Genomic DNA, 43387 nt, shown 5'->3' on the forward strand with positions numbered 1-43387 from the left:
GATGCAGAGCAGGACCCAGACCGTCAGATAGCGCTCGAAGATCGTCATCGGATCAGGCCACGTCGGAGCGGAACGACGTTGCGCCCTCGCCCGTCCCGATCTCGCGCAGCCGCGTGCCGAGCGACATCGAATCGATGCGGCCGAGCGGCAGATTGATGAAGGCGTCGATCCGGTTCTTCAGATAGCGGAAGGCGGTCGTGAACGCCGCGAGCTTCTCCAGCTCCGTGCCTGCGCCCGCCGCCGGATCCTCGATGCCCCAATGCGCGGTCATCGGCTGCCCCGGCCAGATCGGGCACGCCTCGCCGGCGGCGTTGTCGCAGACCGTGAAGACGAAATCCATCGCCGGCGCGCCGGCGGCGGCGAACTCGCTCCAGCTCTTCGAGCGCAGATCGTCGGTCGGATAGTCCATGCGCGCGAGCGTCTCGAGTGCCAACGGATGCACCGCGCCCTTCGGCGTGCTGCCGGCGGAGAAGGCGCGGAAACGGCCGGCGCCGTCCTTGCGCAGGATCGACTCGGCGAGCACCGAGCGCGCCGAATTTCCGGTGCAGAGGAACAATACATTGTAGATGCGGTCAGACACGGCTCTTCTCCTTGCGCTTCGGCGGACAGCAGGGGGTGAGACTTGCGATGACCGGCGCGCAGACCTCCGGCCGGCCGCCGCAGCAGTCCTGCAGCAGAAACAGCGCGACCTCGCGAAACTGCGTGAGATCGGCCCGGTAGACGATCGAGCGGCTGTGCCTGATCGAGCTGACGAGGCCGGCGCGGGCGAGCACGGATAGATGTGCCGACAGCGTGTTCTGCGGCACCTCCAGCAGACGCGCGAGCTCGCCCGCCGGCAGCCCGTCGGGCTCGTGCTGCACCAGCGTGCGGAAGGCCTGCAGGCGCGTCGGCTGCGCCAGCGCCGCCAAGGCCAGAACGGCTTGTTCGTTTTCCATATATCCAGAATTATCGATATAACCAGCAAACGTCAAGGCCGGCCGCACCAGGAATGCACGACGGAGCGAGAGGCTCCGCAGACTGGAAGGCTCATCGCAAGCGCAGGCGGGTGCCGTCGACGATGAGTTCGCCGTGCTGCTCCATGCGCGCCAGCGCGCGATAGAGCGCTTCATGGGTGACGCCGAGCTCGCCGGCCCAGTCCTTCTTCGACCGGCCGAGCTCGACCTCGCCGCCCTCCCCTTCGGTCTCGATGAAATGCACGATCCGCTCGCGCGCCGTCTTCAGGCTGAGCCGCTCCGACTGCGCCCGGACCTTGCGCAACTCGCGGGCGAGATGATCGCACCATCGGTCCCCGATCTCGGGACGGCGCAGCGCCTCGGCGAAGGCCTTGCGGTCGATCGCGAGCAGCGCTGAATCCTGCGCCGCGACGGCGTCGCAATGATACGTCGACTGGTCGAGGCTGGCCTCTGCGAGAAAGCCGCGGCGGGCCCGCTGCAGGACGATGTCGTCGCCGGCGCGCGAGCGGCGCACCAGCCTCACCTCGCCGGTCAGCACGAAGAACATCGCCCGCGGCCGATCACCCCGACAGAACACCGTGCCCTGGCGCGGCACCTGGATGCGCCGGGTCCGCAACCGCGCGGCCGCGGGCAGCGCGGCGAGCAACGGCGACAGCCGTGCAAGAGCGCGCCAGTCGAGCGGCGGGCGCGTGCCCTCGGGCGGGAGATGGTCAATCCTCGGCATATGATCTGGATCATATGCGCCGTCCGGCTGCGCGGTCTAGGGAAGACGTCACCGCGTTCGCTCAATGGAGGTCCTCATGCGCCTGCGTCTCGCCGCCGTTACGCTGGCCCTCGTCGCATCCGCCGGCATCGCGACGGCGCAGCACCACGGCCATCACGACCATGGCAGCCACGGGATGCTTCCGGCAGACCCGCGCGAGCGGGTGGCGTTTCCGCCCGACCTCGCCGAGCATACGCTTGCCAACATGCGCGACCATCTGCTGGCGCTGCAGCAGATCAACGACGCGCTCGCGGCGGGCGAGCCGAACAAGGCCGGCCAGATCGCCGAGCAGCGCCTCGGCATGAGCTCGCTGCGGCTGCACGGCGCCGCCGAGGTGGCCGGGTTCATGCCCCAGGGCATGCAGGAGGCCGGCACCACCATGCACAAGGCGGCGAGCCGCTTCGCCATCGAAGCGCAGAATGCGGGCGTGACCGGCGACCTCAAGCCGGCGCTGAAGGCGCTCGGCGAGACGATGGCGGCCTGCGTGGGCTGCCATGCCGGCTACCGGCTGCGATAGCGCGCCGGACGCGCCTCCCGCCGGCGATGCACCGCGGCGCATTATTTCCAATATTCTAGAAATATCGTTTGACTTCGGCACGCCGCCTGCCCCATCCTGCTTGTCATGAAGCTCGATGACGCCGCTGCCCGCCTGGAAGCCCTCGGCAACACCACGCGCCTGAAGATCTACCGCGCGCTGGTGCGCGCCGGGCATGCCGGGATGCCGGTCGGCCGATTGCAGGAGCGGCTGAAGATCCCGGCCTCGACGCTGTCGCACCACGTCAAGACGCTGGTCGCTGTCGGGCTGATCTCGCAGCAGCGCGAGGGCACCACGCTGGTCTGTCACGCCGAATACGACGTGATGCGCTCCCTGCTCGGCTTCCTCGTCTCCGAGTGTTGCGCTGAGGAGCAAGGCTGCGGCACCGAGAGGCCGGCCGCCTGATCATTTGACAAATAATTCGATGATTCTAGAAATATGGGAGGAATAGCGTGATGGATGCCAAGACGGTTGCGATCATCGGCGCCGGCCCGGTCGGGCTGGCGGCCGCCGCCCACGCGCTGGCGCGCGGCCTGACCCCGGTCGTGCTGGAAGCAGGTCCAGAAGCCGCGCATGCGGTGCGGCAGTGGCAGCACGTCCAGCTGTTCTCGCCGTGGAAGTACAACATCGACAGCGCGGCGGCGCGGCTGCTGGCGGCGACGGGATGGACTTCGCCCGAGCCCGAGGCCTATCCGACAGGGCGCGAGCTGATCGAATCCTATCTCGCGCCGCTTGCAACGCGCACCGCGCTGCGCGACGTCATCAGAACCTCGCATCGCGTCACCGCGATCGGCCGCGCCGGCTTCGACAAGGCCAGGTCGAAGGGACGCGCCGATGCGCCGTTCGAGATCCGCGCCCACAACGGCAAGGGCGAGGCGGCGCTGCAGGCCGACGCCGTCATCGACGTCTCCGGCGCCTGGTTCTCGCCCAATCCTGCCGGCCATAGCGGGCTGCCCGCGCTCGGCGAGGCCGCGCATGCGGCGCGCATCGCCTACGCGATGCCGGACGTCCGCGGCGCGCAGCGCAGCCGCTATGCCGGCAAGACGGTCGCGGTGCTCGGTGCCGGCCACTCGGCGATCGGCACCTTGATCGATCTGGCCGCATTGGCCGAGGTCGCGCCGGGCACGCGGGCGATCTGGCTGCTGCGCGGCGACGATCCCGCGAAGGCATTCGGCGGCGGCAGCGCCGACCAGCTCGCCGCGCGCGGCGAGCTCGGCCTGGCCTTTGCCGCGCTGGTGCGTTCGGGCCGCATCCGGCTCGAGGCCGGCTTCGGCGTCACCGGGATCACTGATGAGGACGGCCGGTTGCGGATGGATGCCGCGGGCGACCGCCACGTCACCGCCGACGAGCTGATCGTCGCCACCGGCTTCCGCCCCGATCTGTCGCTGCTGGCGGAGCTGCGCCTGCGGCTCGATCCCGCGATCGAGGCCCCTGTGGCGCTCGCGCCATTGATCGATCCGAACGAGCATTCCTGCGGCACGGTGCGGCCGCATGGCGCGCGCGAGCTGGCGCAGGCCGACGAGCCCGGGCTCTATCTCGCCGGCATGAAGAGCTATGGCCGCGCGCCGAACTTCCTGATGATGACGGGCTATGAGCAGGTCCGTTCGATCACCGCCGACATCGCCGGCGACAAGGCCGCCGCGCATCGTGTCGAGTTGAAGCTGCCGGAGACCGGCGTCTGCACCCGCGGCGGAGTGGAGAGCATTGCAGCCCTGCCCGGCTGCTGTGGCGGACCGGCGCCATCGGGCGTAGACAGTTGCTGTGCCGATGACGCCAAAGCCAAGCTGGCTGGCCGCAGCGGCTGCGGCTGCTCATGACGCCGAGACTTCGTGACCCAGAACTGAGGAGAGGTCGACGGGAATGCAGGCAAGACGGCTGGGCGTGGTCATCGCTCTCGGCACCGCCCAGACGCTGGCCTGGGGATCGAGCTACTATCTGCCCGCCATCCTCGCCGACCCGATCGCGAGGGATCTCGGCCTGTCCAACAACTGGTTCTTCGCCGCCTTCTCCGCCTCGCTGATCATCTCCGGCCTGTTGGGTCCGCGCATCGGCCGCCAGATCGACCGCGTCGGCGGCCGCCAGGTGCTGTGCGCCTCCAACATCGTGCTGGCGATCGGGCTCGCATTGCTCGGCCTGTCGCATTCGCTGTGGGTGATGGCGATCGCGTGGCTGTGGCTCGGCGTCGGCATGGGGCTCGGCCTCTATGACGCCGCGTTCGGCGCGCTCGGGCGCATCTATGGCAAGGATGCGCGCGGCGCGATCACCGGCATCACCCTGATCGCGGGCTTTGCCTCCACCGTCGGCTGGCCGCTGAGCACCTGGGGGCTCGCCACCATCGGCTGGCGCGAGACCTGCTTTGCCTGGGCGATCGCGCATCTCGTGATCGGCCTGCCGCTCAATCTGTCGCTGCCGCGCGCGACCCAGATGGCACCCGGCGAGATGCCGGCGGGCAAGCCGAACATTCCGCTCGATCGTCCCATGATCCTGATCGCGTTCGCGATGGCGGCGGCCTGGACCGTGACCGCGGCGATGGCGGTGCATCTGCCGCGGCTGATGCAGGCCTTCGGCGCAACCCCTGCACAGGCGCTGTTCGCGGGCATGATGATCGGGCCGGCGCAGGTCGCTGCGCGCGTGTTCGAGGCCGGCTTCCTCAGCCGCTTCCATCCGCTCGCCTCGGCGCGGCTCGCCTGTATCACCCATCCGATCGGCGCCGTGACAATCGGGCTGTTCGGCGGCGGCGCGGCGGCGGCCTTCGCGCTGCTGCACGGCTCCGGCAACGGCATCCTGACCATTGCTCGCGGCACGCTGCCACTCGCGATCTTCGGCCCCGTCAACTACGCCTACCGGCTCGGCCTGATCGGGGCGCCGTCGCGGATCTGCCAGGCCTTCGCGCCGCTGCTGTTCGGCCTGCTCATCGACGGGCTCGGCCGCGGCGTGCTGATCGTGTCGGCGAGCCTGAGCCTGTCGGCGCTCGCCGCCCTGATGCTGCTGCCGGCCGAGCGCGCCGAGACGGCGATGCCGCTCGACACCACCGACAAGGCGGCCTGAGCCGGTAGCCCTTCATTAACCAGCTTCCTGCGCTCACGGCCCACCGTGCCGCTGCGGACGGGCATCCTGGGGCGCATATACGGAAAGTTGAAGGTTGGATTGAAGGATACCCGTGGTCATACGGGGGCGTTCACGACACGATGGCATTGCAACGTAAACACATGCTTCGTGTCGCGGCGGTGGTCGCCTGCGTCGGGATCTTCCTGGCCGGCGCCGATCTCGCCGTGACCGCGCTGATCGGCAACCAGACCGCGCGGCAGCTCAGCGAGCTCAGCAAGCTGGCGCTCCGCCGTTCCGAGGCCGCGATCGACTCGGCCGGATCGATCCTGAACCGTCTGATCGCGAAAGGACCGATGGACTGCAGCGCCGTCGCGCTGCAGGCGCTGCGCCTTCACGTCTATCAAGGCACCATCATCAAGGACATCCGCACCGTCGATCGCGACGGCGCGGTCAAGTGCGCGGCCTATTCCGAAACACTGGAATTCGACAATGGCTGGGCGCGGCGCGACGAGATGTTCAAGTCCGCCGACGGCGAGCTGCGGCTGTTCCGCGTCGAGCAGTTCACCGGCGCCGCGTTCGGCGTGATGCGCGACATCGACCCGCAACGGTCGCTGGCGGCGATCCTGCGCATCGACGGCAATCTGCTGGACGTGATGCCGGTCGGCCTGCGCGCCGAGAGCAACGTCACCCTGACTTTGCCCGATGGCGAGCAGGTGGCCGGCTATCATCCCGACGCATCCGCCAGATCGCCGGCGCAGACCGTCGCGTTCACCACCGTGTCCGACCGCTATCCGCTGCAGGCCACGATCCATGTGCGGCCGCAGAGCCTGAGCGCGCGCGGCGACCTCGCTTATCTCCTGACGATGCTCGCCGCCGGCACGCTGGGCGGCATGTTCGGCCTGCTGCTGGCGAGCTACCTCAGCCGGCCGGTGGACCCGGTCGCCGAGCTCGACCGCGCGCTCGCGGCCAACGAGTTCAAGCCCTATGTGCAGCCGACCTTCCGACTGAAGACCGGCGACATCGTCGGCTGCGAGATCCTGGCGCGCTGGGAGAAGCCGGACGGCCGGCTGATCCCGCCGATGAGCTTCATCCCGCTCGCCGAGAGCTCCGGCCGCATCGAGAGACTGACCTGGCAGCTCCTCAAGACCGCCTTGCGCGAGCTGCAGCCGGAGATGAAGCAGGACAAGCTGTTCAAGCTGTCCGTCAACGTCACCCCGCGCCACCTGCTCGGCGACCGCTTCATCGACGATCTGCGCAAGACGGTCGCGTCGTCATCGGTCTCCACCCGCCAGGTCGTGCTCGAGGTCACCGAGCGCGAGGAGCTCGCCGATCTCGCCAAGGCGACTGATGTCGTGAAGGAGCTCAGCGAGCTCGGCTTCCGCGTCGCACTCGACGACGTCGGCATCGGCCATAGCGGCCTGTCCTATATCCAGCGGCTCGGCGCGCGCATCCTGAAGATCGACAAGTTCTTCGTCGACGCGATCACCCGCGACCAGTCCGCCATCGTGGTGGTGCAGATGCTGGTGGCGCTGGCGCGCGAGCTCGACATGTCCGTGGTCGCCGAGGGCATCGAGCATCAGGAGCAGGTCGATGCGCTGATCGCCTGCGGCGTCGAGGAAGGCCAGGGCTATCTGGTTGCGCCGCCGCTGTCGCTCGGGCGTTTCAAGCAGTTCCTCGACGTGCGCCGGGCCTCGGCCGTTCCGGGCGTGGCCGGCGCGCCGGAACTGGCCGCGTGACGGCGAGCCCGCGCGCGTCGGGCACGCGCCTCACTGCCGGGTCATCTGTCCGCGAATCTCGCCGCCTGGGTTCGCCTGGGTGTGGACGTTGGCGTACCATTTGCCGGCCAGCAGGTCGGCCGCCTGAGCGTCCGTGATGACGGCCGAACCGGTAATCGGGGTCTCCGGGCTCTTGAACGGCAGCACGATGCCGGCATTCTTGCCGGGCTCGCTGGGACCGTGGAAATGCGCCCCCATTGCCGGCCCGGTGAGGCCCGAATAGGTGACCTTCCAGCTCAGCGTCTTGGTGGCGGTGTCGAAGCTCGCTTCGGCCGCGCCCGTCGCGGGCGAGGCGTTCGGCGGCACCTCGTTGGCGGCCTTGAGCTCGGACTTCAAGATGACGGTTTCAGCGCGCGCAAGCGGCGCGGCCGCGACGCAGGCGACCGCGAGCAACGACAAATGAACGAATGTCCGTCCCATAGTTTCCTCCTCAATCGTTTTGGGCAGTCTCAGTGTTCGAGACCCCACGGGCAAGCCGATATTCCGTGGAACGCGTTAACGCCCCAGGCATGAGCAGCGGCCCCCGGCCGCGTTGATTGAACAATCCGGACCCCTGTGCCAAACAGGACGGGAACACAAAGGCCTCGAAAGAAAGCCTCGAAAGAAAGAAAGCCATGGCGGATCGAATGGTTGCTTCCAAGACGGCGCGCGGCAAGGTGGGGCGGCCTCCGCTCGAACGTGCCGGCGAGGTCGAGGAGCGCATTCTCGATGCGGCAAAGACGGTGTTCCTCGCCAACGGCTTCGAAGGCGCGAGCGTCGACGAAATCGCGCAGACCGCGCGTGCCGGCAAGCCGACCATCTACGCGCGATTTCCCAGCAAGGCCGCGCTGTTCGCGGCTGTGATCGCCCGCCATGCCGCGCGCAACACCCAATATGAGAACCTGGTGCCGCAGGGCCGCACCTTCCGCGCCCGGCTGATCAGCCTCGGACTCACCCTGATCGAGCGCGCCTTCGTCGAAGACACGATCGGCCTGATGCGGACCGCGATTGCGGAAAATCCGCGGTTTCCCGAGCTGACGCTCGAGATCCAGGACACCGCGCGCAAGCGCGCCACCTGCAATGTGAGCCATGCGATCGGCGAGCTCGCGCGCGCCGAAGGCCTTGCCGGCAAGGGCGCGTTCTCGGCCGATCGCATCGAGGACAGCGCACGGATCTTCCTCGATCTCGTCGTGTTCGCCGTGCTGATCCGCAGCCTGCTCGGCGAGGACATGCGCACCCTGAAGAAGGAAGCCCAGGCGCATGTCGAGAAGCGCGTCGACTTCTTCCTCGCCGCGACGACGTGATCCTAAATCTGCTTGTCCTTGCGCAGCTCCGGAAAGATCGTCTCGTCCTGCAGGATCACGTCGGCGGTGCGCTGATAGTGCGCCGTGAGCAGCGCAACCGCGCGTTCGGTGTCGGCGTCAAGCACGGCGTTCATGATGTCGGCGTGCTCGTCGCCGACGGGGCGTGACGGAAACGCCTTGCGGATCGACAGCCGGCGGTAGCGATAGAGCTGGTCGGCAAGCTGGCCGCAGAACGCGATCAGCGACTGCGAGCCGCAGTTCGAGATCAGGACCCGATGATAGATCCGGTGCAGCCTCTCCCACTCCGGATTGTCCTCGAACGTGGTCGCGCTGAGCGAGCGCGGCGCGCGGCTGAGCCGATGCTGCGCCAGCACCAGTTGCTCCTCCCAATCCGGCGTCGCCGCCGCCATCGACTCGCGCAGCGCCAGCGCCTCGACCCAGCAGCGGGTCTTGGTCAGCTCGGCGAGCTCGGCGCGGCTGATGTCCTTGACGTAGAAGCCGCGCTGCTCGCGCACCTCGACCAGTCCGTCGGCAGTGAGGCGGTTGAGCGCCTCGCGCAGCGGTGTCTGCCCGGTCTGATAGGTCTCGGTCAAAAACCGCATCTGCAGCTTGCGCGACGGCGCCAGCCGGCCGGACAGCAGGTCCTCGCGCAGCCGGTCATACACATGACTCGCCTGCGTCGACGGGCCCTGCCCCTCGGCCTCCAAAACCGCATCCACGCCCGATCTCCTCTGAATCAGACGACATGTATAGAGCGAGGCTACAGAACATAAAATTTATAAATTCTGATTGATTCATATTTTTTATGTAATAAAAGGGACGAGCCGGTTCTGCCGGCCAGGGATAGAAACGTCGCGCGTCCTCACCCGGGCATCGCGCAGGAGGACACGCTCATGACCCGGTTTCCGGTCGCGGCTCTGCGCAGCGTCGATCTGGGCACGCCAGATCTCGCGCGTTCGGAAGCGTTCTATCGACAGACCTGGGGGCTGGAGCGCGTCGCGGAGGCCCGCGGCATCGTCTATCTCCGTGCGACCGGCAGCGATCATCATGTCGTAGCGCTGCACCAGAGCGAGCGTACCGAGTTGAAGGCGGTGACTTTCCGCCTCGCCGAGTCCAGTGATTTCGATGCCGTCAGCCGCAACGCCATCCATGAAGGCGCGACGCTGATCGCAGCGCCAGCGCCGAACCCCGGTCCCGACGGCGGCGTGATCATGAGCCTGCGCGGCCCCGAAGGCGGCGTGCTGCGCTTCGTTCATGACGACCTCAGGCACGACGCCAAGCCACCGCGGCCCGAGCTCCCCGAGCGGCTCGCCCACGTCAATCTCAACAGCACCGACGTCAATCGCACGGCTGCGTTCTACGAGAAGGCGCTCGGCTTCAAGCTGACCGATCGCTCCGCGGCGATGGCGTTCGTCCGCTGCAACTCCGATCACCATGCGGTGGTGATCGCCGCCGCCAAGGTGAACGGCCTCAACCACGTCGCCTTCCTGATGCCGACCTGGGAAGGCGTGATGCGCGGCGCGGGCCGCATGATCGATGCCGGTCATCCGATCGCCTGGGGCGTCGGCCGCCACGGCCCCGGCGACAATGTCTTCGCCTACTTCATCGATCCCGTCGGGACCGTGATCGAATACACCGCCGAGGTGCTGCAGGTCGACGACGACTACGTCGTGCGTGGGCCGGAGCATTGGGTCTGGCCGCCCGGCCGCACCGACCAATGGGGCATCGCGCCGCCCAAGGCCGAGCACGTCAAGGCCGCGCAGCTCGCGGTCGGCTACGCCGCCTGACTCGTTGTCCAACTCCAGAGTTTCCATGTCCGCCACGTCCGATCACAAGCATTTCGAGGTTGCCGTCATCGGCTTCGGTCCGACCGGCGCCATCGCCGCGAGCCTGCTCGGCATGCAGGGCATCAAAACGCTCGCGATCGATCGCGCTGTCGAGATCTACGACAAGCCGCGCGCGATCGCGCTCGATCACGAGATCATGCGGCTGTTCGACAATCTCGGTATCGCCGAACAGGTCAGCCGCCATGTCGCGCCGTTCCCGGCGTCCGAGCATTTCGGCGCACGAGGGCAGTTGATCCGCCGCATCGACATGGTCGGCCCGCCCTACCCGCTCGGCTACACGCCGAGCATGGTGTTCACGCAGCCGCCGGTCGAACAGATGATGCGCGATCGCGTTTGCGCCTGTCCGTCGGTGACGGTCGAGCTGGGCACGAGCCTCGTCGCGATCCGGCAGGATGCAACGGCGGCGACCGTCGTGCTGCAGCGGGCGGACGGCACGACGCATCAGGTCACCGCCGACTACGTGATCGCCTGTGACGGCGCCTCCAGCACCGTGCGCCAGCAGCTCGGCATCAGCTTCGATGATCTCGACTTCGACGAGCCATGGCTGGTGGTCGATCTTCTCGTGAATGCTGGCAGCGCCGGCAAGCTCCCGGCCACCGCGGCGCAATTCTGCGATCCCGCGCGTCCGACCACCTACATCATCGGTCCCGGGAACCATCGCCGCTTCGAGATCATGCTGCGGCCGGGGGAAGACCGCCACGCGATGGAGCAGCCGGAGCAGGTCTGGCAGTTGCTGTCCCGCTGGCTCGGGCCCGAGGACGCCACCCTGTGGCGCGCGGCGAGCTACCGCTTCCATGCGCTGGTCGCGCACCGCTGGCGCCAGGGCCGTGTCCTGCTCGCCGGCGATGCCGCGCATCAGCAGCCGCCCTTCATCGGCCAGGGCATGTGCCAGGGCCTGCGCGACGCCGCCAATCTGTGCTGGAAGCTCGCGCGCGTGTTGCGCGGCCAATCGACCACGGCCCTGCTCGACAGCTATGAGAGCGAGCGCAGCACGCATGTGCGCGAGCTGACCACGCGCATCAAGGCGATCGGCCGCGTCATCTGCGAGCAGGATCCGGAGGCCGCAGCGGCACGCGATGCGCGTATCCTTGCCGAAGGCGGCGGCGCGCCGCGCACCATCACCCGGCAGGAGATCGTGCCGCCGCTGACGCAGGGACTGCTCGCGACCAGGGCAAACGCGGCCAATGGCACGCTGTTTCCGCAGCCTTGGATCGTCGGCGACGGTGGTGGGCGAGCGCTGCTCGATACCATCGCCGGCACCGGATGGCGGCTCGTCCTCGACGGGCGGGGCGCGCTGAACTCGAGCTCGATCGACGCTGCGACCCGCGACGCCGGGATCAGTGTGATCGCCATCGGCGGTCACGGCTTGCACGAGGAGAGCGCCGTCGTCGCACGCTGGTTCGAACGCCACGGCTGCAGCGCCGCGCTGGTGCGCCCCGATCATTATGTCTACGGCGTCGCGACGGACGCGCCGGAGCTCGCCGCGCTGCTGAGCGAGCTGAACCAACGACTGCACTAATCAAAACAAGAGAATGTCAAACGGGGAAACGCCATGACCACATCATCGGACACCGCCAGACCCAGCGTGGGAGGACGCGCGATCGCCGTCCTCATCATGCTGTTCCTGTTCCAGACGCTGAACTTCTTCGACAAGCTGGTATTCGGCCTCTCGGCCGTGCCGATGATGAAGGAGCTTGGCTTGAGCCCGAAGGAGTTCGGGCTGATCGGCAGCAGCTTCTTCCTGTTGTTCTCGCTGTCGGGCATGGCGGTCGGCATGTTCGTCGTCGGCCGCTTCCCGGTGAAATGGCTGCTCCTGATCATGGCCGCCGTCTGGTCGGCCACGCAGATCCCGATCTTCTTCTCCGGCTCGATCGCCGTGCTGGTGATCTGCCGCATCATTCTCGGCGCCGGCGAAGGCCCGGGACTGCCGACCGCGCTGCACGCCTGCTACAACTGGTTTCCCGCCGACCGCCGCAGCGTGCCGAGCGCCGTGGTGCTGCAGGGCATCAGCGTCGGTCTGTTGGCTGGCGGTCCGATCCTGACCTATGTCATCGTGAGCCATGGCTGGCGCACCGGCTTCCTGTTCTGCGGCCTGCTCGGGCTCGCCTGGATGCTCGGCTGGTTCTTCGTCGGTGGCGAAGGACCCTACTCCGCCCATGCGCCGGAGGCTTCGGCGGCGAAGGACAAGGCGTTGCCGGCGCGCGTGCTGTGGGCCGATCCGACCGTGATCGGCGTCATCATCATGTCGACCGCGTCGTACTGGATCGTCGGCATGTCCGCGACCTGGCTGCCGCCCTATCTGCAGCTCGGGCTCGGCTACAAGCAGGTCGATGTCGGCTGGATCATCTCGGGGATCTACCTGTTCCAGTCGCCGCTGCTGCTCGGCGGCTCCTGGCTGACGCAGGTTCTGCAGCGCAAAGGCTTCAGCCTCCGTGCCTGCCTCGGCCACGCCTCCGGTCTCGCGCTGCTCGCCGCCGGCTGCGCGCTGCTCCTGAGCATCGTCACCTCGGGGCCGCTGCAGCTCGCCTGCATCGCGATCGCCTTCGCGGCGCCGAGTCTCACCACGATCTTCGGCCCCGTCGCGCTCGGCGCCGTGGCGCCGGCAATCCAGCGCGGCCGGCTGATCGTCGTGATCTATTCCGGCAACGCGGCCTCCGCGCTGGTGTCGAATGCGCTCACCGGCTGGATCGTCGGCGAGGCCGGCGGCAACGCGCCGCTCGGCTACGCCCACGCCATGACCTTCACCGCCGGCGTGCTGATCGTCGGCGCCATCTCGGCCTTCGCGCTGATCTTCCCGGAGCGCACCATCGCGCGCTTCGCGAAATCGGCGCAAGAACCGGCTTCTCCCTCCGCCGTAGCGGCGGTTTCGACCTGAGGACATCGGATGAGATTTGCAAGCTTCACCATCGACAATGCGCCGACTTGGGGACTCGTCGAGGGCACCGACGTCGCCGATCTCGGTGCCGTCCTGCGCGACCGCTTCCCGGACCTGAAATCGGCGATCGCAGCGGACGCGCTGAAGGAGGCGGCTGCAGCGGCCTCAGGCGCAAGGCGGCATCCGCTCTCGGCCATCAGCTTCCTGCCGGTGATCCCGAACCCGGACAAGATCCTTTGCATCGGCTTGAACTACGAGACGCACCGCAAGGAGACCGGCCGCTCCGAGGTCGAGAACCCCACGGTGTTCGGCCGCTTCGCCAACAGCCAGACCGGGCATCTCACGAATATCATCCGCCCGCGCGTCTCGACCGATCTCGATTTCGAGGGCGAGCTCGCCATCGTGATCGGCAAGCCGGGTCGCTACATCCCGCGCAGCGAGGCCTTCAAGCACATCGCCGGCTATGCCTGCTACAACGAGGGCAGCGTCCGCGATTTCCAGCGCCACACCCACCAATTCACGCCGGGCAAGAATTTTCCGGCGACCGGCGCGTTCGGCCCGTGGCTTGTGCCCCCCGACGAGATCGACGACCTCGGCTCGCTGCGGCTGCAGACGCGGTTGAACGGCGAGGTCGTCCAGGATGCGACGATCAGCCAGATGATCTTCGATATCCCGCGCCAGATCGAATATTGCTCCTCGTTCACCCGGCTCGAGCCCGGCGACGTCATCGCCACCGGCACGCCCGGCGGCGTCGGCTCCCGCCGCACACCGCCGCTGTGGATGAAGCCCGGCGACGTCGTGGAGGTCGAGATCGACAAGATCGGACTGCTGCGAAATGGCATCGCCGACGAGGCGGTGTAAGCGCCCCTGATGTTCCTGACCGTCATTCCGGGGCAGCCCGCCAGGGCTGACCCGGAATCTCGGGATTCTCAGGTGCGCAACTGCGCACCATAGTTCGATGCTTGCGCATCGCCCCGGAACGACAGCCGAACAACCGTGCTTCCTCAATGCGCCATCGCCGGGCCGCCGCCGAGCTTGACCTTGCGGAGCGTCAGGGCCAGCGGAATCGCCGACAGCGAGATCAGCATCAGCGCCCAGTAGACGTCGACATAGGCGAGCAGCGACGCCTGCATCTGCACGGTCTGGCCGATCCAGGCGAGCGCCTGCTGCTGCGCCTGGACCAGCGAGCTGCCATGGGCGGTGAAGTAGTTGGTCACCTGGTGCAGCGTGTCCTGATAGGCCGGGTTGGACGGAATGGCATTCTCGACCAGCCGGCTCTGGTGGAATTGCGCGCGGTGCGCCAGGATGTTGGCGGCGAGCGACACCCCGATCGACCCGCCGGTGTTGCGCGCGGCGTTGATCAGCGCCGAGGCCTGGTCGGTCCTCTCGGGTGGAATGCCGTTGTAGGACGCGGTCGTGATCGACAGGAAGATCAGCGGCAGGCCGATGCCGATCAGCATGCGGGATTCGGCGAAGAACCAGAAGTCCACATTGGCATAGACCCGCGTGAGGTCATACATCGCGAAGGCGACGACCGCGGCGCCCGTCATGATCATGTGTTTCGGCTGCACCTTGCCGGAGAGGCGGCCGACCACGAACATCATCGCCATGGTGACGAGGCCGCCGGGCGACAACACGAGGCCCGCCCAGGTCGCGGTGTAGCCGAAATCCTGCTGCACCATCTGCGGCAGCATCTGCGTGGTGCCGAGCAGGATCGCGCCGGTCGCCAGCATCACCAGGAAGCTGGCGCCGAACTGGCGCGACGCCAGCATGCGGACGTCGACCGTCGGGTTTTTCTGGTTCATCTCCCACGGGATCATGGCGATGAAGGCCGCAACGCAGACCGCGGCGGTCACCAAGATGAAGCGCGAGTCGAACCAGTCGTCCTCCAGGCCACGGTCCAGCATCAGTTCGAGCGCGCCGAGGAAGGTCGCGACCAGCATGAATCCGACGACGTCGAAGCCGTGCGCCTGCTTGCGCCGCTCTTCAGTGACAGCTTCAGGCTCCTTGAGGATCAGCCCGATCAGCAGCATCGCGGCGACGCCGACGGGGCCGTTGATCAGGAAGCACCAGTGCCATGAGACGTTGTCGGAGAGATAGCCGCCGAGCGTCGGGCCGACGACGGGCGCGACAACGACGGCGACGCCGAACAGCGCGAACGCCTGGCCGCGCTTTTCCGGCGGGAAGGAGTCGGCGAGGATCGATTGCGCGACCGGCACCATGCCGCCGCCGCCCAGGCCCTGCATGATCCGGAACAGCAGCAGCACCTGCAGATTCCAGGCGAAGCCGCACAGCACCGAGCTCAAGGTGAACAGGCCGAGGCACATGATGAAGAAGGTCTTGCGGCCCAGGCGCTTGGCGAGATAGCTCGACGCCGTCAGGATGATCGCGTTCGAGACGAGATAGGTCGTCACCACCCAGGAGGATTCGTCCTGGCTCACGCCCATGCCGCCGGCGATATAGGGTAGCGCGACGTTGGCGATGGTGGTGTCGAGCACCTCCATGAAGGTCGCGAGCGCGACAAGCACCGCGATGATCCACGGACTGCCGGCGCGCGGCGCGGAGAGAGCGGCAGCCTCACGCATGGCGGACCTCTCTCACAGCACGGCCTTCAGCCGCTCATAGAGCGACGGCCTGGGATCGACACGCACGGTCGGCACCACCGACATGCCGGGACCGAGCGCGACGTCCGTCGGCGGATCATCCATGTCGATCTTGACCGGCACGCGCTGCACGATCTTGACGTAGTTGCCGGTCGCATTCTGCGGCGGCAGCAGCGAGAAGGCCGGGCCCGAGCCGGACTGCACGCTGGCGACATGGCCGCGGATCTCGCGCTCCGGATAGGCGTCGATCTCCAGGGTCACGGGCTGGCCTGGACGCATCTCGTCGAGCTGGGTTTCCTTGAAATTGGCGGTCACCCAGACGTCATCGGGCACGAACATCGAAAGCGCCGTGCCTTGTGCCGCGAACTGGCCGTCGGCGGCGCTGAGATTGACAACGCGGCCGGGCTGCGCCGCGGTCACGGTCGTGTAGGACAGATTGAGCTGCGCCTGGTCGCGCTGCGCCTGCGCCTGCGCGAGATTGGCGTCGGCGCTCTCGCGCTGCGCCTTCAAGGACTCCAATTGCCGCTGCGCCACCTGCAGATTGGCCTGCGCCGAGGTCAGCGCCGCCTTCTGCTGCTGGAGCTGCGATGTGTATTGCTGCTCGCTCTGCACCGTGCCCGAGCCGGTGCGGGCGAGGTCCTGATAGCGCTTGGCCTGCTGCTCGGCGAAGGTCAGCCCGGCCTGGGCCTGCTCGACCTGGGCCTGGCCCGCGGTGATCTGCGCCTGCTGCACCTCGATCTGCGCATCGATGTTGCGGATCGCCGCCTGCGCCGACTTCACCTGCGCATCGGCCTGGGCCAACGCGGTCTTGTAGTCGCGATCGTCGATGCGCGCGATCACGTCGCCGGCCTTGACGTGCTGATTGTCGGTGACGGGGACGGCGGTGATATAGCCGGAGACTTTCGGCGCAATGGAGAACTGGCGGGCCGCGATGAAGGCATCGTCGGTGGTCTCATAGTGACCGGCCGCATCGTAGTAGACGTAGCCGCCGGCGCCGACGGCGAGCAGCAGCACGAGACCCAGCGCTGCCCCAAGCGGATGCCGCCGGATCAGGCTCCTCCGGGCCCCCTCCTGGCGCTGCCCGTGCTCCGTCGGCGACGGACCGGGCTCCGCAGCCGGCGCCTTGGCCTCGATCTGCTGCGGAGTGTCGCCAGAGGCATCCCCGCGCCATTGCCGCACGGCACGATCGCGCGCGGAGACCACCGGATCGTCGTTGGCCGCAGATGGAACCTCAGCCGATGACAGAGCTTGCTGTGTCATCACGTCTCCTTGAAAAGAACGGAACCGTTTCGTTTCTACAGTTGGGCGCGATGCTTGTGGGACGCAATGGCGCACAGCGATGCGGCCGGCTAAACTTTTCGTCATTGGAGATCGCCGACGCGCGTTCCCCTGCGCCTCCACCGCGAACCGCCGTGAGCAAGGTCAACTGCGTGACGCAGCCGCGGTTGCAGTCTCACGTCATCGCGTTGACTCGATCAACGCGGCTAAATACAACACACGCATAATAAGAAATTGTTAGGGTCGGCAACCGACTACCGCGGAAGATGCCGACGTGATCCTATTGCGAGGCACGCATGCCCGTCCGTCAGGTGCCAGGCTCAGACCTGCAATATGTGCTCATCGCCTTCGATGCGACGGGGCAGGAGCGGCGAGAGGCCGACGGTTCGCTCGCGAGCGAGATGGTGGTGAACCGCCTCCATGCGCTGGGCGCGGCGGTCAGCGATATCATCCTGCTGAGCCATGGCTGGATGGGCGACGTCCCTGCGGCGATCGAGCAGTATGACCGCTGGCTCGCCGCCATGGCGGGGCTCGATGCGGATCGGCTCGCCGCCGCGCAGCAGCATCCCGGCTTTGCCCCCGTCATCATCGGACTGCACTGGCCGAGCCTGCCGTTCGGAGACGAGACGCTGCCGTCGGGCGGCGGCGGGTTACTGTCCGCCGACACGCCGGCGGCATCGCTCGAGGCGGAAGTGGAGCGCTATGCGGCGCGCATCGCCGACACGCCGGCGGCGCGCGCCGACATTCGCTCGATCCTCGAGCAGGCGCGCATTGCGCCGGCGGCCACGTTGCCGGACTCGATGCGCGATGCCTATCTCAGGCTGTTCGCTGCGTCCGGCCTTGCGATGGGCGATGTAAGCGGACGCCCTGGCGCCGAGCAGGACCGGTTCGATCCGACCGTGATCGTGAGCGAGGCACGGAGCGGGCCGGCCGATGCGACCGCAGGCACGCTCGGCCTGGGCGATGATCTGCGCGAGGCGCTGCTGGCGCCGCTCCGCATCCTGTCGTTCTGGAAGATGAAGGATCGCGCGCGCCAGTTCGGCGAGGCCGGCGCCCATGATGTCCTCGTCAAGCTGCAGCAGGCGGCGCCTGCGGCCCGGGTGCACCTGATGGGCCACAGCTTCGGCTGCATCGTCGTGTCGGCGGCCGTCGCCGGCACGCCCGACGGCCGCGCGCTGCCGCGCCCGGTCGAGACGATGTTCCTGGTCCAGGGCGCGCTGTCGCTGTGGTGCTATGCCGAGAGCATTCCGCAGGCCGCCCCGGCGCAGGGCTATTTCCGGCGCACGCTGCTGAAGGGGCTCGTGCGCGGCGCCTTCGTGACCACCCGCTCGAGCTACGACCGGGCGAACGGATGGTTCTACCCGCTCGGAGCGCGGCTGAAGCAGCAATATCTGCTCGATACCGACTATCCGCTGTACGGCGCCATCGGCAGCTTCGGCGTCCGCGGCACCCAGCCTGTGGCGACCGTCGACATGCCGATCCAGGATGTCGGCTTCAGCTACGGTTTCGGCAGCGGCCGGGTCTACAACATCGAGGCGAGCCGGATCATCCGGAACGGCGGCGGCGCGGCCGGCGCCCACAGCGACATCGCCCACCCCGAAGTGGCTCACGCCTTCTGGGCCGCGATCCTGGCCGCGCCCGCGGCCGTCAGGCCGCAACCCGGCAGCATCGGCGGCGGACTGCTCAGCGACGACATCCGCCACTTCGATCAGCAGCGCTACGATCAGCAGCTCTGGCGGCCGCGGACGTTCGAGCGGACTTCGGAGCAGGTGCAACAGCAGGTTCAGCGGCAGGAGCAGCAGCAGCAGGTCGAGCCGGGCCAGCGGCAGCAACGCGAGCAGCAGCAGCGGGAGCAGAGTCAGCATCAGCAGCAGCAACGGCAGCAGGAAGAGCAGCAGCAGGTTCAGTTGCCATATCCGCAATGGGCGCCGCCGCCGACCGTTCCGCAACCGCCCCCGCTCGACAACCGCAAAGCCTATCCGCCCGGCGAGCAGCGCTGGATCAATGCCGGCTTCGAGGATCTCGATGCGCCGTTGAAGCCGGGCCAGTGGTACACGTTCGCCTTCGACGTCGACATCCAGCAGAGCGGCGTTTCGTCGGTGCCGCTTGCCGACGAGCAGCTGTTCCCGGAAGGAACCTCCGACGTCACTTTGACCATCCAGCTCGACAGCGACGATTTCGAGCTGTCGGACAAGAGCCGCCCGCTGCGCCTGCCGCGCACCGGCAAGTCGCGCAACAAGGCACGGTTCGATCTGTCGCCGAAGAAATTCGGCCCGTCGGCGCTGCGGGCGACGGTCCACAAGGACGGCAATTTCGTCCAGCAGATGGACCTCGTCATCGATGTCGGCGCGGCGCCGTCGCCCCGCGTCGAGGGCGCGCATGGCCGGCCCTACTCCTCCGCCAGCGTGCTCAATCCGCGCGATGTCGGCCTGTCGATCATGCCGATCGCGGGCGGCTACGACTGTCTCGTCTGGAAGCCCGTCACGGTGCGCGCCCGGCTGCCGTTGCTGCCGGACTACCTCGCCAAATCGATCGAGATCGTGCGCCAGGAGCTCATGAAGGTCGTGACCCATCAGAACGCGGCCGGCAGCTTCGTCTTCCAGAGCGGGATCGACATCGCCGATGCCGACCGCGACGCCGCCCTGAAGATCATGGCGCGGGCGGGATCGGCGCTGTTCCAGAAGCTGTTCTTCGGGCCCGCCGCGGCGCAGGATTCCAAGGACATCGGCGAATTCCTGCGCAAGCTCACCAGCGACCGCTCCAGGCGGCTGAAGCTGCAGATCGTGGCGGAGGCAACCACGGTGCCGTGGGGCCTGCTCTATGTCGGCGATGCCTCGGCCGGCGCACAGCTCGACTGGGACAATTTCATCGGCATGCGCCACGTGATCGAGCAGATCCCGATGCAGAACACGCCGCGCATCTCCGACTGCCTGATCCCGAGCGACAAGCCCGAGCTCAGCATCAGCCTGAACGTCAACGACAACATCGACCGGCAGATGGGCGCCGACCTCGTCGCCCAGCAGCAGCGGTTCTGGCTCGCGGAAAAGGCGGCACGCCGCAACGTCCACATCGTGTCGCGCACGACCAGCAAGGAGCTGGTCAAGGCGCTGGCCGACGAGACCACCAACGACCAGATCCTCTACCTCTATTGTCACGCCCGGGCGACCGGCCTCGACGACCCCGGCGGTCCCGACAGCTCCAGCCTGGTGCTGACCGATGCCGGCATCACGCTGGGCGAGCTCAGCCTGGACGCCCCGACCAGCAAGCTGCTTCCCGGCAACCCCCTCGTCTTCATCAACGCCTGCGAGTCGGCCGAATTGTCGCCGGCGTTCTACGACGGCTTCGTGCCGTATTTCATGGCCAAGGGCGCGCGCGGCGTGGTTGGAACGGAATGCAAGACCCCGGCGATCTTCGCCACGGCCTGGGCGAAGCGCTTCTTCGAAAGCTTTCTCGACGGCGTGCCGCTGGGAGAGACGTTCCTCAGCCTGCGCCGGGAATTTCTCCGCGAGCACGGCAACCCGCTCGGACTGCTCTACGCGGTGCACTGCGACGGCGACACCCAGGTTGCGCCGTCGCTGCCACGGCTGCCGCCGACGGCGCCCGCGCCGAACGTCCAGCCGGCCCTCGGCACCGGCACCTGACGGCGTCCTCAGCGCGCCGGCTCGGGCCCGGCGAGGCGCACGCCGAGCGCCAGCGCGGCGATGACCGGCGGCACGACGAAGCACCAGCCTCCCAGGCGCATGAACAGCAGCGCCGCGGCGCCGCAGCCGAGCGCAAAGGCGAGCACGTTGATCGCCATCTGCATCAGCCGCGCCGGCGGCGGCGCCTGGCTCTTGTCGCCGACATAGATCCTGTCGGCGAGGTCGATCATCACCTGCGTCGTGGTGCCGGTCATCAGGGTCGACGGCGGCGAGCTCGGCAGATGGATCCGGTGCACCGCGTTCTGGATCGCCATGGCCGCGACCAGCACCATGCCGGTGATGATCGCCTCGCGGCTGTCGCCGTCATGGAACGGGCCGAAATGGATGGCGAGCACGGCGCCAAGGACGAGCAGCACCAGCTTGACGCCGATCAGGACCTCGAACGCGCGCGACCACCGCCGCGAGAGCAACGTGCCGGCCAGCCGCGTCGCGATCACGACCAAGCAGAATACCGGGAGCGCCAGCAGCTTGGCGGTCGCGCCCGAGGTGCCCAGCGCCAGCGCCGCACCGAACGTCACGAAGTTGCCGGTGACGTGCGCGGTGAACAGGCCCTGCAGCGCCAGGAAGCCGGCAGTGTCGACATAGCCGGCATTGACGCTGAGCAGCAGCGGCACCACGTTGCGGGACTCGAATTGCGACATGTGGTCCTGCTTTCGTTGTTCAGAGCGCGTATTTCAGCTCGATGCCGATGTAGTTGCTGTCGTGGCCGCCGGCGCGGCGCAGCGTGTCGCCGATCTCATAGTGCACGGCTTCCAACGCGCCTGTGAGGTTGGCGTTGAAGCGATAGTCGGCGCGCAGCTGCGCATAGGCGCCGGACCACGAGCTGCCCTGCCCCGCGGTGCCGGCGACCGCGACATTGGGCTGGACGTAGATCGCGTCCGCATTGGTCGCGCGCCATTGCAGGCCGATCGCGGCCATGAATGAGAGATCTGTCATGGGCTTCACCGTCAGCGACGGTTTGAGGTGAATCAGGTTGGTGTAGCCGGTGAAGCCGGCCAGCGTGAAGTAGTAGCCGTTCGGGAACAGCGGATTGAAGGTCTCGATTTTGCCGTCACCGGGATGGCGGTCGCCGGAGGCGCCGTCGAGCTGAAGGCCGATGCGCGGCTGCCAGGCGACGTCGGCGAAGGTGTAGCCGGCGCGCGCGCCGGCGCCCCAGGCGCGGATCTGCTTCGCCCCGACCGAACCCGCCTGCCCCATCGCCTCGAGATCCCAGTCGAAGCCGGCGAGCTTGCCGGCGAAGCGGATGTCCAGCACGTGGCGCTGCTCGAGGCCTGCGGCATCGAGGAAGCGCGCATCGTCACGCTGATAGTAGGAATAATACGACGACAGCTCGTTGGTGCCGAGCACCTGGCGCTCGACGCGGAAGGTGTGGAAGAGGAACGATCCGTTCGACGTGTCGTCGAACGGGCGCACCAGCTTGTATTGCACCGGCTGGCTGACGAAGCCGATGAAGCGCCACGGGCCGCTCTCCCAGTCGGCCCACAGCGCGTCGAAGGACTGGCGCACGTTCGGCCCGTCGCGCGAAGAGACGAAGCGCTGCAGGTCGAAGTCGAAATCCTGCCGCCCGACCCGTGCCTTGAACGTGCCCTGCTCCGTCGCATCGACATAAGCGAGGAAGGCGAGCCGGAGATCGAGCGGGTTCTGGTCGACCGACGTGATGTTGGCCTTGCCGAAGGCGCGGTCGTCCTCGAGCTGGACGAACAGCTGCCAGTGCTCGTTGAGATGCGCGTCAGCATGGATCTGCAGCCGCTGCAACACGTGCTGGTCCGGCTTCGCCCCGCCGATGCCGAAGCTCGCGGCATCGAGGCTCTCGAAGCGCTCACGCAGGGTCATGCCGAACGAGACATAGCTCTGCGGCACACCGGCCTGCAGCGGAATGTACTTGATCGGATCGAACGGCTCCGTGCGCAGCGCCGGATTGGCGAGGACGGACCAGTCCTCCTGCCAGCGATTGGTGCGAATGGCGGGACGGGCGTCCTCGGCGGCGGCCAGGCCGCACGACACCGCGACCATCGCAAGCGCCGCGGCCGTCCTCGTCAGTGCCCCAGCCATCCGCACGCGCCTCTCCATCCGCCGATGGCGCTACTTTACCAGCGCATGGATTTCCGCGACATAGCCGCCGGGAAACTGCACCAGCGCCTGCTCGCGCTTGTCCGCCGTGAACGGCTCGACCAGCACGGTCGCGCCCGAAGCCTTGGCCTTGTCGAGCGTGGCCTTGAGGTCGGCGACCTCATAGCCGGTCATCTCGCGGCCGAACGGATATGGCAGATGGCCATCGGTGACGAGCACGGTCATGCGGCCGAACACCGACTCGATGCGGATGCGCCGGTAGCGGTCGTTGGGCCGGCCGATCTCGACGCCCGGCGCCTTGGCCTCGTCGGAGATCACCTTGCCCTTTGAGAACCGCAGGAAGGCGCGGGTAAACGCCTCGGCGCGATCGGCCGAGACATAGACGCGGTTCTCCGGAACCTTCTCGAACGCGGCGTAGGACGGCTTGGCCGTGTGCCAGTAGAGCTGCATGTTGACGCCGCCCGGCCATTGGATCACGGCATCACGGCCGATCGGATCAGGAAACGGCGCAACGACGACGTCGGCGCCCGCGGCGTTGGCCGCCTTGATCGCCGCATCCAGATCGGTGACCAGATAGCCGGTGCGCTCTGCGCCGAACGGATACGGGATCGGAGTCTTGAAGCCGAACAGCGACACCGTGCCGACCGGCGTCTGCAGCAGCTGCGAGGTCGTGCTGCTCGGCGTCGGCGTCACCGTCGCGACGACCTGCTTGGTGCTCTGGCCGCCGAAGGTGGCGAGGAAGCTCGTGACGAACTTCTCGACGTCGTCGGGCGCGACATAGACATGCGTCGTGTCGTATTGCGCGCCGACGCCCACGAGCCGCGCGGTGTCCTTGGCGAATGCGGGAGCGCCGAACAAGGCGGTGGCAACGAGTACGCCGAGCAGATGACGGGAGCGGATCATGACAACCTCAGACAAATGGAGACCGGATCAGGCGCGGCGCGCGCGCCAGGACATGATGGAGACGAGCACGAGACCGGCGATCAGGCCGAGATGCTCGAAGAAGGAATTGAGCGCCATGAAGCGGTCATGGCCCTCCATGTGCCAGAAGTCGTTGGCGGTGAGCATGGCGACGAAGGTGAGCACGCCGAGCGCACCGGCGCCGAGCCAGGCGAAGCGGTTGACCACGACGAGCAGCGAGCCGATCAGCTCGACGGCGATTGCAGCGACCGCCCACAGCGCCGCCGGCTGCAGGCCGAAATGGGCCTGCTCGGCGACGGCACCGGGAAAATCCATCAGCTTCTGGACGCCGCCGATCACATAGGCCGAGACGAGCGCGAGCCGCGCCGCGGGCCAGAGCCACGGCCAGGCGAGCACCGCTGCGACCGGCCGCGGCGTGTCCGGGATCACGGCCATCACACCGCCCAGCAGGCGCAGCCGAGCGCGCCCCAGAAGCTCTTGAGGTCGGCGATCGGCAACTGGCTCGACCAGGACCGTGCATGGTCGTGGCCGTGGACGCCGCAGGCATTGGCGCAGCCGCACATCTGCATCGCCTGGGCACGCACCGCGCCGGTCTCATCCTTCGCGAGCCACGCGCCGTAACCGCCGAAGCGGCGCACCGGCGACCAGTCCGGCATCGCCGGCGGCGGCGCGGCGTCGTCGAGCGTCTTGAAATCTGACGCCGCATAGACGACGCGGCCGCCGACCATGGTGAGATCGCTGGTGATGTCGGCGATCTCGGCCTCGGGACACGAGAAGAAGTCGCGGTCCGGCACGATCAGGTCGGCGAACTGGCCGACTTCGATGCGGCCCTTTTTGCCTTCCTCGTTCGAGAACCACGTCACCTTCTCGGTCCACATTCGCAGTGCGGTCTCGCGATCGAGACAGTTGCGCTGGGGGGTGAGCCGCAAGCCCCCGACGGTGCGGCCGGTGACCAGCCACGACAGCGAGACCCAGGGATTGTAGGAGGCGACGCGCGTCGCATCGGTGCCGGCGGAGACCCTGACGCCCTTGTCGAGAATCTTCTTCACCGGCGGCGTTGCCTCGGCCGCGCCAAAACCATAGCGCTCGACGAAGTACTCGCCCTGATAGGCCATGCGGTGCTGCACGGCGATGCCGCCGCCCAGCGCGGCGATGCGGTCGATCGACTGGTCCGAGATGGTTTCGGCATGGTCGAAGAACCAGTTGATGCCGTCGAGCGGCGTGTCCTGGTTGACCTTCTCGAACACGTCGAGCGTGCGCGAGATGGTCTCGTCATAGGTCGCGTGCAGCCGCCACGGCCATTTGTTCTGGACGAGGATGCGCACGACCTCCTCGAGCTCGCCTTCCATTTCGGCCGGCATGTCCGGCCGCGGCACGCGGAAATCCTCGAAATCGGCGGCCGAGAACACCAGCATCTCGCCGGCGCCGTTGTGGCGAAAATAGTCGTTGCCTTGCTTGTAGGACGAGCTCCGCGTCCAGCGCAGGAAGTCGTCCTTCTCGCCCTTCGGCTTCTGCGTGAACAAATTGTAGGCGAGCCGGATGGTGAGCTGGCCGTCATCGGCCAGCTTCTGGATCACGGCATAGTCGTCCGGATAGTTCTGGAATCCGCCGCCCGCATCGATCGCGCCAGTGACGCCGAGCCGGTTCAATTCGCGCATGAAGTGCCGGGTGGAATTGAGCTGATAGTCAAACGGCAGTTTCGGTCCCTTGGCGAGCGTCGCATAGAGAATGGCGGCGTTCGGCTTGGCGAGCAGCAGACCGGTCGGATTGCCCTCGGCATCACGCGCGATCTCGCCGCCGGGCGGTTGCGGCGTGTGCTTGTCGTAGCCGACGGCGCGCAGCGCGGCGCCGTTGAGAATCGCACGATCATAGAGATGCAGCAGGAACACCGGGGTGTCAGGCGCGACGGCGTTGAGTTCGTCGATGGTCGGCAGCCGCTTCTCGGCGAACTGATGCTCGGTGAAGCCGCCGACCACGCGCACCCATTGCGGCGGCGGCGTGATGGCGACCTGGGCCTTGAGCATCGCCATCGCGTCCGCGAGCGAGCGCACACCGTCCCAGCGCAGCTCCATGTTGAAGTTGAGTCCGCCGCGGATGATGTGCAGGTGATTGTCGATCAGGCCAGGCAGCACGCGACGGCCCTTGAGATCGATGACCTTCGTCCGGGGGCCGGCGAGCTTCATCACGTCCTGCTCGTGGCCGACCGCGGTGAACACGCCGTCCTTGATCGCGACCGCGCTCGCCGCGGGATTGGAGCGATCGAGCGTCGTGAACAGGCCGCGATGCAGGATGAGGTCGGGATGATCGGTCATGAGGTCTTCTCGTCCCGCGCCGGAGCGATGGTTGTGTCTGCCCGTCCGTGATGGCCGGGCAGCAGGCCGAAGATGTGCGTGGCGCAGGCCGCCTTCTGCCACGCGGCAGCAAGCGTGGTGCCGTTCAGGAGCTGCCTGCCCACGGGGATCACCTGCTCTCCGACGAGAATGCCGAGCAGGCCGACCAGCGCCACCAATGGCGGCGCCGGCGAGCGGACCTGAAGCAGGCTGTAGATCACGCCGACCAAAAGCCCTGCCCCGAGCGAGAACAGATAGATCTTCATCGTTCGTCCCAGGGCTACTTTGCGCCGCCTTCCGAGGCGTGCTCGCCGAGCGCCCATTTCGAGAAGCGGATCTGGATGCCGTAGGGCGAATGCGCCTTCAGGATCTCCATCATGCCGTCATAGGTCTCGGCCCGTGCCCAGTCCTGCTGCAGCTCGAAGGCGAACTGGCACGAGGTGATCGGCACCGCGCCGGCCTGCACCGCGCGATCCATCGCCCGGTTGTGCGCTTCGAGCGACAGGTCGCCGCAGGCATCGGCCGGGATGTAGATCTCATAGCCTTCGCGCAGCATGTCGAGCGTCGGGAACAGCACACAGGCCTCGGTCCAGAGTCCCGCGATGATGAACTTCTTGCGGCCGGTGGCGGCGACCTGCTTGCGGAAGCCGGCATCGAGCCAGGAGTTCATCGCCGTGCGGTCGACGATGTCGTGCTCCGGAAACAGCTCGGTCACTTCCGGCATGAAGGGACCGGAGAACGAGTCCTTGGCGACCGTGGTGAGCACCGTCGGAATCTTGAACAGCTTGGCCGCCTTGGCGACGATCTGGATGTTGTTGAACACGCCGAGGCGATCATGCGACTGCACGCCCTGATACATCGCGGGCTGATAGTCGATCAGCGCCACGGCGCAGTTCTGCGGGGTCAGCATTTCGAGCTTGGACACGAGGTTCTCCTTGAAAGACCGAACGGATCAGGTGAGCGAAGCTCGCGGCGCCAGCGCGGTGGGTGCGAAACGCCGCCACGAGAAGACACCGAAAGCAATGAACAGAGCGAGCGTGACGAGCTGAGCTGCCGCGAACGGCGGCTCGCTCTGCGTCGGCGCCAGCGCATTGAGCACGCCGATCTTCTGGAACGACTGCACGATCGCGACGAAGACGTTGAGATAGAGCGAGAGCAGCGCGGTGACGACATAGACCCGTCGCCACCATCCCGACAGCCCGAACGCATAGAGAGCGGCGCTGGCCGCAATCAGCAGCGCGAGCAGGATGATGCCGATCATGCGCGGCGGGTCGAGACCGAACGGCGGCAGCGGAAAGCCGGTCACGCCGGTGAGGAAGGTCGTCACCAGGAACAGCGCCGCCCAGGCCGCCAGATGGCGGCCTGCCAGCATGCCGGCGAGCGTCACGAGCCCGGTCGCGATTCCAATCAGGCTCAGCACCACGTGGATCTGAAGAAACAGGGCCGTCGGAATTCCCCAGGTCATGCAAGCCTCCCCTGATCAGCTCTTGATGAAGGACAGCAGATCGGCGTTGATGGTCTCGGCTTCCGTGGTCGGCATGCCGTGCGGAAAGCCCTTGTAGGTCTTCAGCACGCCGTTCTTCAGCAGCCTGGCCGACAGCGGCGCGGAATCCGCGTAGGGCACGATCTGGTCGTCCTCGCTGTGCATGACCAGCACCGGCAAGGTGATCGTCTTGAGATCCTCGGTGAAGTCGGTCTGCGAGAAGGCGACGACGCCGTCGTAATGCGCCTTGGCGCTGCCCATCATGCCCTGGCGCCACCAGTTCTGGATCACGGCCTCGGACGGCTTGGCGCCAGGCTTGTTGTAGCCGTAGAACGGCCCAGCGGCGACGTCGCGATAGAATTCCGCGCGGCGCGTGGCGACCTGGGTCTGGAAGTCGTCGAACACGGATTTCGGCAGTCCGCCCGGATTCGCCGCGGTCTGCACCATCAGCGGCGGCACCGCGGCGATGATCGCAGCCTTGGCCGCGCGGCTCTCGCCATGGCGCGCGAGGTAGTGCACGACCTCACCGCCGCCGGTCGAATGGCCGACATGGATCGCGCTGTTGAGATCGAGATGTGCGGTCAGTGCCGCGAGATCGTCGGCATAGTGGTCCATGTCGTGACCGTCGGCGACCTGGGCCGAGCGGCCATGGCCGCGGCGATCGTGGGCGATGACGCGAAAGCCGTGATTGAGGAAGAACAGCATCTGCGCATCCCAATCATCGGCTGACAGCGGCCAGCCATGGCTGAACACGATCGGCTGGCCGGAGCCCCAATCCTTGTAGTAAATCTCTGTGCCGTCATTGGTTTTCAGAACGGGCATGATTTCTCCTGCGCGCCAGCCATGCGGTCGCACCACCGATTTTGGTATCGCGATCGCCAATATCAGGTGCTATGCAGTCTCATGTGCATCTGCACAATGACCCGAGGATGCCAAAGCACTGGCTCCAGAAGGCCAAGGGATGGCTCAGCAGATTCGAACCACATCGTCGTCCTGGATGCGCGGCGTTGCGACGACGCTGAACGAGCAAGGTCTGGATGCCGCCGCGCTGTTCGCCGAGGTCGGTCTGTCGATCGACGATCTCGACGATTGCGACCGCCGCTGGCCGACCGAGGCATTGAGCCGGTTGTGGGTGCTGGCGGCCGAGCGTTCGGGCAATCCGGACATCGGGCTGGCAAAGCTCGATGCGCCGCGACCTGACAACTATGGCGTCGCCGGCTACGCCATGATGTCGAGCCCCACTCTTCTCGCCGGGCTGATGCGCCTGATCCGCTACATGTGCCTGGTGAGCGACGCGGTGACCATCACGCTCGAGCCGGGTCATGGCGGTCGCTGGATACGAACCGACGTGTTCGGCGGTGAATGCCCGATTCCGCGGCAGCGTTATGACTACGGCGTCGTCAATCTGCTCAATCTATGCCGGTGGATGCTGGATCGTCCGCTGACGCCGCTCGCGACGCGTTTCTCGCATGCGGTGCCGCTGTCGATCGCGTGCTACAACAGGGCGTTCCAATCCCCGCTCGAATTCGATGCGCCGTTCAACGGCTTCCTGGTGTCGGATCAGGATCTCGCCTGCAAGCTGACGACCTCGGCGCCCGAGCTTTCGGCAATCCACGATCGGATCGCCGACGAGGCGCTGGAGCGCCTGGTCAAGGCCGACACCGCGCATCGCGCCCGCGCCGCGATCGCCAGGCTGCTGCCCGACGGCAGCCCGCTGCGCTCGGCCATCGCAGCCGAGCTCGGCTTGAGCGACCGCACCTTCCAGCGCCGGCTCGCCGATGAAGGCCTCTCCTTCAGCGACCTCGTCGACGATGTCAGGCGCGAGCTGGCCCAGCGCCATCTCTCCGATTTCCGCATGACGCTCACCGACATCGGCTATCTGCTCGGCTATGCCGACCAGAGCACCTTCTTCCGCGCGTCAAATCGTTGGTTCGGCGAATCGCCAGGCGAATACCGCTCGCGCGTGATGAGGGGCGTGCGTCGGGAAATCGCGCTCGCGCGCGGACCATGATCCGCCGGCGGGAGAGGCCTTCAGACGCGTTCTTCAGAACATCCCATTGGGATTGGCCGACTGCTCGGGAATGGGCTGAACCGAATCCCAGTGCTCCTCGATCTTGCCGTCCTTGAGACGGAAGATGTCGACGATGGCGTTGCCGCGGGTGCCGGGCTCGCGGATGGCGTGAACGCGCAGCACGACGAAGTCGCCGTCGACATGCACCTGCGTGATCCTGCTGTGCGACTGTGGAAACTTGGCCTTCAGAAATTCGATGAACTTGCGAAATCCCTCAGGGCCATCCTCGGCATTCGGATTGTGCTGGATGTAGGTGCCGAGATATTTCGACGCCGCCTCGAAATCCTTGCGATTGAGGCCCTGCTCATAGAAGTCGAGCACGATCGCCTTGTTGCGCTCCTCCTGGGCGGAATAGGCCCGCTGGGCCAGCACCGGTGTCGCCACCGTGGCGAACAGCACCGCAGCCACCGCCGCGAAACGCGTCATCATTCCGTCATCTCCTGCGGAGCGCAGACATGATGCAGCCGTTGTCCGCCCCAGCTATTTCGGCTGCCGCCAGCTAAGCTGAGTTGCCACGGGAAGTGACCTCAAAGATGTGTGACCTCAATAATAGCGGTGGAGATGATGCACCGGGCCGTGGCCGTGTCCGACCGTGAAGCGATCGGCCGCCGCGATCGCGCCGGAGATGAAGGCCTTGGCGTTGCGCACGGCCGCCTCGAGGCTCTCCCCCTTCGTCAGCCCTGCGGCCACGGCCGACGACAGCGAACAGCCCGTGCCGTGGGTGTTCTTCGTGTCGATGCGCGGCGACGGCAACGGGATGCTGGTCGCTGATGTGATCAGGTAATCGGTGCTGTCGGCGCCCTGCCCGTGACCGCCCTTGATCAGTACGGCCGGACAGCCGAGCGCGAGCAGCCGGCGGCCTTGCGCCGCGATCGCCTCGTCCGTATCAGCGACCGGCTCGTCGAGCAGCGCGGCCGCCTCGGGCAGGTTCGGCGTGATCAGCGTCGCCTGGGGGATCAGCCGGCGGCGCAGCGCGTCGATCGCATCCTCCGGCAACAGCCGCGCGCCCGAGGTCGCGACCATCACGGGATCGAGCACGACATGCCGCGGCCGCCAGCGCGCAAGGCTTGCCGCGATGGCGTCGGCGATCGGCGCCTGCGCCACCATGCCGATCTTGACCGCGCCGACGTCGAGGTCATCGAACACCGCATCAATCTGCGCCGTGACGAAATCGGGCGGCACCAGATGCACCCCGGTGACGCCCCTGGTGTTCTGGGCGGTCAGCGCCGTCGGCACCGAGGCGCCGTAGACGCCGAGCGCCGCGAAGGTCTTGAGGTCGGCCTGGATACCGGCTCCCCCGGAGGAATCCGAACCGGCGATGGTGAGTGCGACGGGGGTGCTCATGCCCCTTCCTAGCGCGGGCCGGCCGCGCCCGGCAAGCAGGCCCGGTCGCCGGAGAAAGCGTATCGACTTCGCCGGAAAACGCTATATTGAGGCGAAAGATGCCTTCCGGAGACAGCCCGCAATGGTTCCCTTCTTCGTCCAGATCAAGTGCAAGCTCGGCCAGTCCTACACGGTCGCCAATGCGCTGGCGGAAGCCGAGATCGCCTCCGAGATCTACTCGACGGCGGGAAATTACGACCTGCTGGTGAAGTTCTACGTCGACAATGACACCGACATCGGCCACTTCGTGAACGAGAAGGTCCAGGTCCTGCCCGGCATTCAGGACACCCACACCATCATCACGTTCAAGGCCTTCGGCGCCACCTAGCGACGCGCTCGTCCCGACCGGGCGCGGCCTGCCCGTCGGCCGCCTGCCCCACGACAAAGGCGCCCGTCGTGACCGACGGGCGCCGAGGTCCTGAAAATGGGTCAAGCATGGTTTCGTCATGAAAGACGGTGGCGGCCGGAGACCGTTGTCCGCCAATTCGCGCCAGTGGGCCGGAAAGCCGGACCTTTCGATCGTGAGGGGCAATGGGGGACCGTCGAACGGCCCGGCTTTCCCTTTCGGCAACTTGGCGACAGGCGTTCTATAGCGGGTGCGCGGAGCACCCGGTCAAGGCGAGCGACCGATCCGATACGGTCGATCAAGAGGTTGAGACGAAAACTCAAGAATGACTGCGGCGCCGTGTGAAGAGTGAGATCAAAGCCGTTTCGTCCCTGCTGCCGAGCTACGGCTTTTGCGCCGAGCAGATGGACACCGAGGCGAACATCGCGGCGTGGCGCGAGGCCACTTCGACGTTCTTCGAAGTCGACGAGCTCGCGGCCGGCGAGGCCGCTCCGTTCAGGGCGGACGTGCTGTCCTACGCGCTGGGCTCCGTGCTGCTCGGATCGGCCCGGGCGAGCGGCCAGCGGTTCCGCCGATCGGCCGAGACCATTGCCCGCAGCGGCGTCGATCACATCATCCTGCAGCTCTACGTGAGCGGCAGCTATGAGGGGGTCGCGGCGGCCGCGCCGATCCGGGTCGAGGCCGGCGACCTCTGCGTGCTCGATCTCGCCCAGACACTCGAAACGCGCGCGACGCCGTTCGAGAACATTACCTTGGTCGTTCCCCGTCCGATGTTCGATGCGCGCCTGCTGCAGGTCGACGACCTGCACGGCCTGGTGCTGCCGCGCAGCGGCGCGCTGGCGCCGCTGCTGGCGCGGCATTTCGGCGCACTGCTCGACTGTGCGCCGCGCATGAGTTTCGACGAGTGCCAGGCCGCGGTCGAGGGCACGATCGCGCTGATCTCGGCCTGCCTGCGCGGCGAGCTCGAACGCCGCGATGCCGACCGCAGCGTGACGCCGGATGCTTCGCTGCTCCGCATCCGCCAATACATCGAGGCGCAGCTGTCGAGCCCCGAGCTCAGCGCCGACGCGGTGGCGCTGCATTTCGGGATGTCGCGCGCGTCGCTCTATCGCCTGTTCGCGCCGATCGGCGGCATCGCCGACTACATCCGCAGCCGCCGCCTGCATCGCGCGTTCTTCGATCTCGCCGGGACCGGGTCGCGGACACAGCGCATCAGCGAGGTGGCGCGGCGCTGGCAGCTCGGCACCGATGCCCATTTCACGCGGCTGTTCAAGACCGCCTACGGCATCACGCCGAGCGCCGCGCGCGAGGCCGCCATGCTGGGCCTGGCACGCCTGCCGGTCGACGCAGATGCCGAAGCCGCCTCGCCGCTCAGCCGTTGGATGCGAGGGATAGCAGCGCCCCGGACCGGGGAATGAGCGCGACGACGGCCGCCGAGCGCGGATCGTCGTCCTCGGATGCGTCTTCGGCCGGCTGCGGCTCGTCGGCCTCGGATGCAGCGCGGGCGATCTCCAGATGCTGCTCGAGCTGCTCAACCGGCATCGGCCGGCCCAGCAGATAACCTTGCGCGAAGTTGACGCCGAGCGAGCGCAGTTGCACCAGCTGCTCTTCGGTCTCGACGCCTTCGGCGGTGATCTGGATGCCGAGCCCCCGCGCCAGTGTCACGACCGATGAGATGACGGCGGCACTTTCGTCGCGCACGCTCAGATTGGCGACGAAGGACTTGTCGATCTTGATCTTGTTGAACGGGAACGCCGTCAACGAACGCAGCGACGAATAGCCGGTGCCGAAATCGTCGAGCGCCAGCGAGATGCCGAGGCCCTTCAGCCGGTCGATGAAGCTCTCGTTCTCGGCCGCGCGCTCCAGCAGCACCGACTCCGTGATCTCGATCTCGAGACGCTTCGGATCGAGGCCCGACCTCGCGAGCGCCGACTGGATCACGTCGAACAGCTCGGCCTGCTTGAACTGGACGGGCGACAGATTGACGGCGATCTTGACGTCGTCGGGCCATGCGGTGGCGTCGTCGCAGGCGCGCCCGATGATCCATTCGCCGAGCGGCACGATCAGGCCGGTCGACTCCGCAAGCGGGATGAACTTGTCCGGCGGCACCAGCCCCTTGACCGGATGGCGCCAGCGCACCAGCGCCTCGACGCCGCACCGCTCGCGCGTCTCGGCGTCGTAGAACGGCTGATAGTGCACCTCGAACTGGCACTGCGCGATGGCGTCACGCAGATCACCCTCGAGCGTGTTGCGCGCCTCGAGCTCGGCCGACATCGCATCGTCATAGAGCGTGTAGCAGCTGCGGCCGGCGGATTTCGAGCGGTAGAGCGCGAGGTCGGCCTTCTTGAGCAGGTGCTCCTGGTCGCGGCCGTGCTGGGGCGCGAGCGAGATGCCGATGCTGGTGCCGATCTCGACGCGCTGTCCGCCGAGCTGGTACGGCTCCGCGATCAGCCGGGTGATGCGCTGCGCGAGCTCGATCGCGGCGGCGCGCTGGTCGGAGGCGCCGGCCTGGATCAGGGCGAACTCGTCGCCGCCGAGCCGGGCCAGCACGTCCTCGTCGCGCAACTGCGATCTCAGCCGCTGTGCGACCTGCACCAGCAGCTCGTCGCCGGCGCCATGGCCGAGCGAATCGTTGACGTTCTTGAAGCGGTCGAGGTCGAGCAGGAAGACGGTGAAGCGGCCGCTCTTCTCGTCGTTGATGCGCTCCATTTCCTCGAGGAAGAAGGCGCGGTTCGCAAGGCCGGTCAGCGCGTCGGTCTGCGCCAGCTCGAGCACGCGGCGATTGGCGAGCGCGAGCTGCAGGGCGTTGCGGCTCGACAGCGCGAGATACACGGCAAGGAAGATCGTCGTCGCCATGCCGGCCGCATACAGCGCCAGCGCGCGATTGTGGCTCGCCATCAGGCTGCCACCGGCGGGCGCCGCCTGGAACACCCAGTCGGCATCGCCGATGCGCAAGGTCGTCGACCAGATGCTGGGGTCCGCGGGCCAGCGCTGCGGGTCCACGCCGGAGGCATTGATCACGCGCTCGGGCGGCAGCAGGTTGATCGCGAGCGCCGGGCTGTTGGGATTGTTCGCGCGCACCGACTGCAACAGCGTCGGCAGGTCGAACACGCCGATGATGAAGCCAGAGAGATTGCGCCGGCGGTCGGCGACCGTCGTGCGCGACGTCCCCTTGGCGTAGACGGGGATGCCGATCATCACGGCGTTATTGCGCTCGTTCTGATTGATCAGGTTCTGACGCGTGCGCAACGCGCCGATCACGTCGTAGTCGCGCGACTGCTCCAGCACGGCGCGATGGTCGGGAATGCTCCAATAGTCGAGACCGTAGACCGGCGAGGTCTTCGCCTCGGTGGAGAAGTAGACCGGATAGTATTCGTCGCTCTCCGGCGCGACGGTGCCGTCGGGATAGGACTTGATGCGAAACGCGGGAACGCCGTCGGTGATCGCCGCCGCCTCGTATTCGCCGCGCTCCTTGCGCTTGATCCGCGGCAGCCACGCTAGCCGCAGCATGCCGCGATGCGACTCGAACAGGCGCGCGCTGAAGGTCTGGTACTCGCTGCGCGTAATGTCGTCGTTGGCGGATTCGAAGCGGGTGCGCAGCGCGGTCAGCCGGCTGACATATTCGTTGACGCCGTTCTGGACCAGGATCGCCTGGGCTTCGGCCAAGCCTTCGAAATCGGTGCGCGCCAGCCGGTTCTCCCAGCGTCCCACGGCAACCGTCCCGACGACCGACAGCACGACGCCGACGCATGCCGCGATGATCGCAGGGCGATAAAGGCGGTATCGCGATAACGACGCGCGCAGCCTCTCGCGCCCGCTACCGCTGCGAGCATCATCCTTTTCCTGCAGCGTCGGTGCGCTGTACTCTTCAACCTGCAATATGGCCCCCGCCAAACGGCTGCCCCTCACCACGATGCGGCCGATGCTGGCCGCGGTAAGTTAAGGACGGTCAAAGATGATCCGTTGTGGCGTACCAGAAACCGGGGCTTGGTTAACGGCTGACTGTTGAGGGCCGCCCAAAACGCGATCAAGCGCGGGCTACGTCTTTAGCGAGGTCTTCATTCAACACGCCTAGACTGAGTTGTCATCAAGTGTACCCCGTGCATCGAAGATCGCAATGAACTGGTTTTCAAGCCTTCGGATCTCCTTCATTCTCATCTTGATCGCCGGCGTGCTCCCGCTGGGGTCTGCGCGCGCCGACGAGCTCGGCGTCACCAACGACACCATCATGTTCGGCCAGGTGGCGGCGCTGGAAGGCCCGTCGGCCGCGCTGGGCCAGGCGGCGCGCCAGGGACTGCTGGCGGCCTTCAACGAGCTCAACGCCAAGGGCGGCGTCTACGGACGCAGGCTCAAGCTGTTGAGCCGCAATGACGGCTACGACCCCGATCGCTCGGTCGTCGAGACCATCAAGCTGATCTACGAGGACAAGGTGTTCGCGCTGATCGGCGCCGTCGGCACGCCGACCGCGATGGCCACTGCGCCGATCGCGGCCTCCAACGACGTCCCCTTCATCGGGCCGATCTCCGGCGCCGAATTCCTGCGGACGCCTGAATTCCAGAACATCGTGAACATCCGCGCGAGCTACGCGGCGGAGGCGGAAGCCTCGATCAAGTATCTCACCGAAGAGCTTCACCTGACCCGCATCGCGATCTTCTATCAGGATGACGCGTTCGGCCGCGACGTACTGGCCGGCGTGAAGACGCATCTCGATCGCCGCGGCCTCGAGCTCGCGGCCGAAGGCACGTTCGAGCGCAACACGCGCGCTGTCGGCGCGGCGCTCAAGGTCATTCGGCGCGCGGAGCCTGAAGCGGTGATCCTGGTCGGCACCTACGGCCCGTGCGCCGAGTTCATCAAGATGGCGCATCGCAGCGGCTTCAATCCGACCTTTACGGCGGTCTCCTTCGTCGGCGGCAACGCGCTCGCCAAGGAGCTCGGCCCGGAAGGCCGCGGCGTCGTCGTCTCCGAGGTGGTGCCGTTTCCGTGGGACACCGACCTCCGCATCGTCGCCGACTATCAGGCCGCGATGAAGACGCTCGATCCGAGCCAGACGCCGGACTTCATCGGCCTCGAGGGCTACATCACCGGCCGACTGGTGGCGCGCGCCCTGGCGATGACCGGGCCGAACCCGACCCGCGCCGAGCTGCTCCGCATCATCAACGAGGTCGGCCAGTTCGACATCGGCGGGCTGGTGGTCAGCTTCGGCAACGCGCGCAAGGAGAATCCACCGCCGGTGTCGCTGACGGTGATCCAGAGCGACGGCAGCTTCAAGCCGATCTGACCTGAGCGCGCGCGCCCGCCGAACTGATCAGCTTGCCGGCTTCTTCGGCTTCGGCGGGCCTTCCACCGGCGGCAGCGATTTCAGATAGACCGCCATCGCCTTGCGATCCTCGGGCGAGAGCTGCGAGGTGTTGCGGATCACCCGCGCCATCGAGCCGCCGACGTTGTCGCCGTCGGGCAGTTGTCCGGTCTCGAGGAAATAGCTGATGTCGCTCTCGTTCCAGTCCGACAGGCCCTTCTGGGTGATGTTCGGCACGAAGCCCTGACCTTCCGGCTCTGGCCCACCCGCCAGCCGCTGCGCCGAGACGATGCCGCCGAGCGCATTGCGCGGGCTGTGGCACTCGGCGCAATGGCCGAAGGTGCTGACCAGATAGGCGCCGCGATTCCACTCCGCCGGGCGCGAGGCGTTGGCGGCAAAGGGCTTGCCGTCGAAGAACAGCAGCTTCCAGACCCCGACGGTGCGACGGATGTTGAACGGAAATGGCATGTCGTGCGCGCGCGAGGCGCCCGCAACCGGCGGCAGCGTCTTCATGTAGGCGAAGAGATCGCGGACGTCGTCGATCTTCGCAGCCGCGTAGGAGGGATAGGGAAACGCCGGGTAGTAGTGGCTGCCGCCCGGCGACACGCCCCTCACCACCGCATTGACGAACTCGGCCTCGCTCCAGCGCCCGATACCGTCAGTGGGATCGGGCGAGATGTTGGGCGCATAGAACGTCCCGAACGGCGAGCTCAGCGGCAGGCCGCCGCCGAGCTTCAGCCGGTCCGGCTGGTTCGGCACGGCGTGACAGGACGCGCAGCCACCGATGTTGAACATCTCCTGCCCGTTGGCGAGATCCGGCGCGCGCGTCGCCGCTGCGAGCGTGATCGTCGACGGCTGGGTCAACCACCAGAACACCGTCAGGCCGACGGCGCCGAGCACGCAGAGAGCAAGCAGGAGGCGGCGTAGCATGGTGGCTCCGTCACAGCAGGAGGAGATCGTCGGCCCGGCGATCATTACCGGAGCTCGGCGGCGCCGTGATACGTCAGGACGCCCGCACGGCGCAAACAAACGGGGGCGGACGCAATGTCGCGTCCGCCCCCGTGGATGGCAGGTCAGATCAACTGTTCTTGAGACGGAAGGTCTCGTGGCAACCGCCACATTCCTTGCCGATGCCCGGCGCGGTCGCCTTCAGACTGTCGAGATCCTTGATCTTCGCCTTGGCCTCGGTGACGACCTTCGCGAAGCTGTCGATCTTGGCCTTGAAGCCGGCCTGGTCTTCCCAGATCTTCGGCGACGGACCGTAGTCGCCCTCGAACTTGGCGCCCTTCAGGCTCGCCGGATACATCGTCGGCAGCTTCTTGGCGGTATCCTCGAGCTGGGCCAGAGCGGCATTGACGGCGGCCTGGTCATACGGCTTCTCGCCCTTGACCATCGCGATCAGGACACCGCCGAGGTTCTTGGCGTTGGCCTTCATCGTGTCCTGGCTATGCTTGACCAGATCCTGCTGTGCCATCACGGCGCCGGCCCCTAGCAGCAAAGCTGCGACAGCCACGACAGTCCGCTTCATCAATTCGCTCCTTTGTTGTCACAATCCCGTCCAGCCCACCCGGACGGGGTCGCTCGGTTGGTCAACCCCTCAGCCGGCGGATTATTCCGGAATTGAGGCGGATATCGGAGGAGATCCGGAGGGAGAGTACTCAGAGACTATGACGGCGATGCTGCTCCCGGATCGCGATCCAGACGCGCTCCGGGGTCGCCGGCATGTCGATGTGATCGATCTTGTACTCACGCCAGAGGGCTTCGACGATCGCATTGACGACGGCCGGACAGGAGCCGATCGCCCCCGCTTCGCCGGCGCCCTTGACGCCCATCGGATTGGTCTTGCAGGGCACGTTGTGGGTCTCGAAGGTAAAGGACGGCGCGTCGGCGGCGCGCGGCAGCGCGTAGTCCATGAAGCTGCCGGTGACGAGCTGGGCGTCGGAGTTGCTGTAGACCACCTGCTCCATCAGCGCCTGGCCGATGCCCTGCACCGCACCGCCATGCACCTGGCCGGCCAGCAGCAGCGGATTCAGCGTCACGCCGAAATCGTCGACGATGACGTAGTTGACGATCCTGATGATGCCGGTCGCCGGGTCGATCTCGACCTCGGCCACGTGGGTGCCGTTCGGATAGGTGCCGTCGGCGCTGGCGAAGGTGGCGCTGCCCTTGAGCTTGTCAGGATCGACGCCGGGACGCTTGGCGAGGTCGGCAAACGAGATCGCGCGGTCGGTGCCGGCGACGCGGATCACGCCGTCGGCGATCTCGAGATCGCCGAGACCGGCTTCGAGCGCTTCGGCCGCGATCTGCTTGAGCTTGTCGCCGAGCTCGTGGGTGGCGCGCTGCACGCTGACGCCGCCGGAGGGGATCGAGGCCGAGCCGCCGGTGCCGAGGCCGGTCGCGATCTCGGCCGTGTCGCCCTGATGGATGTGCACGCGCTCCGGCGGCAGGCCGAACTGCTCGGCGACGATCTGGGCATAGGCGGTCTGGTGGCCCTGCCCGCTCGACTGCGTGCCGATCAGGATGGTGACGTCGCCGTTGGGGTCGAGCCGCACGTTGGCGGTCTCCTCGCCCATGGTGCCGCAGACCTCGACATAGCTCGCGAGCCCAATGCCGCGAATGAGACCGTGCTTCTTGGCGGCCTTGGCGCGCTTCGAAAACTCCTTCCACTCGGCGATCTCCATGGCGCGCTTGAGGTGCGCGTTGAAATCGCCGGAATCATAGACCTTGCCGGTCGCGGTCTTGTAGGGCAGCGCGCGCGGCGGAATGAAGTTCTTGCGCCTGATCGCATCGACGGACATGTCGAGCTTGCGCGCGCAGGCGTCGACCAGACGCTCGATGACGTAGGCCGCCTCGGGACGGCCCGCGCCGCGATAGGCGTCGACCGGAACGGTGTGGGTGAAGATCGTGCGCACCCGGCAATGGAACGCCTGGATGTCGTAGAGGCCCGGCAGCATGCCGGCGCCGCCATGCGGGATGTAGGGTGCGAAGGTCGACAGATAGGCGCCCATGTCGCCCATCAGGTCGACGTCCATCGCGAGGAACTTGCCGTCCTCGGCCAGCGCCATCTTGGCGGTGGTGACGTTGTCGCGGCCCTGCGCATCGCCCATGAAATGCTCGGAGCGGTCGGCGGCCCAGCGCACCGACTTGCGCAGCCGCTGCGCGGCGACCGCGACCAGCGCGTATTCCCGGTAGGGAAACAGTTTTGTGCCGAAGCCGCCGCCGACGTCCGGGCAGATCACCCGCATCTTCTCGGTCGGGATCTTCAGCACGTTCTGGCAGAGGATGTCGCGCAGGCGGTGGCTGCCCTGGCTGCCGGCCGTCAGGGTCAGATGGTCGCGCTTGGTGTCGTAGTCGCAGACCGCGGCGCGGGTCTCCATGAAGCTCGCCACCACGCGCGGATTGACGATGCGGATCTCGGCGACCGCATGCGCCTTCGCGAACGCCGCCGCGACCGCCGCCTTGTCGCCGATCCCGACATCGAACAGCACGTTGCCCTTGTGCTCGGCCCAGACTTGCGGCGCATCCGCCTTGATCGCGTTCACGACGCCGGTCACCGCCGGCAGCGTCGTCCACTCGACCTTGATCGCCTCCAGCGCATCGCGCGCGTGGTCGAGCGTGTCGGCGACGACGAAGGCGATGGCATCGCCGACGTGGCGCACCTCGTCCTTGGCGAGGATCGGATAAGGCGGTGCCGTGAACGGATCGGTCTCGAGATTGAACAGGCACGGCAGCCCGCCGAGCTCGGCGGTGTCCTCGGCGGTCAGGATCAGCGCCACGCCCGGCAACAGCCGCGCCTGGGTGACATCGATGGTGAACCGGGCATGGGCATGCGGCGAGCGCAGCACCAGGGCATGCAGGGCAGCGGATGGCGCGAGATCATCGGTGTAGCGGCCCTTGCCGCGAATCAGCGCGTCATCCTCTTTCCGGAGAACGCTTTGTCCCATACCGAACTTGATCGGAGCTGCCATCTGGTTTCACTTCCCACTGCATTGTCGCGACGATTGGCCGGCATATTGCAGCGGATCACGCCCTCGCGCAAACGCCATATGGCCGCTCCCCGAACACGCGCGGTCAACTCTCGGCAGGCATGCCAGCACGCGATGTTGCAGCGCAAACGTCAGCGCCGCACGAGGGCCTTCAGCCAGCGCGGACCGAACAGCACGAGGATGGCGCCCACATAGATGACGGCGCCGACGATGATCAGCAGACCGAGAACGGCTTCGTCCTGCATGCGGCCGAGCGACGCGAGCCGGGTCGATGCCACCAGGGCCGTTGCCCACAACGCCGCCGCGAGCACCACGCCGGTCCCGGCGAACTTCAGCAGCGACGAGGTGAGCCGCCGATCGAAGTGCAGATAGCCTTTGTGCACGGCGAAGCCGAGCACCAGCAGCAGATTGATCCAGGCGCCGACGGCCGTCGCCAGCGCGAGTCCGACCTGGGCGAGCGAGCCCATCAGCAGCACCTTCAGCACGACGTTGGCGGTCAGCCCCGTCAGCGAGGCCTTCACCGGCGTCGCGGTGTCCTTGCGCGCGTAGAAGGTCGAGACCGCGCTGCGAATCATCACGAACGGGATCAGGCCCACGGCATAGGCGGCGAGCGTCGCCCCGGCCGCGGCGGCGTCGCCCTTGGTGAAGGCGCCGCGCGCGAACATCGCGCGGGTGATCACGTCGGGGACGGCGAGGAAGGCGGCGACGAACGGCACCGAGAACAACAGCGTGAACTCGAACGCCCGGCGCTGCTGCTCCATGGCGCCGTCGTGATCGTTCGCCGTGAGCCGCCGTGACATCTCCGGCAGCAGCACCGTCCCGATGGCGATGCCGATCACGCCGATCGGCAACTGGTTGAGGCGGTCGGCATAATACAGTGCCGAGATCGCGCCGGCGGGGAGGAACGTCGCGATGATGGTGTCGGCGAACATCGCGACCTGCGTGCCCATCGAGCCCAGCGTCGCCGGTCCCAGCGCCTTGAAGAACGCGCGGATGTCGTCGTCGAGCTTGAGCGGCGCAAAGCGCGGCAGGCCGCCGTGGCGGGCGAGGTCGCCGGCGAGCAGGAAGTATTGCAGGAAGCCGGAGATCAGCACGCCCCAGGCGGCCGCGTGACCGACACCGGGGAAGAACGCCGCCAGCGCCAGGGTCGCCATCATCGCGAGATTGAGGAAGATCGACGCCGCCGCGGCGCTCGCAAACCGCTGCATCACATTGAGCATGCCGCCATAGAGCGTCACCAGCGTGATCAGCAGCAGATACGGAAAGGTGATTCGCGTCAGCGTGATCGCAAGCTCGCGCTGCCCGGGATCGTCGGTGAAGCCCGGCGCCAGGATCGTCATCGCCTGCGGCATGAACACCCAGGCGAGGATCAGCAGCACGACCTGCGACGCCAGCAACAGCGTGAAGATGCGGTCGGCAAACAGGCTCGCCTGTGCCGGCCCCTTCTCGCCATGCACATGCGCATAGGCCGGCACGAACGCCGCGTTGAACGCCCCCTCGGCAAAGATCGCCCGGAAATGGTTCGGCAGCCGGAACGCAATGAAGAACGCATCCGCCACCGGCCCGGCGCCGAGAATCGCCGCCAGCATGATGTCGCGGGCAAAGCCGGTGAGCCGAGACAGCAGCGTATAGCCGCCGACCGTGAAGATACGTCCGAGCATGGGGGGCTTCTAGAGCATCGGGGGGCGAGTTTGAAGCGGGGAACGTGGCCTCCTTCTGCTTACGGCCAAAGTGTGGCGACTGGGCGCGCGGCCCCCTCCCCCACTTGCGAGCCGAGCCGGCACACATCGTCTCGGGCTTTTCGCCGCGCCGCCCGGGAAGCCTCTCCCCGCTTGCGGCGGGGCGACTGCCTCCACGTATTGCGTCCGTCTGCTGCCACGTCGTCATGGCCGGGCCTGTCCTGGCCATCCACGTCGTCGGGCGCCTTCGGAACGACGTGGATGCCCGGGACAAGCCCGGGCACGACGGACTAACTCATTGGCAGCGCGTAGGACGAACGAGCGACGGGCAATCCGCCGCGCCCGATGCGAACACTCAACGAATGCCGCGCCTTTGCGCAGATCGTTGATTACGGTATGCAGACGAGACCAACTCACGCATTTTGGTGCGCAACATCAAATGTGACATGATGGCGGACTACGCTGCGCGATCCGCCCTATGCGCTCGGGAGGTTGCCAAGGTGTCGAGTGACATTCAGGTTGGGGACCGTGTAAGACTGCGTGACCTACCTGATTGGCTGCTGCATGACCTGCCCGCGAGCGAGCAGGCGGAAATGCGCGCCTTTATTGGCCAGTCATGTGTGGTGAGTGAAATCGACGCTTTTGGCTACTATTGGCTTGGATTCGGTAGGACTATCGTCGACTCGGATGGAACTCGCTGCAGTGGCCATTCATTCTGTGTTCCACGAGAGTTCATTGAACGAGCCCCCATGGACAAGCCTATTCCGCAAGAGTCGCACCTCGACTAATTTCGCGAGCCGCTTCAAGCGCATCCCTCTAACCAGTCCGTTTCTGGAAAATATTCCTCTTTCTTTTTATCAGAAACCATGCGTATAGTGCGTCGTCCCGTCTCGATCAGAGGGGCGCTTCGCGGTCGTCACGGACGTTGAGGCGGGATGCGGTGGGCGTGTCGATGTTGCAGCGTGGTTCGCCACGCCGACGAACAACGTCGATGCGCACGGTCAAGTCGCGTGGTCCTGGCATCCCGACGCTGATGCCCCGCGTAATGCGCGAAAGCGCATTGCGCGCACGGTGGCCAAAAAGCCCGGAGCACCGGGGAGCAACTGTCTTTTTTGTAGACCGGTGATCGGCCGGCCTCAAGGCTGGCGCGAAGGCGCGCCA

The 43387-nt window shown here is 66.9% G+C and carries 39 protein-coding genes (1 of these 39 cut by a window edge); 15 read left to right on the forward strand and 24 right to left on the reverse strand.

Annotation, left to right across the window (positions count from 1 at the left end):
* From arsB to ACQR1F_RS19630, 4 genes are all read right to left on the reverse strand, one after another.
* Positions 1–48: the start of an ACR3 family arsenite efflux transporter gene (arsB, locus tag ACQR1F_RS19615; RefSeq protein ID WP_316218806.1), read on the reverse strand. It extends 981 nt beyond the left edge of the window; the window shows 48 of its 1029 coding nt (coding positions 1–48); the start codon lies at positions 46–48; its stop codon lies off the left edge, out of view.
* Between the two features lie 4 nt (positions 49–52).
* Positions 53–580 carry an arsenate reductase ArsC gene (locus tag ACQR1F_RS19620; RefSeq protein WP_434913670.1) on the reverse strand — a complete coding sequence of 176 codons (528 nt, stop codon included), beginning with the start codon at positions 578–580 and terminating at the stop codon, positions 53–55.
* Positions 573–935, reverse strand: a complete 363-nt coding sequence (locus tag ACQR1F_RS19625) for an ArsR/SmtB family transcription factor (protein WP_316239288.1) — start codon at positions 933–935, stop codon at positions 573–575. The genes ACQR1F_RS19620 and ACQR1F_RS19625 overlap by 8 nt, the downstream gene beginning before the upstream one ends.
* Positions 936–1026: 91 nt before the next feature.
* A complete protein-coding gene (locus tag ACQR1F_RS19630; RefSeq protein ID WP_315805348.1) occupies positions 1027–1677 on the reverse strand; it encodes a Crp/Fnr family transcriptional regulator in 651 nt (216 codons plus the stop codon).
* 76 nt (positions 1678–1753) lie between these two features.
* Between ACQR1F_RS19630 and ACQR1F_RS19635 the strand changes: the two genes are divergently transcribed.
* From ACQR1F_RS19635 to ACQR1F_RS19655, 5 genes are all read left to right on the forward strand, one after another.
* Complete coding sequence (locus ACQR1F_RS19635) at positions 1754–2233, forward strand: hypothetical protein (protein WP_434913671.1); 480 nt, start codon at positions 1754–1756, stop codon at positions 2231–2233.
* Between the two features lie 105 nt (positions 2234–2338).
* Positions 2339–2656 (forward strand): ArsR/SmtB family transcription factor, encoded by a 318-nt coding sequence (locus ACQR1F_RS19640; protein WP_315805346.1) that lies wholly within the window; start codon positions 2339–2341, stop codon positions 2654–2656.
* 47 nt (positions 2657–2703) lie between these two features.
* Complete coding sequence (locus tag ACQR1F_RS19645) at positions 2704–4068, forward strand: NAD(P)-binding domain-containing protein (RefSeq protein WP_434913672.1); 1365 nt, start codon at positions 2704–2706, stop codon at positions 4066–4068.
* 43 nt (positions 4069–4111) lie between these two features.
* Positions 4112–5299, forward strand: coding sequence for an MFS transporter (locus ACQR1F_RS19650; RefSeq protein ID WP_434913673.1), 1188 nt, complete (start codon positions 4112–4114; stop codon positions 5297–5299).
* Positions 5300–5460: 161 nt separating this feature from the next.
* Positions 5461–7035: an EAL domain-containing protein gene (locus tag ACQR1F_RS19655; protein ID WP_316182958.1), complete on the forward strand. Its 1575-nt coding sequence runs from the start codon at positions 5461–5463 to the stop codon at positions 7033–7035.
* 30 nt (positions 7036–7065) lie between these two features.
* Here the strand turns inward: ACQR1F_RS19655 and ACQR1F_RS19660 are convergent, their stop codons facing one another.
* Positions 7066–7494 carry a CHRD domain-containing protein gene (locus ACQR1F_RS19660; RefSeq protein WP_316182957.1) on the reverse strand — a complete coding sequence of 143 codons (429 nt, stop codon included), beginning with the start codon at positions 7492–7494 and terminating at the stop codon, positions 7066–7068.
* A 206-nt stretch (positions 7495–7700) separates the two neighbouring features.
* Here ACQR1F_RS19660 and ACQR1F_RS19665 point away from each other — a divergent pair, with 206 nt between their 5' ends.
* Complete coding sequence (locus ACQR1F_RS19665) at positions 7701–8357, forward strand: TetR/AcrR family transcriptional regulator (protein WP_315805365.1); 657 nt, start codon at positions 7701–7703, stop codon at positions 8355–8357.
* 2 nt (positions 8358–8359) lie between these two features.
* Here the strand turns inward: ACQR1F_RS19665 and ACQR1F_RS19670 are convergent, their stop codons facing one another.
* Positions 8360–9076 carry a GntR family transcriptional regulator gene (locus ACQR1F_RS19670; RefSeq protein WP_434837841.1) on the reverse strand — a complete coding sequence of 239 codons (717 nt, stop codon included), beginning with the start codon at positions 9074–9076 and terminating at the stop codon, positions 8360–8362.
* Between the two features lie 174 nt (positions 9077–9250).
* Here ACQR1F_RS19670 and ACQR1F_RS19675 point away from each other — a divergent pair, with 174 nt between their 5' ends.
* Genes ACQR1F_RS19675 through ACQR1F_RS19690 form a run of 4 tightly spaced genes read left to right on the forward strand, consistent with a single transcriptional unit; the run spans position 9251 to position 13940 of the window.
* Positions 9251–10144, forward strand: coding sequence for a VOC family protein (locus tag ACQR1F_RS19675; protein ID WP_434908506.1), 894 nt, complete (start codon positions 9251–9253; stop codon positions 10142–10144).
* Positions 10145–10169: 25 nt separating this feature from the next.
* Positions 10170–11723, forward strand: a complete 1554-nt coding sequence (locus ACQR1F_RS19680; RefSeq protein ID WP_434913674.1) for a bifunctional 3-(3-hydroxy-phenyl)propionate/3-hydroxycinnamic acid hydroxylase — start codon at positions 10170–10172, stop codon at positions 11721–11723.
* Between the two features lie 33 nt (positions 11724–11756).
* Entirely contained in the window at positions 11757–13079 is a 1323-nt protein-coding gene (locus ACQR1F_RS19685) for an MFS transporter (protein ID WP_316218796.1), read from the forward strand.
* A gap of 9 nt (positions 13080–13088) precedes the next feature.
* Positions 13089–13940, forward strand: coding sequence for a fumarylacetoacetate hydrolase family protein (locus tag ACQR1F_RS19690; RefSeq protein WP_434913675.1), 852 nt, complete (start codon positions 13089–13091; stop codon positions 13938–13940).
* 143 nt (positions 13941–14083) lie between these two features.
* On the opposite strand, the gene ACQR1F_RS19695 is transcribed toward ACQR1F_RS19690, so the two are convergent.
* Complete coding sequence (locus tag ACQR1F_RS19695; protein WP_434913676.1) at positions 14084–15664, reverse strand: DHA2 family efflux MFS transporter permease subunit; 1581 nt, start codon at positions 15662–15664, stop codon at positions 14084–14086.
* Between the two features lie 12 nt (positions 15665–15676).
* Positions 15677–16942 (reverse strand): HlyD family secretion protein, encoded by a 1266-nt coding sequence (locus ACQR1F_RS19700; protein WP_434837836.1) that lies wholly within the window; start codon positions 16940–16942, stop codon positions 15677–15679.
* Between the two features lie 314 nt (positions 16943–17256).
* Here ACQR1F_RS19700 and ACQR1F_RS19705 point away from each other — a divergent pair, with 314 nt between their 5' ends.
* Positions 17257–20601, forward strand: coding sequence for a CHAT domain-containing protein (locus ACQR1F_RS19705; RefSeq protein WP_434913677.1), 3345 nt, complete (start codon positions 17257–17259; stop codon positions 20599–20601).
* Positions 20602–20609: 8 nt separating this feature from the next.
* Here the strand turns inward: ACQR1F_RS19705 and ACQR1F_RS19710 are convergent, their stop codons facing one another.
* From ACQR1F_RS19710 to ACQR1F_RS19750, 9 genes are read right to left on the reverse strand one after another with little or no spacing between them, the layout of a single operon-like run.
* Entirely contained in the window at positions 20610–21302 is a 693-nt protein-coding gene (locus tag ACQR1F_RS19710) for a YoaK family protein (RefSeq protein ID WP_434887750.1), read from the reverse strand.
* A gap of 19 nt (positions 21303–21321) precedes the next feature.
* Positions 21322–22731 carry an alginate export family protein gene (locus ACQR1F_RS19715; protein ID WP_434913678.1) on the reverse strand — a complete coding sequence of 470 codons (1410 nt, stop codon included), beginning with the start codon at positions 22729–22731 and terminating at the stop codon, positions 21322–21324.
* A 12-nt stretch (positions 22732–22743) separates the two neighbouring features.
* On the reverse strand, positions 22744–23634 hold the full coding sequence (locus ACQR1F_RS19720) for a glyoxalase (RefSeq protein ID WP_315805332.1): 891 nt from the start codon (positions 23632–23634) through the stop codon (positions 22744–22746).
* 27 nt (positions 23635–23661) lie between these two features.
* Positions 23662–24087, reverse strand: coding sequence for a DoxX family protein (locus ACQR1F_RS19725; RefSeq protein WP_315805331.1), 426 nt, complete (start codon positions 24085–24087; stop codon positions 23662–23664).
* Positions 24087–25964 (reverse strand): amidohydrolase, encoded by a 1878-nt coding sequence (locus ACQR1F_RS19730; RefSeq protein ID WP_434913679.1) that lies wholly within the window; start codon positions 25962–25964, stop codon positions 24087–24089. Before ACQR1F_RS19730 ends, ACQR1F_RS19725 begins: the two co-directional genes overlap by 1 nt.
* Positions 25961–26248: a XapX domain-containing protein gene (locus tag ACQR1F_RS19735; RefSeq protein WP_315805329.1), complete on the reverse strand. Its 288-nt coding sequence runs from the start codon at positions 26246–26248 to the stop codon at positions 25961–25963. The genes ACQR1F_RS19730 and ACQR1F_RS19735 overlap by 4 nt, the downstream gene beginning before the upstream one ends.
* A gap of 14 nt (positions 26249–26262) precedes the next feature.
* Entirely contained in the window at positions 26263–26907 is a 645-nt protein-coding gene (locus ACQR1F_RS19740; protein WP_315712755.1) for a hydrolase, read from the reverse strand.
* Positions 26908–26934: 27 nt separating this feature from the next.
* Complete coding sequence (locus tag ACQR1F_RS19745) at positions 26935–27447, reverse strand: hypothetical protein (protein ID WP_315805328.1); 513 nt, start codon at positions 27445–27447, stop codon at positions 26935–26937.
* 15 nt (positions 27448–27462) lie between these two features.
* Positions 27463–28287, reverse strand: a complete 825-nt coding sequence (locus ACQR1F_RS19750) for an alpha/beta fold hydrolase (protein WP_315805327.1) — start codon at positions 28285–28287, stop codon at positions 27463–27465.
* A 139-nt stretch (positions 28288–28426) separates the two neighbouring features.
* On the opposite strand from ACQR1F_RS19750, the gene ACQR1F_RS19755 reads away from it, so the two are divergent.
* Complete coding sequence (locus tag ACQR1F_RS19755) at positions 28427–29476, forward strand: AraC family transcriptional regulator (protein WP_434908499.1); 1050 nt, start codon at positions 28427–28429, stop codon at positions 29474–29476.
* A 33-nt stretch (positions 29477–29509) separates the two neighbouring features.
* On the opposite strand, the gene ACQR1F_RS19760 is transcribed toward ACQR1F_RS19755, so the two are convergent.
* Both ACQR1F_RS19760 and thiD read right to left on the reverse strand, forming a co-directional pair.
* A complete protein-coding gene (locus ACQR1F_RS19760; RefSeq protein ID WP_410053194.1) occupies positions 29510–29965 on the reverse strand; it encodes a nuclear transport factor 2 family protein in 456 nt (151 codons plus the stop codon).
* 114 nt (positions 29966–30079) lie between these two features.
* Positions 30080–30880, reverse strand: coding sequence for a bifunctional hydroxymethylpyrimidine kinase/phosphomethylpyrimidine kinase (gene thiD / locus ACQR1F_RS19765; RefSeq protein ID WP_434913680.1), 801 nt, complete (start codon positions 30878–30880; stop codon positions 30080–30082).
* A 121-nt stretch (positions 30881–31001) separates the two neighbouring features.
* Between thiD and ACQR1F_RS19770 the strand changes: the two genes are divergently transcribed.
* The gene (locus tag ACQR1F_RS19770; RefSeq protein ID WP_315805323.1) at positions 31002–31247 is read left to right on the forward strand and encodes an Lrp/AsnC ligand binding domain-containing protein; all 246 of its coding nucleotides are present in this window, start codon (positions 31002–31004) and stop codon (positions 31245–31247) included.
* A gap of 371 nt (positions 31248–31618) precedes the next feature.
* Entirely contained in the window at positions 31619–32683 is a 1065-nt protein-coding gene (locus ACQR1F_RS19775) for a helix-turn-helix domain-containing protein (RefSeq protein ID WP_316182993.1), read from the forward strand.
* Here ACQR1F_RS19775 and ACQR1F_RS19780 read toward each other — a convergent pair.
* Entirely contained in the window at positions 32637–35144 is a 2508-nt protein-coding gene (locus ACQR1F_RS19780) for a bifunctional diguanylate cyclase/phosphodiesterase (RefSeq protein ID WP_434913681.1), read from the reverse strand. The genes ACQR1F_RS19775 and ACQR1F_RS19780 overlap by 47 nt on opposite strands.
* A 238-nt stretch (positions 35145–35382) precedes the next feature.
* Between ACQR1F_RS19780 and ACQR1F_RS19785 the strand changes: the two genes are divergently transcribed.
* Positions 35383–36543, forward strand: a complete 1161-nt coding sequence (locus tag ACQR1F_RS19785; protein WP_315805321.1) for an ABC transporter substrate-binding protein — start codon at positions 35383–35385, stop codon at positions 36541–36543.
* A gap of 27 nt (positions 36544–36570) precedes the next feature.
* Here the strand turns inward: ACQR1F_RS19785 and ACQR1F_RS19790 are convergent, their stop codons facing one another.
* The 4 genes from ACQR1F_RS19790 to murJ all read right to left on the reverse strand — a co-directional run bounded on the left by ACQR1F_RS19790 (position 36571) and on the right by murJ (position 42208).
* A complete protein-coding gene (locus ACQR1F_RS19790; protein WP_434913682.1) occupies positions 36571–37491 on the reverse strand; it encodes a c-type cytochrome in 921 nt (306 codons plus the stop codon).
* Positions 37492–37639: 148 nt separating this feature from the next.
* Positions 37640–38089, reverse strand: a complete 450-nt coding sequence (locus ACQR1F_RS19795) for a c-type cytochrome (protein ID WP_315805319.1) — start codon at positions 38087–38089, stop codon at positions 37640–37642.
* A 130-nt stretch (positions 38090–38219) separates the two neighbouring features.
* Positions 38220–40529 (reverse strand): xanthine dehydrogenase family protein molybdopterin-binding subunit, encoded by a 2310-nt coding sequence (locus tag ACQR1F_RS19800; protein WP_434911926.1) that lies wholly within the window; start codon positions 40527–40529, stop codon positions 38220–38222.
* A 149-nt stretch (positions 40530–40678) separates the two neighbouring features.
* The gene (gene murJ, locus ACQR1F_RS19805; protein WP_434908495.1) at positions 40679–42208 is read right to left on the reverse strand and encodes a murein biosynthesis integral membrane protein MurJ; all 1530 of its coding nucleotides are present in this window, start codon (positions 42206–42208) and stop codon (positions 40679–40681) included.
* Positions 42209–43387: the final 1179 nt, after the last annotated feature.

The organism is Bradyrhizobium sp. HKCCYLS3013 (assembly GCF_051167615.1).
Lineage (GTDB): Bacteria > Pseudomonadota > Alphaproteobacteria > Rhizobiales > Xanthobacteraceae > Bradyrhizobium.

Excerpts from the sequence above, each read along its gene's own strand:
- ACQR1F_RS19730 (WP_434913679.1), bottom strand. The coding sequence starts at position 25,964 with ATGACCGATCATCCCGACCTCATCCTGCATCGCGGCCTGTTCACGACG.
- ACQR1F_RS19755 (WP_434908499.1), top strand. The coding sequence starts at position 28,427 with ATGGCTCAGCAGATTCGAACCACATCGTCGTCCTGGATGCGCGGCGTT.
- ACQR1F_RS19635 (WP_434913671.1), top strand. The coding sequence starts at position 1,754 with ATGCGCCTGCGTCTCGCCGCCGTTACGCTGGCCCTCGTCGCATCCGCC.
- ACQR1F_RS19675 (WP_434908506.1), top strand. The coding sequence starts at position 9,251 with ATGACCCGGTTTCCGGTCGCGGCTCTGCGCAGCGTCGATCTGGGCACG.
- ACQR1F_RS19725 (WP_315805331.1), bottom strand. The coding sequence starts at position 24,087 with ATGGCCGTGATCCCGGACACGCCGCGGCCGGTCGCAGCGGTGCTCGCC.
- ACQR1F_RS19685 (WP_316218796.1), top strand. The coding sequence starts at position 11,757 with ATGACCACATCATCGGACACCGCCAGACCCAGCGTGGGAGGACGCGCG.
- ACQR1F_RS19705 (WP_434913677.1), top strand. The coding sequence starts at position 17,257 with ATGCCCGTCCGTCAGGTGCCAGGCTCAGACCTGCAATATGTGCTCATC.
- ACQR1F_RS19715 (WP_434913678.1), bottom strand. The coding sequence starts at position 22,731 with ATGGAGAGGCGCGTGCGGATGGCTGGGGCACTGACGAGGACGGCCGCG.
- ACQR1F_RS19770 (WP_315805323.1), top strand. The coding sequence starts at position 31,002 with ATGGTTCCCTTCTTCGTCCAGATCAAGTGCAAGCTCGGCCAGTCCTAC.
- ACQR1F_RS19695 (WP_434913676.1), bottom strand. The coding sequence starts at position 15,664 with ATGCGTGAGGCTGCCGCTCTCTCCGCGCCGCGCGCCGGCAGTCCGTGG.
- ACQR1F_RS19655 (WP_316182958.1), top strand. The coding sequence starts at position 5,461 with ATGCTTCGTGTCGCGGCGGTGGTCGCCTGCGTCGGGATCTTCCTGGCC.
- ACQR1F_RS19665 (WP_315805365.1), top strand. The coding sequence starts at position 7,701 with ATGGTTGCTTCCAAGACGGCGCGCGGCAAGGTGGGGCGGCCTCCGCTC.
- ACQR1F_RS19710 (WP_434887750.1), bottom strand. The coding sequence starts at position 21,302 with ATGTCGCAATTCGAGTCCCGCAACGTGGTGCCGCTGCTGCTCAGCGTC.
- thiD (WP_434913680.1), bottom strand. The coding sequence starts at position 30,880 with ATGAGCACCCCCGTCGCACTCACCATCGCCGGTTCGGATTCCTCCGGG.
- ACQR1F_RS19750 (WP_315805327.1), bottom strand. The coding sequence starts at position 28,287 with ATGCCCGTTCTGAAAACCAATGACGGCACAGAGATTTACTACAAGGAT.
- ACQR1F_RS19720 (WP_315805332.1), bottom strand. The coding sequence starts at position 23,634 with ATGATCCGCTCCCGTCATCTGCTCGGCGTACTCGTTGCCACCGCCTTG.
- ACQR1F_RS19650 (WP_434913673.1), top strand. The coding sequence starts at position 4,112 with ATGCAGGCAAGACGGCTGGGCGTGGTCATCGCTCTCGGCACCGCCCAG.
- ACQR1F_RS19760 (WP_410053194.1), bottom strand. The coding sequence starts at position 29,965 with ATGATGACGCGTTTCGCGGCGGTGGCTGCGGTGCTGTTCGCCACGGTG.
- ACQR1F_RS19790 (WP_434913682.1), bottom strand. The coding sequence starts at position 37,491 with ATGCTACGCCGCCTCCTGCTTGCTCTCTGCGTGCTCGGCGCCGTCGGC.
- ACQR1F_RS19640 (WP_315805346.1), top strand. The coding sequence starts at position 2,339 with ATGAAGCTCGATGACGCCGCTGCCCGCCTGGAAGCCCTCGGCAACACC.
- ACQR1F_RS19795 (WP_315805319.1), bottom strand. The coding sequence starts at position 38,089 with ATGAAGCGGACTGTCGTGGCTGTCGCAGCTTTGCTGCTAGGGGCCGGC.
- ACQR1F_RS19800 (WP_434911926.1), bottom strand. The coding sequence starts at position 40,529 with ATGGCAGCTCCGATCAAGTTCGGTATGGGACAAAGCGTTCTCCGGAAA.
- ACQR1F_RS19630 (WP_315805348.1), bottom strand. The coding sequence starts at position 1,677 with ATGCCGAGGATTGACCATCTCCCGCCCGAGGGCACGCGCCCGCCGCTC.
- ACQR1F_RS19625 (WP_316239288.1), bottom strand. The coding sequence starts at position 935 with ATGGAAAACGAACAAGCCGTTCTGGCCTTGGCGGCGCTGGCGCAGCCG.
- ACQR1F_RS19745 (WP_315805328.1), bottom strand. The coding sequence starts at position 27,447 with ATGACCTGGGGAATTCCGACGGCCCTGTTTCTTCAGATCCACGTGGTG.
- ACQR1F_RS19700 (WP_434837836.1), bottom strand. The coding sequence starts at position 16,942 with ATGACACAGCAAGCTCTGTCATCGGCTGAGGTTCCATCTGCGGCCAAC.
- ACQR1F_RS19785 (WP_315805321.1), top strand. The coding sequence starts at position 35,383 with ATGAACTGGTTTTCAAGCCTTCGGATCTCCTTCATTCTCATCTTGATC.
- ACQR1F_RS19680 (WP_434913674.1), top strand. The coding sequence starts at position 10,170 with ATGTCCGCCACGTCCGATCACAAGCATTTCGAGGTTGCCGTCATCGGC.
- ACQR1F_RS19735 (WP_315805329.1), bottom strand. The coding sequence starts at position 26,248 with ATGAAGATCTATCTGTTCTCGCTCGGGGCAGGGCTTTTGGTCGGCGTG.
- ACQR1F_RS19660 (WP_316182957.1), bottom strand. The coding sequence starts at position 7,494 with ATGGGACGGACATTCGTTCATTTGTCGTTGCTCGCGGTCGCCTGCGTC.
- ACQR1F_RS19690 (WP_434913675.1), top strand. The coding sequence starts at position 13,089 with ATGAGATTTGCAAGCTTCACCATCGACAATGCGCCGACTTGGGGACTC.
- murJ (WP_434908495.1), bottom strand. The coding sequence starts at position 42,208 with ATGCTCGGACGTATCTTCACGGTCGGCGGCTATACGCTGCTGTCTCGG.